General features: G+C 67.6%; 52 protein-coding genes (1 of these 52 cut by a window edge). 37 read left to right on the top strand and 15 right to left on the bottom strand.

What is annotated here, in order from left to right:
• The 10 genes from GV792_RS19975 to GV792_RS19930 form a co-directional block, all read left to right on the top strand.
• Positions 1–269: the 3' portion of an MFS transporter gene (locus GV792_RS19975; RefSeq protein WP_163825739.1), read on the top strand. 1183 nt of this gene lie to the left of the window's left edge; the window shows 269 of its 1452 coding nt (coding positions 1184–1452); its start codon lies beyond the left edge, outside the window; it ends in the stop codon at positions 267–269.
• A 270-nt stretch (positions 270–539) separates the two neighbouring features.
• A complete protein-coding gene (gene pheS / locus GV792_RS19970) occupies positions 540–1601 on the top strand; it encodes a phenylalanine--tRNA ligase subunit alpha (RefSeq protein WP_163825737.1) in 1062 nt (353 codons plus the stop codon).
• Positions 1602–1631: 30 nt separating this feature from the next.
• The gene (pheT, locus tag GV792_RS19965; RefSeq protein ID WP_163825735.1) at positions 1632–4133 is read left to right on the top strand and encodes a phenylalanine--tRNA ligase subunit beta; all 2502 of its coding nucleotides are present in this window, start codon (positions 1632–1634) and stop codon (positions 4131–4133) included.
• Positions 4134–4190: 57 nt separating this feature from the next.
• Complete coding sequence (locus tag GV792_RS19960) at positions 4191–4691, top strand: MarR family winged helix-turn-helix transcriptional regulator (protein ID WP_163825733.1); 501 nt, start codon at positions 4191–4193, stop codon at positions 4689–4691.
• A 127-nt stretch (positions 4692–4818) separates the two neighbouring features.
• Positions 4819–5589, top strand: coding sequence for an alpha/beta hydrolase (locus tag GV792_RS19955; protein ID WP_163825732.1), 771 nt, complete (start codon positions 4819–4821; stop codon positions 5587–5589).
• A gap of 22 nt (positions 5590–5611) precedes the next feature.
• On the top strand, positions 5612–6109 hold the full coding sequence (locus tag GV792_RS29110; RefSeq protein ID WP_175583052.1) for a hypothetical protein: 498 nt from the start codon (positions 5612–5614) through the stop codon (positions 6107–6109).
• A gap of 46 nt (positions 6110–6155) precedes the next feature.
• Entirely contained in the window at positions 6156–7187 is a 1032-nt protein-coding gene (locus GV792_RS19945) for a hypothetical protein (protein ID WP_163825730.1), read from the top strand.
• Between the two features lie 120 nt (positions 7188–7307).
• Complete coding sequence (locus GV792_RS19940; RefSeq protein ID WP_163825728.1) at positions 7308–7799, top strand: hypothetical protein; 492 nt, start codon at positions 7308–7310, stop codon at positions 7797–7799.
• Positions 7800–8051: 252 nt separating this feature from the next.
• The gene (locus GV792_RS19935; RefSeq protein ID WP_163825726.1) at positions 8052–8954 is read left to right on the top strand and encodes an aminoglycoside phosphotransferase family protein; all 903 of its coding nucleotides are present in this window, start codon (positions 8052–8054) and stop codon (positions 8952–8954) included.
• Positions 8955–9196: 242 nt separating this feature from the next.
• Positions 9197–10162 carry a GlxA family transcriptional regulator gene (locus tag GV792_RS19930; protein ID WP_163825723.1) on the top strand — a complete coding sequence of 322 codons (966 nt, stop codon included), beginning with the start codon at positions 9197–9199 and terminating at the stop codon, positions 10160–10162.
• On the opposite strand, the gene GV792_RS30375 is transcribed toward GV792_RS19930, so the two are convergent.
• Positions 10163–13255, bottom strand: coding sequence for a protein kinase domain-containing protein (locus GV792_RS30375; protein ID WP_163825721.1), 3093 nt, complete (start codon positions 13253–13255; stop codon positions 10163–10165).
• Positions 13256–13345: 90 nt separating this feature from the next.
• Here GV792_RS30375 and GV792_RS19920 point away from each other — a divergent pair, with 90 nt between their 5' ends.
• Positions 13346–13903, top strand: coding sequence for a sugar O-acetyltransferase (locus GV792_RS19920; RefSeq protein ID WP_163825719.1), 558 nt, complete (start codon positions 13346–13348; stop codon positions 13901–13903).
• A gap of 142 nt (positions 13904–14045) precedes the next feature.
• Positions 14046–16949 carry a phosphoenolpyruvate carboxylase gene (ppc, locus tag GV792_RS19915; protein ID WP_163825717.1) on the top strand — a complete coding sequence of 968 codons (2904 nt, stop codon included), beginning with the start codon at positions 14046–14048 and terminating at the stop codon, positions 16947–16949.
• Between the two features lie 48 nt (positions 16950–16997).
• On the opposite strand, the gene GV792_RS19910 is transcribed toward ppc, so the two are convergent.
• The gene (locus GV792_RS19910; protein ID WP_163825715.1) at positions 16998–17957 is read right to left on the bottom strand and encodes a helix-turn-helix transcriptional regulator; all 960 of its coding nucleotides are present in this window, start codon (positions 17955–17957) and stop codon (positions 16998–17000) included.
• Positions 17958–18020: 63 nt separating this feature from the next.
• Between GV792_RS19910 and GV792_RS19905 the strand changes: the two genes are divergently transcribed.
• Entirely contained in the window at positions 18021–19283 is a 1263-nt protein-coding gene (locus GV792_RS19905; RefSeq protein ID WP_163825713.1) for an epoxide hydrolase family protein, read from the top strand.
• Positions 19284–19369: 86 nt separating this feature from the next.
• Here GV792_RS19905 and GV792_RS19900 read toward each other — a convergent pair whose 3' ends face one another.
• Positions 19370–20383: a helix-turn-helix transcriptional regulator gene (locus GV792_RS19900; RefSeq protein WP_163825711.1), complete on the bottom strand. Its 1014-nt coding sequence runs from the start codon at positions 20381–20383 to the stop codon at positions 19370–19372.
• 61 nt (positions 20384–20444) lie between these two features.
• Between GV792_RS19900 and GV792_RS19895 the strand changes: the two genes are divergently transcribed.
• Complete coding sequence (locus GV792_RS19895; protein ID WP_163825709.1) at positions 20445–20933, top strand: pyridoxamine 5'-phosphate oxidase family protein; 489 nt, start codon at positions 20445–20447, stop codon at positions 20931–20933.
• Positions 20934–21082: 149 nt separating this feature from the next.
• Positions 21083–21943, top strand: a complete 861-nt coding sequence (locus GV792_RS19890) for an alpha/beta fold hydrolase (protein ID WP_163825707.1) — start codon at positions 21083–21085, stop codon at positions 21941–21943.
• Positions 21944–21989: 46 nt separating this feature from the next.
• On the opposite strand, the gene GV792_RS19885 is transcribed toward GV792_RS19890, so the two are convergent.
• Positions 21990–22331 carry a YciI family protein gene (locus tag GV792_RS19885; RefSeq protein ID WP_163825705.1) on the bottom strand — a complete coding sequence of 114 codons (342 nt, stop codon included), beginning with the start codon at positions 22329–22331 and terminating at the stop codon, positions 21990–21992.
• Positions 22332–22333: 2 nt separating this feature from the next.
• Positions 22334–22465, bottom strand: coding sequence for a hypothetical protein (locus GV792_RS29730; protein ID WP_256668040.1), 132 nt, complete (start codon positions 22463–22465; stop codon positions 22334–22336).
• Positions 22466–22650: 185 nt separating this feature from the next.
• Here GV792_RS29730 and GV792_RS19880 point away from each other — a divergent pair, with 185 nt between their 5' ends.
• Complete coding sequence (locus tag GV792_RS19880; RefSeq protein WP_163825703.1) at positions 22651–23871, top strand: cation:proton antiporter; 1221 nt, start codon at positions 22651–22653, stop codon at positions 23869–23871.
• Positions 23872–23911: 40 nt separating this feature from the next.
• Here GV792_RS19880 and GV792_RS19875 read toward each other — a convergent pair whose 3' ends face one another.
• Positions 23912–24808, bottom strand: a complete 897-nt coding sequence (locus tag GV792_RS19875) for a DUF2268 domain-containing protein (RefSeq protein WP_163825701.1) — start codon at positions 24806–24808, stop codon at positions 23912–23914.
• Between the two features lie 136 nt (positions 24809–24944).
• Between GV792_RS19875 and argC the strand changes: the two genes are divergently transcribed.
• Genes argC through GV792_RS19845 form a run of 6 tightly spaced genes read left to right on the top strand, consistent with a single transcriptional unit; the run spans position 24945 to position 30840 of the window.
• The gene (gene argC / locus GV792_RS19870) at positions 24945–26003 is read left to right on the top strand and encodes an N-acetyl-gamma-glutamyl-phosphate reductase (protein ID WP_163825699.1); all 1059 of its coding nucleotides are present in this window, start codon (positions 24945–24947) and stop codon (positions 26001–26003) included.
• Entirely contained in the window at positions 26000–27217 is a 1218-nt protein-coding gene (gene argJ, locus GV792_RS19865; RefSeq protein WP_163825696.1) for a bifunctional glutamate N-acetyltransferase/amino-acid acetyltransferase ArgJ, read from the top strand. Before argC ends, argJ begins: the two co-directional genes overlap by 4 nt.
• Positions 27214–28140 (top strand): acetylglutamate kinase, encoded by a 927-nt coding sequence (gene argB, locus GV792_RS19860; RefSeq protein ID WP_163825694.1) that lies wholly within the window; start codon positions 27214–27216, stop codon positions 28138–28140. The genes argJ and argB overlap by 4 nt, the downstream gene beginning before the upstream one ends.
• Positions 28137–29345 (top strand): acetylornithine transaminase, encoded by a 1209-nt coding sequence (locus tag GV792_RS19855; protein ID WP_163825692.1) that lies wholly within the window; start codon positions 28137–28139, stop codon positions 29343–29345. Before argB ends, GV792_RS19855 begins: the two co-directional genes overlap by 4 nt.
• A complete protein-coding gene (gene argF / locus GV792_RS19850; RefSeq protein WP_163825690.1) occupies positions 29342–30328 on the top strand; it encodes an ornithine carbamoyltransferase in 987 nt (328 codons plus the stop codon). The genes GV792_RS19855 and argF overlap by 4 nt, the downstream gene beginning before the upstream one ends.
• Complete coding sequence (locus tag GV792_RS19845) at positions 30325–30840, top strand: arginine repressor (RefSeq protein ID WP_163825689.1); 516 nt, start codon at positions 30325–30327, stop codon at positions 30838–30840. Before argF ends, GV792_RS19845 begins: the two co-directional genes overlap by 4 nt.
• A gap of 167 nt (positions 30841–31007) precedes the next feature.
• Here GV792_RS19845 and GV792_RS19840 read toward each other — a convergent pair whose 3' ends face one another.
• Positions 31008–31589, bottom strand: coding sequence for an NAD(P)-dependent oxidoreductase (locus GV792_RS19840; RefSeq protein WP_163825687.1), 582 nt, complete (start codon positions 31587–31589; stop codon positions 31008–31010).
• A 137-nt stretch (positions 31590–31726) separates the two neighbouring features.
• Here GV792_RS19840 and GV792_RS19835 point away from each other — a divergent pair, with 137 nt between their 5' ends.
• Entirely contained in the window at positions 31727–32047 is a 321-nt protein-coding gene (locus GV792_RS19835; protein ID WP_163825685.1) for a GYD domain-containing protein, read from the top strand.
• 104 nt (positions 32048–32151) lie between these two features.
• Complete coding sequence (locus GV792_RS19830; protein ID WP_163825683.1) at positions 32152–33288, top strand: NAD(P)/FAD-dependent oxidoreductase; 1137 nt, start codon at positions 32152–32154, stop codon at positions 33286–33288.
• Between the two features lie 187 nt (positions 33289–33475).
• On the opposite strand, the gene GV792_RS19825 is transcribed toward GV792_RS19830, so the two are convergent.
• Positions 33476–33655 carry a hypothetical protein gene (locus GV792_RS19825; protein WP_163825681.1) on the bottom strand — a complete coding sequence of 60 codons (180 nt, stop codon included), beginning with the start codon at positions 33653–33655 and terminating at the stop codon, positions 33476–33478.
• A gap of 231 nt (positions 33656–33886) precedes the next feature.
• On the opposite strand from GV792_RS19825, the gene GV792_RS19820 reads away from it, so the two are divergent.
• From GV792_RS19820 to GV792_RS19805, 4 genes are all read left to right on the top strand, one after another.
• Complete coding sequence (locus GV792_RS19820) at positions 33887–35089, top strand: argininosuccinate synthase (protein ID WP_163825680.1); 1203 nt, start codon at positions 33887–33889, stop codon at positions 35087–35089.
• 210 nt (positions 35090–35299) lie between these two features.
• The gene (gene argH / locus GV792_RS19815; RefSeq protein WP_163825678.1) at positions 35300–36718 is read left to right on the top strand and encodes an argininosuccinate lyase; all 1419 of its coding nucleotides are present in this window, start codon (positions 35300–35302) and stop codon (positions 36716–36718) included.
• Between the two features lie 9 nt (positions 36719–36727).
• Positions 36728–37051, top strand: coding sequence for a DMT family transporter (locus tag GV792_RS19810; RefSeq protein WP_163825676.1), 324 nt, complete (start codon positions 36728–36730; stop codon positions 37049–37051).
• 343 nt (positions 37052–37394) lie between these two features.
• Complete coding sequence (locus GV792_RS19805) at positions 37395–38567, top strand: PucR family transcriptional regulator (RefSeq protein ID WP_163825674.1); 1173 nt, start codon at positions 37395–37397, stop codon at positions 38565–38567.
• A 151-nt stretch (positions 38568–38718) separates the two neighbouring features.
• Here the strand turns inward: GV792_RS19805 and idi are convergent, their stop codons facing one another.
• Positions 38719–39285, bottom strand: a complete 567-nt coding sequence (idi, locus tag GV792_RS19800; protein WP_309138554.1) for an isopentenyl-diphosphate Delta-isomerase — start codon at positions 39283–39285, stop codon at positions 38719–38721.
• A gap of 166 nt (positions 39286–39451) precedes the next feature.
• Between idi and GV792_RS19795 the strand changes: the two genes are divergently transcribed.
• The gene (locus GV792_RS19795; RefSeq protein ID WP_163825673.1) at positions 39452–42397 is read left to right on the top strand and encodes an acyl-CoA synthetase; all 2946 of its coding nucleotides are present in this window, start codon (positions 39452–39454) and stop codon (positions 42395–42397) included.
• Positions 42398–42456: 59 nt separating this feature from the next.
• On the opposite strand, the gene rffA is transcribed toward GV792_RS19795, so the two are convergent.
• Positions 42457–43596: a dTDP-4-amino-4,6-dideoxygalactose transaminase gene (rffA, locus tag GV792_RS19790; RefSeq protein ID WP_163825671.1), complete on the bottom strand. Its 1140-nt coding sequence runs from the start codon at positions 43594–43596 to the stop codon at positions 42457–42459.
• On the bottom strand, positions 43593–44600 hold the full coding sequence (locus GV792_RS19785) for a glycosyltransferase (RefSeq protein ID WP_163825819.1): 1008 nt from the start codon (positions 44598–44600) through the stop codon (positions 43593–43595). The genes rffA and GV792_RS19785 overlap by 4 nt, the downstream gene beginning before the upstream one ends.
• Positions 44601–44850: 250 nt before the next feature.
• On the opposite strand from GV792_RS19785, the gene GV792_RS19780 reads away from it, so the two are divergent.
• From GV792_RS19780 to GV792_RS19770, 3 genes are read left to right on the top strand one after another with little or no spacing between them, the layout of a single operon-like run.
• Positions 44851–47121, top strand: a complete 2271-nt coding sequence (locus tag GV792_RS19780) for a hypothetical protein (RefSeq protein WP_175584578.1) — start codon at positions 44851–44853, stop codon at positions 47119–47121.
• Positions 47118–47687 (top strand): GtrA family protein, encoded by a 570-nt coding sequence (locus GV792_RS19775; protein ID WP_163825667.1) that lies wholly within the window; start codon positions 47118–47120, stop codon positions 47685–47687. The genes GV792_RS19780 and GV792_RS19775 overlap by 4 nt, the downstream gene beginning before the upstream one ends.
• Positions 47688–47692: 5 nt before the next feature.
• A complete protein-coding gene (locus GV792_RS19770; RefSeq protein ID WP_163825665.1) occupies positions 47693–47926 on the top strand; it encodes a Trm112 family protein in 234 nt (77 codons plus the stop codon).
• Here the strand turns inward: GV792_RS19770 and GV792_RS19765 are convergent.
• From GV792_RS19765 to GV792_RS19750, 4 genes are all read right to left on the bottom strand, one after another.
• Positions 47908–48615, bottom strand: coding sequence for a TetR/AcrR family transcriptional regulator (locus GV792_RS19765; RefSeq protein WP_163825663.1), 708 nt, complete (start codon positions 48613–48615; stop codon positions 47908–47910). The two genes, GV792_RS19770 and GV792_RS19765, sit on opposite strands and share 19 nt — an antisense overlap.
• Entirely contained in the window at positions 48612–49406 is a 795-nt protein-coding gene (locus GV792_RS19760) for an ABC transporter permease (protein WP_163825662.1), read from the bottom strand. Before GV792_RS19760 ends, GV792_RS19765 begins: the two co-directional genes overlap by 4 nt.
• Positions 49403–50134: an ABC transporter ATP-binding protein gene (locus GV792_RS19755; protein WP_163825661.1), complete on the bottom strand. Its 732-nt coding sequence runs from the start codon at positions 50132–50134 to the stop codon at positions 49403–49405. Before GV792_RS19755 ends, GV792_RS19760 begins: the two co-directional genes overlap by 4 nt.
• A gap of 93 nt (positions 50135–50227) precedes the next feature.
• On the bottom strand, positions 50228–51748 hold the full coding sequence (locus GV792_RS19750) for a multicopper oxidase family protein (protein WP_175583235.1): 1521 nt from the start codon (positions 51746–51748) through the stop codon (positions 50228–50230).
• A 198-nt stretch (positions 51749–51946) separates the two neighbouring features.
• On the opposite strand from GV792_RS19750, the gene GV792_RS19745 reads away from it, so the two are divergent.
• The 5 genes from GV792_RS19745 to tyrS all read left to right on the top strand — a co-directional run bounded on the left by GV792_RS19745 (position 51947) and on the right by tyrS (position 57005).
• Positions 51947–53134: an NAD(P)/FAD-dependent oxidoreductase gene (locus tag GV792_RS19745; protein WP_163825660.1), complete on the top strand. Its 1188-nt coding sequence runs from the start codon at positions 51947–51949 to the stop codon at positions 53132–53134.
• Positions 53135–53205: 71 nt separating this feature from the next.
• Positions 53206–54144, top strand: a complete 939-nt coding sequence (locus GV792_RS19740) for an RNA polymerase sigma-70 factor (RefSeq protein ID WP_163825658.1) — start codon at positions 53206–53208, stop codon at positions 54142–54144.
• A 174-nt stretch (positions 54145–54318) separates the two neighbouring features.
• A complete protein-coding gene (locus GV792_RS19735) occupies positions 54319–54930 on the top strand; it encodes a DNA-3-methyladenine glycosylase (protein ID WP_309138725.1) in 612 nt (203 codons plus the stop codon).
• Between the two features lie 104 nt (positions 54931–55034).
• Positions 55035–55463: a DoxX family protein gene (locus tag GV792_RS19730; RefSeq protein ID WP_163825654.1), complete on the top strand. Its 429-nt coding sequence runs from the start codon at positions 55035–55037 to the stop codon at positions 55461–55463.
• Between the two features lie 249 nt (positions 55464–55712).
• Positions 55713–57005, top strand: a complete 1293-nt coding sequence (gene tyrS / locus GV792_RS19725) for a tyrosine--tRNA ligase (protein WP_163825652.1) — start codon at positions 55713–55715, stop codon at positions 57003–57005.
• The last annotated feature ends 428 nt before the right edge of the window (positions 57006–57433 follow it).

Raw genomic sequence — 57433 nt, 5'->3', positions numbered from 1 at the left:
TCGTCATGGGCAGCGCCGCCCCCGACGACCGCGCCATGGCCTCCGGCACCAACAACACCCTCCGCGAGGTGGGTGTCGCCATGGGCATCGCCATCCTGGCCTCGGTCTTCGCCTCCCACGGCTCCTATACCGACCCGCAGAGCTATGTCGACGGACTGGTCCCCGCGGTGTGGGTCGGCGCCGCCGTCGTCGCGGTCGGCGCACTGGTGTCCCTGCGGCTGCCGCGGAAGATCGAGCCGGTGGACGAAGCCTCCGTCGGCACCTCCTGACCCCGGCCCGCACCCGCCCGGTGGTCTGCGACGGCCACCGGGCCGCCGTGCTGATAGTCGGAGCGGGTCGCGAGTCCGCTGAACCACATATGTCGACCGGGCGGGCGCGGCGACCAGCGCTCGAGCTGCGCTAGCACAGGACACGCGGCCCGGGCGGGGTAATCCGGATGAATCGCTCGATACGCATCGCATACGATTCGACCAGCAGCAATGTGGGTAAGGAATGGTCCGCACCCGGAGAACCGATCCCCAGGGGAGAGACGAACGATCGTGGGCGACGACAAGAGCGCAGTCGAGCAGAACGCCTCGCTGACCGAGGAGGCATTGGCCGCGGCCGCGGCGGCGGCCGAGAAGGCGTTCGCGGCGGCCGCCGACCTGGATGCGCTCGCGGTCGCCAAGACCGAGCACATCGGCGGCAAGTCGCCCATCGCGCTGGCCCAGCGCGGCCTCGGTGCGCTGCCCAAGACGGAGAAGGCCGACGCCGGTAAGCGGGTCAATGTGGCGCGCACGCGGGTCTCGGAGGCGTTCGAGGCGCGGCGCGCGGCACTGCTCGCCGAACGCGACGCCGCGGTGCTGGTGGCCGAGAGCATCGATGTCACCCTGCCCGCACGCCGTCAGCCGGTCGGCGCCCGGCATCCGATCAGCGTCATCTCCGAGCAGGTCGCCGACGTGTTCGTCGCGATGGGCTGGGAGGTCGCCGAGGGCCCCGAGGTGGAGACCGAGCACTTCAACTTCGACGCGCTCAACTTCTTGCCCGACCATCCGGCGCGCACCATGCAGGACACCTTCCACATCGCACCGGAAGGCTCGCGGCAGGTGCTGCGTACCCACACCTCGCCGGTGCAGGTGCGCTCGATGCTGGAACGCGAACTACCGATCTACGTCGTATGCCCGGGCCGCACCTTCCGCACCGATGAGCTCGACGCCACCCACACCCCGGTCTTCTCGCAGGTCGAGGGTTTGGCGGTGGACAAGGGCCTGACCATGGCGCACCTGCGCGGCACCCTGGACGCGTTCGCGCGCGCTCTGTTCGGTCCGGAGACGCGAACCCGCATGCGTCCCAACTACTTCCCCTTCACCGAACCGTCCGCCGAGGTCGACGTGTGGTTCCCGGACAAGAAGGGCGGCGCGGGCTGGGTCGAATGGGGCGGCTGCGGCATGGTCAACCCCAAGGTGCTCATCGCCAGCGGTATCGACCCCGAGGTGTACAGCGGTTTCGCGTTCGGCATGGGCCTGGAGCGGACCCTGCAGTTCCGCAACGGTATTCCGGATATGCGCGACATCGTCGAGGGCGACGTGCGTTTCACGCTGCCCTTCGGTATCCGGTCCTGACCACCTTCGATCGAGAGAGCGAAACGTCAAGTGCGAGTAGCGCAGTCCTGGCTGACCGACATCATCGCGCGCACCGCCCCCGAGTGGTCGGTGACGCCCGAGGAACTCGACGCCGGCTTCGTCCGGGTCGGGCTCGAGGTCGAGGAGGTCGACACGCTGGAGCGGGTCGGCGGTGATATCGACAAGCCGCTGGTAGTCGGCCGGGTCCTGGAGATCACCGAGCTGACCGAGTTCAAGAAGCCGATCCGCTTCTGCAAGGTCGATGTCGGCAACCCCGAGCCGCAGGAAATCGTCTGCGGTGCACGCAACTTCGAGGTCGGCGATCTGGTGGTCGTCGTGCTGCCCGGTGGTGTGCTGCCCGGTGGTTTCGCGATCGCCTCGCGCAAGACCTACGGCCATGTCTCGCACGGCATGATCTGCTCGGTCGCCGAACTCGGTATCGGCAAGGACCACTCCGGCATCCTGGTGCTCGAGCCCGGTACCGCCGAGCCCGGCGCCGACGCCAATGAGCTCCTCGGCCTCGATGACACCGTCATCGAACTCAACATCACCCCCGACCGCGGCTACTGCTTCTCGGTGCGCGGACTGGCGCGTGAGCTGGCCTGCGGTTTCGATCTCGAATACGCCGATCCGGCGGTGCGCACACTGCCCGACGACGAGGCCGACGCCTGGCCGGTGCGGCTCGAGCCCGCCTCGCAGTGCACCCGTTTCGCGGTGCGCCGGGTCACCGGCATCGATCCGAACGCCGTGAGCCCGTGGTGGCTGCAGCGCAGGCTGCTGCTGTCGGGGGTGCGTCCGATCTCGCCCGCGGTCGACGTCACCAACTACGTGATGCTCGAACTCGGCCAGCCGCTGCACGCTTTCGACGCCGCCAAGCTGAGCGGCGGCTTGGTGGTGCGCCCGGCGAATGCGGGGGAGACCCTGCGCACCCTCGACGAGACCGAGCGCGTGCTCGACGCCGAAGATGTGGTGATCGCCGACGATTCCGGTGTGGTTTCGCTGGCCGGTGTGATGGGCGGCGCCAGCACCGAGGTCTCCGCGGAGAGCACCGATATCGTGCTCGAGGCCGCGACCTGGAATCCGCTGCTGGTCTATCGGACCGCGCGCAGGCACAAGCTGGTGTCGGAGGCGAGCAAGCGGTACGAGCGTGTGGTCGATCCGGAGATCAATGTCGCCGCGCTCGACCGCGCCGCCACGCTGCTTGCCGAAATCGCCGGTGGCACCATCGAATCCGCGCTCACCGACGTACGGGTGCCGCTGCCCGCGACCGAGCCGATCCACATGGACATCGACCTGGCCGACCGGGTGGCGGGCGTGATCTACCCGACCGGCACCTCCGCGCGCAGGCTGGCCCAGATCGGTTGCACCGTCGAGGTCGACGTCCCCGAGACCGGTCACGGACAGCTCGTGGTCACCCCGCCGAGCTGGCGGCCGGATCTGGCCCAGCCCGCCGACCTGGTGGAGGAGGTGCTGCGGCTGGAGGGGCTCGAGCAGATCCCGTCGGTACTGCCCACCGCACCCGCCGGACGTGGCCTCACTCCCACCCAGCGGCGTCATCGTGCGGTGAGCCGGGCGCTGGCGTTCGCGGGCTGTGCCGAGGTGCCGCCGCCGGTGTTCCTGCCGACGGGCGTCTTCGACATCTGGGGCCTGGACGCCGACGACCCGCGCCGCACCACCACACGGGTCCTCAACCCGCTCGACGTCGAGCGGCCGGAGCTGGCTACGACGCTGCTGCCCGGTGTGCTCGAGGTCGCCGCGCGAAACATCTCCCGTGGCGCGAAGGATCTGGCCATCTACGGCGTCGCGCAGGTCGTGCTGCCGGGGCCGGACACTCGTTCGGTCGATCCGCTGCCGGTCGATCGGCGCCCCACCGCCGACGAGGTGGCGGAGCTGCTGGCATCACTGCCCGAGCAGCCGGTTCACGTCGCGGCCGTGCTGAGCGGGCGCCGTGAGCCGCGTGGCCCGTGGGGCGATGGCCGTCCGGCCGAGGCCGCCGATGCGTTCGCGCTGGCCGATGCCGTCGCCGATGCGGCGGGCGTGGTCATCGAGCGCCGGGCCGGTGCCTATCTGCCGTGGCATCCGGGTCGCTGCGCTGAGCTGGTTGTCGAGGGTGTCGTGGTCGGTCATGCCGGTGAACTGCATCCGGCGGTGCTGGAACGTTCCGGGCTGCCGCCGCGCACCTGTGCCGTCGAGCTGAATCTGGATGCGCTGCCGTTGCGGGAGGATCGTCCGGTGCCGGTGGTCTCGCCGTTCCCTGCGGTGCTACAGGACGTCTCGGTCAGCGTGGAGAAGACCGTCGCGGCCGCGCAGGTGGAGTCCGCTCTGCGTACCGGTGGCGGTGAACTACTCGAGGACATCGCGCTGTTCGACGTGTACGAGGGCACCCAGGCCGGTGAGGGCCGCAAGTCCCTCACCTACGCGCTGCGCTTCCGGGCTCCGGATCGCACGCTGACCGAAGACGAGGCGAGTGCGGCGCGCGATGCGGCTGTTTCGGCCGCCTCCGACGCTGTCGGCGCGGTGTTGCGCGGCTGACCCGCGCTCGCACTGGGGACCGCAGCGAGGCCCGCACGGTGCCGACCGAAGGAAGAAATGGTCAAACGCGTTACCAATCCGTTGCGTGATCGCCCTGCTCCGCTGGGAAACCTGCTGTCCGCGGCTGCGCGTGCGCTCGCCGCGGAATTGGACGCGGGTATCGCGGCTGCGGGGTTCGAACAGGTTCGCGCCGCACACGCGCCGGTATTCCAGGTGATCGACCCGGACGGGACCCGGCTGACGGTACTCGCCGAGCGTGCGGGCATGACCAAACAGGCGATGGGGGAGCTGGTTCGGCACCTCGAGCAGCACCGCTATCTGACCGTTGACATCGATCCGCAGGACAAACGCGCCCGCCTGGTGCGCCTGACCACCCGCGGCTGGGCGGTGGTCGACGCCGGTGTCGCGGTTGTCGAGGACTTCGACCGTCACCTCGATGCGGTGGTCGGCCCCGGCGAGGTCGGCCGTCTCCGCGAGATCCTGCTTCGTGTCATCGCGGGTGCGGGGGCGAATTACACGGCCGGAGGCGGGAATTCGACGGTCATGCGGGTCGACTGAGTGTCGATCGACGTGGCCGCGTCGAGACCCCAGGTGCCGACGTGATCGCGCTGAGGCCGCCGACACGCGACGAACTCCCTCGGCCACCCATCGTTCGAGGTGGCGTCAGGTGCGGTAGGAACTAGATATGCGACACCCCGCGACTCCTGTGCTCAACGCACTCGCATTCCAGCCGCACCCTCGGCGCATCGAGCAGACGCCGGCGCTGGTCGGGCTCGACTACGCGGAACTCTCTATCCCGACCGCGGACGGCGAGACTCTGCACGGCTGGTGGGTGCGGGCGCCGCGGTCGGTGGGGCATGTCCTGTTCGCGCACGGCAACGGTGGCAATATCGGGGACCGGGTGCCGATCTTCGCGCTGTTGGCCGAGGCGGGTTTCGATGTGCTCGCCTTCGACTATCGCGGATACGGCCGCAGTAGCGGGCGCCCGAGCGAACGCGGCACCGAGCTCGATGCGCGGGCAGCGCGCGCGATATTGCTCGAGCAGCCGGGCGTCGACCCCGAGCGGGTGCTGTACCTGGGGAAATCGCTGGGCGGCGCGGTCATGCTCGAACTCGCGCTCGCGCATCCACCGGCGGGGCTGATCCTCATGTCGACCTTCACCGGTATGCGCGAGGCCGCGCGCTCGGTGTATCCGTTCCTGCCTGCCCCACTCATCCCGGACGCGTACCCGAGTCTGCGCCGCATCCCCGAGCTGCGCGTGCCGGTGCTGCTCATGCACGGTGACCAGGACGAACTGCTGCCGTTGGAGCACGCACGCCGTCTCTATGCGGCGGCGCCGGATCCCAAGAAACTGGTGGTGTACCCGGGCGCGGGTCATAACGACATCATTGCGCTGGCCGGTGGGCTGTGGATCGACACCGTGACGACGTGGGCGCGCGAGGTCTGCCCGATCTGAACGGCGCCAGTAGCCTGGCGGTATGAGCGAGTTCACCGAGATATCGGAGCGGTTGGCCCAGCTGTCGGACGCAGATCTGCTCGCCGTGATCCGTACTGCGTCCGCGGGCCGGGCAGCGCTGGCCCCCGTACACGAAGCGGCCGCGAACATGCCCGCCGAGACCGGTCATGTGCACAAGCATTCTGATGTGTCTCCTGTCACCGAGTTCGATGCGACGCATGACTCGGCGCCGATCGTCGCGCCATCGGGCCAGGTCGGAGCCGTATCCTCGGTACCGCCGGTACCGGGTTCGGCGGCCTTGCCGGAGACGGGTGGATATTCCGCAGGCGGTGTACCTACTTTTGAGTCAGTTCGGGATAAAGTCGAGCAGCGCTACGGCACCGCGCAGGGGATGGGCGAGCTCGATCGGCAGACCCCGGCGGGTCGCAGCGCCGACGAACAGTGGCAGGCGCGGGAAGAGGCCGCGCGCGAGCGCCTGGACCAGATCCGGAAATCGTTGCGCGACAACGACGACGAGTAACCCGATCCGTGGTCTGGCCGGTGCCGGACAACGATGGGTGGACCAGATGACCGAGCCGCGCGACATTGCCGAACGGCTGCTCGACGCTCAGGTGGAATTCCTGCTCGGCGAGGTGAGCGGCGACCGATTCACCGAGGTTGTCGCCCGTGATGTAGCGGCGGTGCTCGAGGTCGCCGACACCATCGTCTTCCGTGATGTGGTGTCGATCGAACAGGCCGAGGAGACGGTGTCCACCGTCATCGACCTCATCGGGGGCAGCCCGGTGATCGCCGATATGGTCGGCGTCTTCGCCGATGCCATCTACGACAACATCGCGGCCAGCCACGACTACACCCTCGGCCAGGTCGTCGAGCGGGAGCCGGTGGAGGCGCTGCTGGAGAAGATCTTCGCCATGCATCAGGCTCAGGAACGCATCCTGGACCGGTTGACCGAAAGCCCGCTGGTCGCCACGGTCGCCTCGAAGTTCGTCGACAAGCTGATCAACGATTTCATGCAGGCCAATCGCGAACGCGCCGAGAAGATCCCGGGTGTGTCCTCACTGATGTCGTTGGGTCAGTCGGCCGCCAATCGCGCCAAGAAGGCGGCCGCTGACAACACCTTCATCGGCGATATGGCGGGCAAGGGTGCGCTGTTCGCGCTGCGCCGCACCAACAACGCCATCCGTGAAATGCTGCGCGACGCCCCCGTCCACGGCGCCGCCATGGAGTTCTGGGACCTGCACGCCGACGAACCCGTCAGCGGCCTTCGTGACTACCTCACTCAGCAGGACCTGCGCGAACTGGTCCTCATCTGCTACGAGATCGCCATCACCACTCGGGAGAAGGAGTACTTCGGCCTACTCGTCGACGAATGCGTCCAGGTCTTCTTCACCAAGTACGGCGACTACACCCTTGGCGCCATGCTGCCCGAACTCGGCCTCACCGCCGAGGACATCAGCACCGAAATCCTGCGTTACGGTCCTGCGGTGATCGAATCGGCCAAGAAGAACGGGATACTCGCAGGGCTGATCCGGGAGCGGCTGGAACCGTTCTACCTGTCGGACGAGGTACTCGGGATTCTGGGCGGCGCCGCGAGCTGAATCGGCCGGCCGATGGCGAGTTTCTAGACCATGCCCAGGTCCGGCTGCCCATTCCAGGTCACGCCTCCCAGGATCTGGACACACCGTTACCAGGACGCGGTCTCACTGACCGACGCCACCATGAGCCTGCCAACCACCGACACCCAGATGGTCGACTACCGATACCTGCGAGCCTCTCAGGCATACGCGTACGCGGGAGGCCTGGCGAGTCATCGAGCAGATCTCCGCCAGCATCCAGAGCCCACCACGCTGGACGTCTCGTATGCCTACTACATGTCCGGCTGGCTTACCGGGCTGCTCAGCTCGAAGTCGCTGGAGGTGGCCGGTGAGCCGCAGGTGGCTGTGGAAACCATCGAGTCGACGATCGCGCGTGTGCCCGACACCGACGCCCGAGACAAGGCGCTCGCACATCTGCACTTGGCGAAGCTCATCGCGCCGTCCGATATCGAGCGGGCATGCGCCGCTGCTACCCAGGCCCTCGACCTGGCGCGGGTGAACACCTCACCGCGGTTGCGTGCGGTCTACGCCGAGACCCGCGCGACACTGCAACCGTGGGCGAAGTCTGTGCCGGTCCGGGAGCTGGATCGAGCCGCCGAAACCGTGATCGTCTGACCTGTCCAAGGGAACGAGCAAGGGAACAGGCCGGTCGAAAACCACACTGACCTGAGCCGACCCGAGCATGCTTGCAGATCTGGGTTCTGCACGCCGACGAACCGTCAGCGGCCTCCGCGACTACCTCACCGAGCAGAACGCGCGCGAATTGGTCCTCACCTGCTGGGAAATCGCCGTGACCATCCGCAAAGGAGCATTTCGGCCTGCTCGTCGACTGTGGCGTGGATCCGCGGACCGCGTAGGGTCGACCCGGTGATCGTCATCCCGGAGGGCTTTGCACGTGAGATTACCTGCAGAGAAGGGGAATCCGGTAGGCAGTGGCTCGACACGCTACCGGTGCTGGTCGATGAATTGATGCGGCGCTGGTCGTGTGTGCCGGACGGGCAGGTAATGCACGGCCGGGTGGGCGTGGTGGTTCCGGTGCGGCGACGAGATCTGCCGCCGCTGGTGCTGAAGGTGTCGTTTCCGCACCCGGGCAATGTGTTCGAGCCCGACGCGTACGCCGCCTGGGACGGGCGCGGGGCGGTGCGGTTGTTCGAAGGTGACGACGAGCGGTTCGCGATGCTGTTGGAGCGGACCGGTTCCGGCACGCTCGCCGGTATCGAGGACTTCGACGCCGCCGTGGCCGCACTCGGGCAGGTGTCGCGCCGGTTGGCGATCCCGGCGCCGGCGGGTCTTCCTCGACTTGCGGACATCACCGCCGAGTGGATCGACGAAATAACGGACACCGCTGCGGAATTCGGCAATCCACTGCCGCCGCATGTCCTCGAAGCCGCGCTCGCGACCTTGCGGGAACTCGGCCCGGATCAGCCCGACACCCTCGTCCACGGCGACCTACACGATTCGAATGTGCTGATCGGGGAGCGTGAACCCTGGCTCGCGATCGACCCGAAGGGCTACGTCGGTGACCCCGCCTACGACACCTTCACGGTGATCCGCAGCCTCCGCTTCGCGCATCTGTTGTTCGCGCCCGACGCGGCCTCCGAGCTATTGCGTGGGCTCGACCTCTTCTGCGACGCCGCGGGGATCGATCGTGCTCGGGGTAGGCGGTGGGCGCAGGTCCGTGCGGTCAAATCCACGCTGTGGGGGCGACGCCACGGAGAAGAAAGGTGGTTGATCGATGTGACCGACCAGCTGGCGGACATCCTCAGCTAGGCGAGTTCATCCGGCCGTCGCGCGCGGGATGGCCGGGTGGGACCGGCATGCCGTGCCGGATGCGCGAGGATGCGTCCACACCCCCGGCGACCTGGCGGAAGAAGGCCCTGAGGGAGATGCCGACTCGGCGGATTCTGGTGGAGTTCGGATGCGATGTGGAAGCGGACATGGCTCAACGATCGCAGTCGACGGCCGCCGAGGGGAGTGGCAGAATCGACAGAAAGTGATTGGATTTTGCCACCATGGCCGACCCCGCCGCTTCTCCGCATCGACCCTCCATCACGGTCCCGCTCGTCGACGGAATGACGTTGTTCGAAATCGGTATGCCGCTGGAGGCACTCGGCTACGACTGGGATCCGGGCGCGCCACCGCTCTACGACGTGACCCTGTGCGGTGACCTGCGCGGCGTCCGCACCCACACCGGCGCCCGGCTGCACCCACAGCGGCCATTGCGCGCGCTGTCGACCGGTGACACGGTGCTGGTTCCGGCCGTGCCGCCGGGGCGTTCGGTCGGTGCGTCGCTGGTGCGGGAACTGCGCCGGGCCGCCGCACGCGGTGCCCGGATAGCCGCCCTGTGTACCGGCGCCTTCGCGCTCGCCGAGGCCGGGTTGCTCGACGGCCGCCGCGCCACCACGCATTGGCGGCATGCGCAGCTGCTCCAGCGGATGTACCCGGCGGTCGAGGTGGACGCTCGCGCCATCTACCTCGAGGATGATGGGGTCTTCACCAGCGCAGGTTCAGCAGCCGGGCTCGACCTGTGTCTGCACCTGATCCGCCAGGATCATGGTGAGCGGGCCGCGAACACCATCGCCCGCAACCTCGTTGTCGCCGCCCATCGCGATGGTGACCAGGCGCAGTACGTGTACGCGGAACCGCTCGACGATGCTGCCTCCTGGCTCGACGAACTCCGTTCCTGGGTGGGTGGACAGCTGCGCCGGCCGATCACCCTCGCCGAACTCGGCCGGGCAGCCAATGTTTCGCCACGGACGCTGGCTCGCCGGTTCGAGCGAGACATCGGCACCACACCGATGCGATGGGTGGCGAGCGAACGGATCGCGGCGGCGCGGGAACTGCTCGAAACGACCGACCATCCGGTCGAACGGATCGCCTTCGAGGTCGGCTTCGGATCTCCGGTCACCTTCCGCGCGGTGTTCACGCAGGAGGTCGGGATCTCACCGCGGCAGTACCGGACCAGGTTCGCGGCGTAGTCAGCGGCTCATCACCAACACCTCCGATTCGTTGGCCACGTAGACGGTGTGCGTGGTGGTGTCCACGGTGATCTCATCGGCGCTGCCGACGAAGTCGATCGAGCCGATCTGGGTTCGCTTCTGCGTATCGATCACCTGAACATCGTGGTAGTTGGCGATGTATATGGTGTGGTCGCCCGGGTCGATGACGATATCGAGTGCATTGCCGTCGGCAATGAGGGTGTCGAGTACCGCGCGAGTGCTCGGGTCGATGATCGAGAGCGTCCGGTCCTGAGTGGTGTCCGCGCCGTATGCCGTCACATACACGGTGTGGGTGGCCGGATCGACCGCCAGGTCGAGGGGATTCGGGGACTCGTAGGTGGCGGCGGGCAGGTGCCCGGTGACCACGTTGGTCGTGGTGTCGATCATCATCAGGTCCTGGTCCGCACTCACATAGAGGGTGTCGGCGCCCGGATCGAGGGCGGCTTTCCCCGTCGAGTAATCGACGGGGATCGTGGCGGTCACCGTGCGGGTGCCGGTGTCGACGACCGTCACGTCGGAGCCGCCGATGACATAGATCGTCGGAGAGTCGGGGTCGATGATCACCGACTCCGGGCCGTAGCCGACCGGGATCGTGGCGACGGCGTCGCGCGTTCCGGTGTCGATCATTATCACGGTCCGCTCTTCTCGGTCGGTCACGTAGAGCGTGTTCCGACCCGGGTCGATCGTCACGCCCCCGGGTTCCGGACCAGCGGGGATCGTCCCGACGATCGTGTTCGTCTCGGTGTCGATCACCGAGACCGGTTCGCCCGCGCGGCCGGTGACGTAGGCCGTGCGGTTGATGGGATCCACGGCGATGTCGTGTGCTCCGGAGGGCACCACGATGGTGCCGGTGATCGTGGGTACGCGTGCTTCGCCGGATCGCGACTCGGCCCGCGTGACGGCCACGGCCACGCCCACGACCGCCACCACGGCGAGGACCGCCGCGCCGGCCACCATCTCGGGGCGGTTCCGGTTCGTGTGAGAAATCCCGGAACTCGGTGCCGGCAAGCGGGTCTCGGCACGCTCGGTGCTGGCCAGTCGCGGGTCGACCTCGCTGGCAGCATGATTCGGCGGCGCGTGCCGGACATCGGTGCCGCGCCCACCCAGCGGCAGCATCGCGTCGGCGATCGCGCCCCGAACAACGATCGAGCCGATCATCTTGTCGGCGAGGGTTTGCGCTGTGGCGTCCCAGAGCGGGAACAGGAATCCGAGGTAGCACGGCAGGGCGTCGACGATGTGCGCCAGCTGCCGTCCGATCGAAGTCCCGACTCCGAGCGGCAGGCCTGTGTGTATCCCGACCACCGAGATGCCGACGATCTTCTTCCCCCACGTCTGGCCGGTAGTGCCTTGGCGGAAGCCGACATTCCAGACCAGGTACGCCAGTGCCGCGGCGTAACACAGCGTCATTACCGCGATACCGCCCCCGGAACTCCCGCCGGAGGGATTGCTTGCCGAGGGCGCCGTGCTCGTCGCCTTCATGATGACCATGCCGAGACCCGCGAGCATTCCTGCGGGCAGGCCGTCCAGCAGCGCCGCCCCGAAGCGTGCACCCCATGACGCGTACTGCGTCGTGCCGTCGGCGAGACCACCGGGTCCAGCTACAGCGCGCCGCCGAGGACCGTGAGCGGCGGCCCCGCCGCCCATCAGCACCGCCAGGATCACGAAAACGATCATCAGACCCAGCGCGCGACTGACGCCGAACGCTTCAATTCCCCTGATGACGTCGGATTCCCAGTCACCGAGCGACATGGGAAGCCACGCCACCAACATCACGCACGCATACGCGATCACCAGCGAACGTCGACGCAGGATCAGTACAACGATCGCCAGCACAACGGCCGACACCAGCGACAGGACCGGCAGCCAGTATTCGGCAAAGGTGGTCGCGTGCTGGTTGTCATAGCTGGAAGCGGCCGCGACCAGCCGCAGCAGCGCCAAGCCACAGACCACCGCAAGACAGGCGGCGGCGAGCCCGCCGATGCCCTGGTCCCGATCTTGCTCCGGTGCCGACGACCCGTGCGATGCCAGGACGGTGGGCGGAGCCGACGACCACGTAGGTGTCGGTGACACACCCGGTGCCGGCGCCGACAACGGGGCCGGAGCCGCCACCGTGGCGATATTCGCGCTGGCCGGGTACCCGCCGCCCGGATCGTGGTGTGTGGCGCCGAGTGCGCGCCGGGCTGCGGCCGCGAATTCACCAGCGCGGGCGTATCGCTCGTCGGGTCGCTTGGCCATGCCACGGGCGATCACATCGTCGAATGCGACGGCGGCTCCGTCTCGGCCGAGGCTTGGACGTGGTGGTGCACTGGTGAGATGCGCGGCGATCTGTTCCGGCACGCTGGTTCCGGGAAACGGCCGGGTACCGGTGAGACATTCATAGAGCACGCAAGCCAGCGAATACACGTCGGCGCTCGCATCGGACGGTTGGCCGGGAGTGAATCGTTCCGGCGCCATATACGCGAACGTGCCGAGGGTGGTGCCGACGCTCGTCATCGCGGTATCGGCGTCATTGCGGGCGATTCCGAAGTCGATCAGGTAGGCGAAGTCCCGGTCGCCGAGCAGGATGTTGGAGGGTTTGACGTCGCGGTGCACCAGTCCGGCGGCGTGCGCGGCGTCGAGTGCGGCGGCGACCTGCTCGATGATGTGCACGGCGCGCGCGGGCGGCATCGGGCCCTCGCGGGTGAGGACGGCGTTCAGATCGACACCATCGATCAACCGCATGTCGAGGAACAGATGCCCGTCGATCTCGCCGTAGTCATGGATCGGCACGATATGCGGTTCGGTCAGCCGCGCCGCGGCATGCGCTTCGCGCCGGAATCGCTCGCGGAACTCGTGGTTGTTCGCGGTGCCTTCGGGCAGCACCTTCAACGCGACCGTCCGATCGGTCACCGTGTCGAACGCTTCGTATACCCGCCCCATCCCGCCTTCGCCGATGATTCGACCCAAGCGGTAGCGACCGAATGCCACCCCGTCCACCATGTCGCCCTCCCGATGCGTGCCAGGCCACCTTTGCCCGCAGCCGACGTGCAGCAGGATATCGAATGACGGCGCGGCGTCCAGAGGATGCGCCACTCCCGTAAGGGGCGCTCGCCCGAGTCGGCCGGGTGGGGTAGGGAATCGGGTGCGGGTCTGCCCGCTCGCCCACCGGCTACCGTGGGGCGAATGGGTGAGCACAAGCAACGAATGCTGGCCGGGGAGCTCTACCGGGACAACGATCCCGAACTGGTGGCCGAACGGCGGCGGGCGCAGGCACTCTGCGACGAATTCAACCGCACCGGACCCGAGGAAACCGATCGGCGTGACGCGGTGCTTCGGCAGCTGCTCGGCAAGCTGGGGGAGGGTTCCTGGGTCATGCCCCGGTTCCAGTGCGACTACGGCTACCTCATCGAGATCGGCACCAACAGTTTCCTGAACTACGACGCGATCCTGCTGGATTGCGCGCCCATCACGATCGGCGACGACGTCTCGATCGGTCCGCGCTGCCAGCTGCTGACAGCACTGCACCCGATGGAGGACCACGAACGGCGCAGGCAGCGATGGGAGTCGGCGGCGCCCATCGTCATCGGCGACAACGTGTGGTTCGGCGGCGGGGTGATCGTGTGCCCGGGCGTGACAGTCGGCAACGACACGGTGGTCGGCGCGGGTAGCGTCGTCACTCGGGATCTGCCGGCCCGGGTGTTCGCGGCGGGTAACCCCGCGCGGGTCATCCGGGAACTCTGAGGACCCCGGCGGCGCCGGGCATGAGCGCCGTCCGATGGGCTGCGGTGACGGGCGCGCGAGCACCCACGGCACCTACTCGACCCGCCGAACCCGCCACACGACCGAGCAGATGTTCGGCAACGTCCGGCAGTAATGTCGGGACATGACCGAACCGCGGATCGAGAGCGAGCAGGACGCGACCCGGCCGCTACGCGAGGACATCCGGTTCCTCGGTGGCGTACTCGGCGACACTATCCGTGATCACGAAGGTCCGGAGGTGTTCGACCTCATCGAACGGGTTCGTATCGAAGCATTCCGGGTGCGCCGGGAGGAGGTGGGGCGCAGCGCCGTCGCCGATATGCTCGACGCGGTGGATATCGCGGTGGCGTTGCCGCTGATCCGGGCATTCAGCTATTTCGTCTTGCTGGCGAATCTGGCCGAGGATCTCCAACGCGACCGCCGACGCGCCGCGCACGAAGCGGCGGGGGAGCCTCCGCAGGATTCGTCGCTGGCGGCGACCTACCGCAAGCTCGACGCAGCGGCGCTGCCCGGCGCCGAGGTCGCCGACCTGCTCACCGACGCGCTGGTGTCGCCGGTGATCACCGCCCATCCCACCGAAACCCGGCGGCGCACGGTGTTCGACGTGCAAACCCGGATCACCGAGCTGATGCGACGGCGGCAGCACTATCCCGATCGTGAGCGGGCCGCGCTGGAACTGGAGATCCGCCGTCAGGTGCTGACGCTGTGGCGGACCGCGCTGATCCGGTTGGCGCGGTTGCGGATCCAGGACGAGATCGCGGTGGGGCTGCGCTACTACGAGCTCACTCTGTTCGACGTGATCCCGGCGATCAATGCCGAGGTGCGCGCGGCGCTGCGGTCCCGCTGGCCGGACGCCGACCTGCTGCCGCGGCCCATGTTGCGGCCGGGTTCGTGGATCGGCGGCGACCGCGACGGTAACCCGTTCGTCACCGCCGAGGTGGTGCGTACTGCGGCCGGGCAGGCGGCGGGCGTGGCGTTCGGGCGGTACCTGCGCGAGCTGGTCGAGCTGGAGAAGACGCTGTCGCAGTCGGGGCGCCTGGTGCAGGTGAGCGACGCTGTCGCCGAACTGGCAACGGCGGGATACGCGGACCCGGCTACTCACGCCGATGAGCCATACCGCCGTGCGCTGCACCGTGTTCGGGATCGGTTGATCTCCACCGCGGAACGTGCACTCGGGACCGATGTCGGCTCGACCGGTCTCCTCGGACTCGGACTCGGACCCGCGTCCGGAGTCGGCCTCTGGGTGGGATCGGTGACGCGCGCCGCGGCCGTTGGCCCAGCGCATGGAGGTGGGCCGGTTGCCGATGCAGCGGAGATAGGCGGGCAGAAAACATCCGTCAGCGCCGCCCCCGCATACCCCGGCCCCCAATCCCTGCTCGACGATCTCGACGCGATCGACGCGTCCCTGCGCGCGTCCGGCGACGGCCTGCTCGCCGACGACCGCCTGGCTGCACTACGGCACGCCGTCGAAACCTTTGGTTTCCACCTGCAGGGCCTGGATATGCGCCAGAACTCAGAGGTACATGAGCAGGTCGTCGCCGAACTGCTGGCGTGGGCGGGAGTGCACCCGGACTATGCGAGCCTGCCCGAGCACGAGCGTGTCAGGATCCTGTCGGCGGAGCTGAGTACCCGGCGCCCGCTGCTCGGCCCGCACGCGCGGCTGAGTGAGCTCGCCACCAAAGAACTGGGCATCATCCGTGCCGCCGCGGAGGTGGTCGCCACCTTCGGTGAGCCCGCGATCCCGAACTACATCATCAGCATGTGCACCTCGGTCAGTGACATGCTCGAGGCGGCGCTGCTGCTGAAGGAGGGCGGGCTGCTGGATCCGGGCGCATCGGACAGTCCGCCCCGATGCGCGGCCGGGATCGTGCCGTTGTTCGAGACGATCGAGGATCTGGGCGCCGGTGCGGCGACGCTGTCCGCGGCGCTGGAGGTCCCGGTGTACCGGGAGCTGGTGGCGGCCAAGGGGATGCGCCAGGAAGTGATGCTCGGTTACTCCGATTCGAACAAGGACGGCGGCTATCTGGCCGCGAACTGGGCGCTGTACCGGGCCGAACTGGACCTGGTGGAGGTCGCTCGCAAGACCGGAATCCGGTTGCGGTTGTTCCACGGCCGCGGCGGCACCGTCGGCCGCGGCGGCGGCCGCAGCTACGACGCCATCCTCGCCCAGCCCGCGGGCGCGGTGCATGGTTCGCTGCGACTCACCGAACAGGGCGAGGTGATCGCTGCCAAATACGCCGAATCCGGTTCGGCGCACCGCAATCTGGAATCGCTGATCGCCGGGACGCTCGAGTCGACCCTGCTGGATGTGGAAGGCCTCGGTGATGACGCCGAACCGTCCTATCAGCTGATGGACGATCTGGCCGCCCGCGCCCGCGCCGCCTACACCCGGCTGGTGCACGACACCCCGGGTTTCGTCGAATACTTCCGCGAATCCACCCCGGTCGCCGAGGTCGGCGACCTGAATATCGGTAGTAGGCCCGCCTCCCGCAAGCCCACCAACTCTGTCGCCGATCTGCGTGCCATTCCGTGGGTGATGGCGTGGAGCCAGGCGCGGGTGATGCTGCCCGGCTGGTACGGCACCGGCAGTGCGCTCGAGGAATGGATCGACGGTGACCCGCAACGGCTGGCGACCCTGTCCGGTCTGTACCGGCGCTGGCCGTTCTTCCGCACCGTGCTGTCGAATCTGGCGCAGGTGATGGCCAAGAGCGATCTCGAAATCGCTGCCCGCTACGCCGAACTCGTCGAGGACACCGCGTTGCGGGAGCAGATCTTCGGCATGATCGGCGAGGAGCACGCCCGCACCATCCGGATGCACGCCGCCATTACCGGCAACGACCAACTGCTGTCGGACAACCCGTCACTGGCCGAATCCATTCACAACCGCTTCCCGTACCTGGAGCCGCTCAATCAGATGCAGGTGCAGCTGCTGCGCAGGCTGCGTGGTGGGGACGATTCGGAGCTGGTCAAGCGTGGGATTCTGCTCACAATGAATGGCCTGGCGACCGCATTGCGCAACTCGGGCTGACGTCACGCCGATGGACGCGGGCCTGTCCATGATCGCTCGCCCGGAGTTCTATCGGTCCCGTACCGCGCCGAGGCATCTCGCTGCTTGCGCGCGCAGCGCCGCGACCAGCGCCTCCGGCCCGTCGACCAGCGTGAAATCCAGATCGATGGCGGTGATCATCCACACCAGGTCTTCCGGGGTGTCCGCGCCGACGTGCAGGTGGCAGGTGCGGCCGTCGACGTCCTCGACCACGCCCATTCCCGGCCAGACCCGCGCCGACGCGACCGCCGCCGATGCGTGCAACAGGACAGTGGCGCGATGGCTCCAGGTCCGGGACGACAGACCCATTGATACGTAAGCCGCGACGTCGCCGTCGGGCGGTTCGCGTGGTGCGAAGCGGGGGCCGGTCGGGGTGCGCGGGGTGAGTCGGTCGACGCGGAAGGTGCGCCAGTCCACGCGGTCGATGTCCCAGGCGACCAGATACCAGCGTCGGGCGGTATTGACCAGGCTGTGCGGTTCGGTGCGGCGGATGCTGGTGGTGCCGTCGTGGGCGCGGTAGTCGAAACGCAACTGCTCATGCCGTCGGCAGGCCTCGGCGATGACCATCAGGGTGTCCGGGGCGACGGTGGTGGCGGGCGCGCCGATGCGCACGGTGGCCGCGCGCAGCGTCCGTACCCGATGGCGCAGGCGTGGCGGTAGTACCTGCTCGAGCTTGGTCAATGCGCGCAGCGACGCCTCTTCGATGCCTGCGACCGTGCCGTCGGCGGCGCTGCGCAGCCCTACCGCCACCGCGACCGCCTCTTCGTCGTCGAGCAGCAATGGCGGCAGGGCGGCACCGGCGCCGAGGCGGTAGCCGCCCGCGCCCTTGGTGGCGTGCACCGGATAGCCGAGCTCACGCAGCCGGTCCACATCGCGGCGGACTGTGCGACTGGTGACCTGGAGCCGCTCGGCCAGTTCGGAGCCGGTCCAGTCGCGATGGGTTTGCAGCAGGGCCAGCAGTTTCAGTAGTCGCGCCGACGTGTCGAGCATGAAGTCGAGAATGCCAGATACTTAGGAACGATCCTTTCCTAAGTTGTTCCTATCGTCGGTGTCATGAGCGAATACGACATCCACCCGTTCCGTATCGAGATCCCGCAGCAGCGCATCGATCAGCTGCACGCCCGGCTGGCCGACATCCTGTGGCCCGACGATCGTCCCGACGTGGGCTGGGACAAGGGCATGCCGGTGTCGTACCTGCGCTCGCTGGCCGAATACTGGCGCACCGAATACGACTGGCGCGCGCACGAGGCCCGGCTCAACGAGCTGCCGCAGTTCGTCACCGAGATCGAAGGCCTGCAGGTGCATTTCGTCCACGTCCGCTCACCCGAACCGGGCGCGTTGCCGCTGGTGCTCAGCCACGGCTGGCCGGGGACGTTCACCGAATTCCTTGATGTCATCGGGCCGCTGAGCGATCCGCGATCCCATGGCGGGGATCCGGCCGACGCCTTCCATGTGGTGGTTCCCTCGCTGCCGGGCTTCGCGTTCTCCGGTGTCGGGCCGAAGGACGGCGACGGCTCGACCGAACACTACGCGAAAGTGGTGGCGCGGCTGATGGATCGGCTCGGCTACGACCGGTACGGGGCGCAAGGCGGTGACGCGGGCTATTTCGTGTCCACCGAACTCGGTCGGATCGCCACGGACCATGTGGTCGGCATCCACGTGAACGGACCGATCACGATGCCGTCGTGGGACGGTGGGGACGAGTGGTCGGGCGATAGCGGTGACAGCGAGTGGTCGGGCGAGACCGGCGGCGGTGATCAGCGGGCTGCCGCGGACAACGCCGTCGGTGAAACCTTGTCCTTGGGTTCCGGCACCACCGAATTCAGCCAGGAAGATCAGGCCACACTGGCGAAGTTGACCGGCGAGGACAGCTACACCCGCTTCGGCTACGCGATGGTGCAGGCGGGCCGCCCGCAGACGCTGGCCATCGCCCTGCACGATTCGCCGGTCGGTCTGCTGTCGTGGATCGTGGACATGTTCCAGCGGTGGACGAATCCGGCGATCGAGGTGCCCGATGACGCGGTGGGCCGAGACGCGCTGCTGACCAATGTCAGCCTGTACTGGTTCACCCGCACCTTTGCCTCGTCGATCCGGCTCTACGGCGAAGGCGAGGCGTGGGGCGGTGCTCTGCCGAATTCCGGTGTGCCGACGGCGGCTGCGATTTTTCCCGGCGATCTGTCGATCCGGGCGATCGCCGAACAGCAGCACAACATCGTGCGCTGGAACGAATTCGACCGCGGCGGTCATTTCGCGGCGATGGAAGCGCCGGACCTGCTCACCGACGATGTGCGCGAATTCTTCCGCACACTGCGCTAGCGAGATGCTCGGCGCGATCGGGGCGGTGCCGGATCACCCGGCGCCACGGTCGTCGGTCGCCGCGCACGAGGTCACGTTGTGCTATCTCATCCGGAAGGCCGGGCGTCGTGCTGCGGCGGTCGGACCTGGGCGGCTCCGCGATACAGTGCGTGCATCCCGGCGGCGGTAGCGGCGAAACGGGCCCGCAATTCGGGCGGGTCCAGGACCTCGGCGGATTCGCCGAGCGGGAGCAAGCCGGTCACCAGCACGTCCCATGATTCGGACGGTACCGTCAGCTCCACCCAGCCATCAGCGTCCGGTGGTCTCGCCGAGGCCAGCGCCTCGGCGACGGCCGCCGGATCGTTCATCAACCGCAGCAGGCCGAGGTGTGTGCCGGCGATACGGCACCGGGCACGGACTCGCAACATCGACCGGGCGAATTCCTCCGCGGAATCCGCCCAATGCGCGGTCAGATCGAAATCCTGCGGGCGGTCGAAGGTTTCGCCGTTCGGCACGGCGGACTCGATCCGGCCGACCCGATAGGACCGCACCGCATTGCCCTCGCGTGCCACCAGATACCAGGTGCCGGCCTTCAAGACGAGGCCGAGCGGATCCAGTGCACGCTCGACCGTGCGGTCCTTACGGGCGTAGCGGACCGCCAGCCTGCGGTCGTGCCAGAGCGCATCCGCGACGGTGGCCAGGGTCGGGGTCTCGTCGGGGCGATGGAACCAACCGGGGGCGTCGATGTGGACACGGTCGGCGATGCGGGTGGCTCGCCCGCGCAGTTCCGGGGGCAGGGCGGCGAGCACCTTGAGCTGCGCGGTCGCCAGCACGGTGCCCAAACCCAGGTCCGCGGCGGCGCCCGGTAGCCCGGCCAGTAGCACCGCGTCGGCTTCGTCGCTGGTCAAGCCGGTGAGCCTGGTTCGATAGCCGTCGACCAACTCGACCCCACCGGCCCGGCCCGGTTCGGTATAGACCGGCACCCCCGCCGCCGACAGCGCCTCGATATCGCGGTACACCGTGCGCACCGACACCTCCAGTTCGCGCGCCAGCTGTGGCGCCGTGGACCGGCCCCGCGTCTGCAATAGCAACAACAGCTGTACCAACCGACTCGCGCGCATCCCTGAAGATTATCCGGAAAACCTGACAGAAGGTGTCAGTAATAGCTCGTACCGTCGAACTATGACCACATGGAGCCAGTTCACCGAAGAAGCGACCCGGATCTCCACGATCTTTCTGCGGCGGCACAAGGCCACCGGCAATCTCTGCATGCTCGGCACACTCCGCTCCGATGGTTTCCCCAGGATCAGTCCGGTCGAGCCGATGATCTTCGAAGACCAGCTGGTGATCGCGGGTATGCCGAACACCACCAAGTTCAAGGATTTGGCCCGCGATCCACGCTTCTGCCTGCACACCGCCACCGTTGACACCAATGTCTCCGACGGCGATGCCAAGCTGTTCGGCCGGGTCGTCGATATCACCGATCGCGCCGTACACGAGCGCTTCGCGCAAAAGCTGTTCGACGACAGTGGATTCGATATTCGCGGCCAAGAATTCGACCACTTCTTCGTCGCCGATCTCACCTCGGCGTCCTCGGTCGAGGTCGGTGACGACACCCTCGAGATCACCATCTGGAAGCCGGGTGAAGGGGAGCGCGTCGTCAATCGGTAGGCGGGGCTCGCGTTGTCCAGCAGACGGCTTCGGTCGATGGTGATCGGCCGAAGCCGGGTCCGCGTGAACTCCCCGACGGTACGATCCGTGGCATAGCCAGTGGAATCGGAGCTGGCGGGGGCTTGGCGACGATCCAAGGATGCTGCCGAATGACTGAAACCACGTCGTTACTCGACGTCACCGAACATATCGTCGACGGGGTGCGCTGCGCCGTGTACGACAGCGGACCCACCGACCGCGGGGAAGCGGTGGTGTTCGTCCACGGCAATCCCGGCCCGATGGACGATTGGGCGGAGCTGGCGCCCGCGATCGCGCAGTTCGCGCGGGTGATCGCCATGGACATGCCGGGTTTCGGACAGTCGGAGCGGCCGCGGTCCTTCGATCACAGTGTGGCCGGGCACGCCCGTTTCCTGGGTCTGCTCCTCGACCAACTGGGCGTCGAGCGGGCGCATCTGGTGCTGCACGACTTCGGTGGGCCGTGGGGGATGCGGTGGATGCTGGATCATCCCGAGCAGCTGGCCAGCCTCACCGTGATCAACTGCGGCGTACTCGACGGCTACCGCTGGCACCGATACGCGAAGATCTGGCAGACACCGGTTCTCGGTGAACTGTTCCAGCTGATGAGCATGACAAGCCCGCGCGCCATGCAGATCGCGCTCAGCCGCGACAACCCGCGGCCGATTCCGCGCGCCTATGTCGACCGCGTCACCCGATACGCGGACTGGGGGCACAAGCGGGCCGTGCTGCGGCTCTACCGCAATTCGCGTGACCCCAGCAGCGCGTTCCCGGAGAAGGACTCCGGCCTGTCGGCCGAGGGGCTTCCGGTGTGCGTGATCTGGGGTGAGGGCGACCCCTACATTCCGGTGCGTTTCGCCGCGCAGCAGCGGGCCTTCTTCCCCGACGCGGAGATCCATATCCTCGAGGGGCTGGGGCATTGGCCGTTCGTCGACGATCCGCAGGCCGTCCTGACACCGCTGGCCGCGTTCCTGCGCAGGCAGGTCGGCGCGTAAACGGGGGTTCCGGCGATCGCAGCCCGGGATCGCCGGAACCCACCCGCTAGCCCTCGGCGAAGGGGCGCACCTCGATCGGCAACGTGACCACCGCCGCGAGCCTGCGCGCCCAGCGCAGCGCCTCGTCCAGATCGGGTGCCTCGATGACGGTGAACCCGCCGATGTGTTCCTTTGCCTCGATATACGGCCCGTCGGTGATCACAGTGTCGGCGCCGTCGGTCCGCACGACCGTCGAGGCACTCGGTGGATGCAGCCCCGCCGCGAACACCCACGCGCCCGCGGCGCGGATCTCGTCGTTGAGCGCCTCGAGATCGCGCATGATCGCGTCGAGATCGTCGGGAACCTCATCGGTATCGGGTTGGTAGATCCCGAGCAGATATTGCGGCATCGTCAGCTCCTGTCGGTGGTGTGGTGGGCCCAGCCGCCGGGTGTGAATCCGTCGTGCGGGCCTTCGTCCGTGCGGCCCGGTGCCTGCTTGACCTCGTCCAGGGTCAGGCTCACAACCGCGGTGATCGTGCTCATTGTCGGCTCCTTCCGTGACCGGCCGGTGCCGGTCTCACCGAGTACACGAACGGCCGACGCGTAATTCGACAACTAGGGGGAGGGGATTTCCGGCTGCATTCCGGATAGGGCGCCATGATTCATGGCGTCGATATCGCGGGATGTCGAAACCGTGACCGGCCGCGTCGCCGTGTCACGATGACCGGATGATCCTGGCCGAGGCAGCCGACAGCGCGAGCGTTTCACCGATCGTGTCGCTGTTCTGGATCGCGGCGGTGGCCGTCTCGGCGCCGCTCATCGCGCGACTGCTGCGGGGGTATGTGCCGGATGTGGTGATCCTGCTGCTGTTCGGTGTGGTGCTCGGCCCGCACGCGCTCGGCCTGGCCGATTCCGGTGGCGGCGTGGATCTGCTCAGCGAACTCGGTTTGGGCATGCTGTTCCTGCTGGCAGGCTATGAACTCGATCCGCGCCTGCTCGGCGGAAGACCCGGTCGCACCGCCTGGTTCACCTGGTTCGCGTGCCTGCTCATGGCGATGCTGTTCGTCACCCTGGTCGCTCACGACGCGAAGTTCACTGCGATCGCCGCGATCGCGATCGCGATGACGTCGACCGCGCTCGGTACGCTGCTGCCGATCGTGAAAGGGCTCGGCATTCTCGATACCCAACTCGGTCGCGCGGTCCTCGCGCACGGAGCGGTCGGTGAGCTCGGCCCGGTGGTCGCCATGTCGGTCTTGTTGACCAGCCGCAATGTGGGTGCCGCGATCGTGGTGTTGCTGTTGTTCGCGATCGCCGCCGCAATGATCGGCCTCGTGCACCAGCGCATCCTGGACCGAGTACCCGCTGTCGGCCGGTTGCTGACCGAACTGTCCACCGGGACCGCCCAATTACCGGTCAGGGTGGTGTTTCTGCTGCTGCTGATCTTGATGACGCTGGCCGATGAGTTCGGGCTCGATGTCGTCCTCGGCGCGTTCGCCGCGGGCGTCATCCTGCGCGGAATCGTTGGCACCGAACGACCGGAGATCGGGGAGTCGCTCGAGACCATCGGTTTCGGCGTGCTCATCCCGATCTTCTTCGTGGTCTCGGGTATGGGCATCGACGTGGCCGCGGTGGCTGCGGAACCGGTGACCTGGGTGTTGTTCGTTGTGTCGATCGCGGTGGCTCGCGGGGTGCCGGTGTGGTTCAGTGAACGCTTCGTCCAGCACGGCGCGAACCTCACCGAACCACACGAACGGCTCCAGCTGGCGCTCTATGCGGCCACCGGCCTGCCGATCATTGTCGCCGTCACCCAGGTCGCGACCAGCACCGGTTTGATGGAACAGCGGCTTGCCTCCACGATGGTCGCCGCCGGTGCGACGACGGTACTGCTGTTCCCGCTGCTGGCGCGATGGGTCGGCACCCGCGGTGCGAAGGTTCCCGCGGCGAGCTGATCCACGCTCGCCGGGACCGATGGCCCACACCGGCCGGCGTCTACTCGGCGCGGCTGGTGCGCCTGAGCGCCGTGGCGATGATGTCCGCGCTATCGGTGTGCAGGGCCTGTGCTGCGGTCTTGCCGGTCGCCGCGAGGTAGGCGTCGACAAGTCGGTTGCCCGCGGAATATCCCGCTCCGGTCGGCAGCCCGACCGGAGTGGCACCGAAGTGCGCGGCGATGGTGTCGCCGTGGATCCACGATGTGAAGTTCTGCATTCCGGTGATATCCAGTCCGGAAACGACTTTCGTGAACACCGCATCGTCGTGCAGGCTGGGTACGCCGATGCGGGTGTAGCCGAGGTCGTCGCCATAGAGTTGCCGGGCGAAGGCGTCGGCCAGCCCTTCGCTCACCACTTGTTCGCCGACGGTGACCGTCATCGGGTTCCACACCACGCCGCCGGGGCTGTAGCGCAGATTGTGGTGGAGTTCGTGCACCGCGGTGGTCGCCAGTCGTTCCAGATTCTGCGGGTAGGGCCACAGCGTGATCGTGATGTAGCCGGAGATGCCTCCGAAGCCGGTGGCACCCAGGCTGGGGCCCATGAAGGTGGCGTCGCCCGGGTCGCCGAGGAGTAGTAGCACGGTGATGTCGGGGGCCTGGAATCCTGGCGTCGCGGCGAGCAATACGGCTTCGGCATCGTCGAGCGCCTGCTGCATGCACTCCCACGCTCCGGCCGCCGCCAGCGTGTCGATCGCGTCGAGGCACCGTTGCTCGTCGCGATCGAGGGGAAACCCCGCCGACTGCCGGTGCAGACCCACCAGGTCGACCTCTCCAGGGAAGTGCCGGTACATCCCGGCCATCGGGTCGAGCATCGACCGGAGCATGCCTTCGCGATCGGCCGCGGGCGCCCGCAGGATCTGCTTCATGGCCGAGTAAGAGTCGAGAACGGTGATCGTCACGCGCCCGACGGTAAGCCCTCACGTAGCGTGAGGGGCAAGCCGAAACGCAGCTGAGCACCATGGTGTTCACACGGCCGTGAAGTCGGAAATCCCGGCCGGTCGTGAATGAGCTTGCATGGTCGTGCATAATCATCACATGGTTGATTCCTCGGACGGATCCGTCGTGCGGGTCGCGGTTGCTGGTGCGAGTGGGTATGCGGGCGGCGAAGTGCTGCGCCTGCTGCTCGGTCATCCGGACTACCGAACCGGGCGCCTCGTCATCGGGGCGCTCACCGCGGGATCGAACGCCGGCACCCGGCTGGGTGCGTTGCAGCCGCATCTGCTGCCGCTGGCCGATCGGGTGCTCGCGCCGACCACCGTGGAGGAGTTGGCCGGCCACGATGTCGTCTTCCTCGGCCTGCCGCACGGACAGTCCGCTGCGCTCGCCGAGCAGTTGCCGGACTCGACCGTCATCATCGACTGTGGTGCCGACTTCCGGCTGACCGACGCCACGGCCTGGGAGAAGTACTACGGCACCCCGCATGCGGGGAGCTGGCCGTACGGTCTGCCCGAGCTGCCCGGCGGACGGGACCGGCTGCGCGGCGCGACCAGGATCGCCGTCCCCGGCTGCTACCCGACCGTGGCCAGCCTGGCGCTGGCGCCCGCGATCGCCGCGGGCATCATCGAGCCGAACGTCAACGTCGTCGCGGTCAGCGGTACCTCGGGTGCGGGACGCAAACTCGACGTCGGCCTGCTCGGCTCGGAGGTCATGGGTTCGGTGCGCGCCTATAACATCGCGGGCGCGCATCGGCACACTCCGGAAATCGCGCAGAACCTCAGCGCCGCCGGCGGCACCGAGGTCACGGTCTCCTTCACTCCCGTGCTCGCGCCGATGCCGCGCGGCATCCTCGCCACCTGCACCGCGCCGATCCGGGTGGACGCCGCCGACGCGCGCGCCGTATACGAAAAGGCTTATGCGGAAGAACCTTTCGTGCACCTGCTGCCCGAAGGTGTGCTGCCGCAGACGGGTGCGGTGCTCGGCTCCAATGCCGTCGCCCTCCAGGTCGCCGTCGATGAGGCCGCAGGCCTGCTCGTCGTGATCGGCGCGGTCGACAACTTGACCAAGGGCACCGCGGGCGCCGCGGTGCAATCGATGAATCTGGCCCTCGGAATCGACGAGACCGCAGGACTTTCCACCGTAGGAGTGGCACCGTGACGACATTCGACACCGTCGATGGCAAGCTGATCCGCACCCAGGGTGTGACGGCCCCGCTCGGTTTCCGCGCCGCGGGTATCGCCGCCGGAATCAAAGCCAACGGCAATCCCGATCTGGCGCTGGTGTTCAACGAGGGGCCGGAGTACGCGGCTGCCGGTGTGTTCACCAGCAACAAGGTCAAAGCCGCGCCGGTGCAGTGGTCGCAGCAGGTGCTGAAGGCCGGTGCCCTGCGCGCGATCATCCTCAATTCCGGCGGCGCCAACGCCTGTACCGGGCCGGGCGGTTTCCAGGACACCCACCGCACCGCCGAGGAATTGGCCACGGCGCTGAGTAATTGGGGCACCGAGACCGGCGCGGGAGAGATCGCGGTCTGCTCCACCGGCCTGATCGGCGACCGGCTGCCGATGGACAAGCTCATCCCGGCCGTCACCGAGATCGTGCACGAGATGGGTGGCGGCATGTCCGGCGGCACCGACGCCGCCTACGCCATCATGACCACCGACACCGTGCCGAAGGAGGCGTCGTTCCACCACAAGAACAAGTGGAACGTCGGCGGTATGGCCAAGGGCGCGGGCATGCTGGCGCCGTCGCTGGCCACCATGCTGGTCGTGCTCACCACCGACGCCCACGCCACCGCCGAACAACTGGATCAGGCGCTGCGCAAGGCGACCCGGCTCACCTTCGACCGGCTCGATGTGGACGGTTCCTGCTCCACCAACGACACCGTGCTGCTGCTGGCCAACGGTGCCAGCGAGGTCACCCCCTCCCAGGACGAACTCGATGCCGCCGTGCTCGCGGTCTGTGACGATCTGGCCGCCCAGCTGATGGCCGACGCGGAGGGTGTCACCAAGCGGGTGGTCGTCACCGTCACCGGCGCCGCGAACGAGGACGAGGCATTGATCGCGGCCCGCACCGTGGCCCGCGACAGCCTGGTCAAGACCGCGCTGTTCGGCTCCGACCCGAACTGGGGCCGTGTCCTGGCCACCGTCGGTGTCGCACCGATCACCCTCGACCCGAACGTGATCTCGGTGTCGTTCAACGGCAATCCGGTCTGTATCGACGGGATGGGCGCGCCCGGCGCACGCGAGGTCGACCTGTCCGGCGCCGATATCGAGGTGCTCATCGATCTGCGGCTCGGCGAGGGTACCGCGAGTATCCGCACCACCGACCTGTCGCACGGCTACGTCGAAGAGAATTCGGCCTACAGCTCATGACCGACGACATCCTGCGCAGTCTGTCGGCACTGGACAAGGCGCTCGTTCTTGCCGACGCCCTGCCCTGGCTGCAAAAGTTCCGCGACAAGATCGTGGTGGTCAAATACGGCGGCAACGCCATGATCGACGATCGGCTCAAGCGCGATTTCGCCGCGGATATGGCGTTCCTGCGCACCGTCGGTGTGCATCCGGTGGTGGTGCACGGCGGCGGACCGCAGATCAATGCCATGTTGAAGCGTCTCGGCCTCACCGGTGAGTTCCGCGGCGGTTTCCGGGTCACCACGCCCGAGATCATGGACGTGGTGCGGATGGTGCTGTTCGGCCAGGTCGGGCGCGAGCTCGTCGGGCTGATCAACGCCTACGGCCCGTACGCGGTCGGCATCTCCGGCGAGGACGCGCACCTGTTCACCGCCACCCGCCGCACCGTCGACGTGGACGGTGAACCCACCGATATCGGCCTGGTCGGCGATGTGACCGAGGTGAACCCCGCCGCGGTGCTCGACCTCATCGGCGCGGGCCGCATCCCGGTGGTATCCACCATCGCCCCCGACGCCGACGGCGTCGTGCACAACATCAATGCCGACACCGCCGCGGCCGCACTGGCCGAGGGCATCGGCGCGGAGAAACTGGTGGTCCTCACCGATGTCGAGGGCCTCTACACCGACTGGCCGGACCGGTCGTCGCTGACCTCCGCGATCGACGCGGACGCATTGGCCGAGTTGCTCCCGCGCCTGGATGCGGGCATGGTGCCCAAGATGGAAGCCTGCCTGCGCGCGGTGCGCGGTGGGGTGCCAAGCGCGCACGTCATCGACGGACGCGTCCCGCATTCGGTGCTGCTGGAGTTGTTCACCGGCGAGGGCATCGGGACCATGGTGACCCCAGCGTCGCCCGGGCGGACGAGCGAAAACGGAGCCGGAGCATGAGCACAGAGCGATTGCAGCAGCGGTGGTCGGCCGCCCTGATGCACAACTACAAGACCCCCGACATCGTGCTGGTCCGCGGCGCGGGCGCGGTGGTCTACGACGCCGACGGCAATCGTTACGTCGATTTCCTCGGCGGGATCGCCGTCAACAGCCTCGGCCACGCCCATCCGGCGATTCTGGAAGCGGTCACCCACCAGCTGGGCACGCTCGGGCATGTCTCCAACATCTACGGCAACGAGCCGGTGATCGAGCTGGCCGAACGCCTGCTCGATCACTTCGGCGACGGCCGCACCGGTGACAGCAAGGCCTTCTTCTGCAACTCCGGCACCGAGGCCAACGAGGCCGCGTTCAAGATCGCCCGGCTCACCGGACGGCGCAAGATCATCGCCTGCGAAGACGCCTTCCACGGCCGCACCATGGGCGCGCTCGCGCTCACCGGTCAGCCGTCCAAGCGGGCTCCGTTCGAACCGATGCCGCCCGGCGTCGTGCACATCCCCTTCGGCGATGTCGCCGCGCTGGAGAAGGTCGTCGACTCCGACACCGCCGCGGTCTTCCTCGAACCGATGCTGGGGGAGAGCGGTGTCGTCGTGCCGCCGCTGGACTACCTGGTGCGGGCGCGGGAGATCACCGCGAAACACGGTGCGCTGCTGATCCTGGACGAGGTGCAGACCGGTATCGGCCGCACCGGCAAGTTCTACGCACACCAGTCGGTCGGCATCGTGCCCGATGTCATCACCCTGGCCAAGGGCCTCGGTGGCGGTCTGCCGATCGGTGCGGTGCTGGCCACCGGCAAGGCGGCCGAGCTGCTCACCCCCGGGCTGCACGGCACCACCTTCGGCGGTAATCCCGTCTGCGCGGCGGCCGCACTCGCGGTGCTGCGCACCATCGACGAGGAGGGGCTGCTCGCGCACGTCGAATCGCTGGGCAAACGGCTCAGCGACGGTATCGAGCTGCTCGAGCATCCGCTGATCGATCATGTGCGTGGGGCCGGGCTGCTGATCGGCATAGCCCTCACCGCGGATGTATCCGCACAGGTCGAGGCGCGGGCGCGGGAAGCCGGGTACCTGGTGAATCCGGCCAAGCCGAACGTCATCCGGTTGGCGCCGCCACTGGTGCTCACCGAAACCCAATCCGACAACTTCGTCGCCGATCTGCCGCAGATCCTCGATCTGGCCGCAGCCGACGCGAAGGGAGCCTCCGCATGACGTTGTCCGATTCCTCCCCGGCGAACGGCTCCGCGCCTACCGCGGCAACCGTGCGGCATTTCCTGCGCGACGACGATCTCACGCCGTCCGAGCAGGCCGAGGTCCTTGCGCTGGCCGCCGAACTCAAGGGCGCGCCGTTCGCGCGTCGTCCGCTGGAGGGCCCGCGTGGGGTCGGGGTGATCTTCGAGAAGAACTCCACCCGCACCCGGTTCTCGTTCGAGCTCGGCATCGCCCAGCTCGGCGGCCACGCCGTGGTCGTCGACGGCCGCGACACCCAGCTGGGTCGTGAGGAGACGCTCGGCGACACCGGGCGGGTGCTGTCGCGCTATGTCGACGCCATCGTCTGGCGCACCTTCGAGCAGACCCGGCTCGACGAGATGGCAGCGACCGCAACGGTTCCCGTGGTGAACGCGCTGTCGGATGAGTTCCATCCGTGTCAGGTGCTGGCCGATCTGCTCACCCTCACCGAGCAGCTGGGGCCGCTGTCCGGCCGCAAACTCGCCTACTTCGGCGACGGCGCCAACAATATGGCGCATTCGCTGCTGCTCGGCGGCGTCACCGCGGGCCTGCACGTCACCATCGCCGCGCCGGAGGGCTTCGCGCCGCTGCCATGGGTCGTCGAGGCCGCGCGGGCCCGCGCCGCCGAGACCGGAGCGAGCGTCACCCTCACCGACGATCCACGCATCGCCGCCGAAGGCGCGCATGCGTTGGTGACCGACACATGGACGTCGATGGGCCAGGAGAACGACGGCCTCGATCGCGTCGGCCCGTTCCGTCGCTTCCAGATCAACGCCGGCCTGCTCGCCAAGGCTCAACAGGACGCGGTGGTGCTGCACTGCCTGCCAGCCCATCGCGGTGAGGAAATCACCGACGAGGTCCTGGACGGCCCGCGCAGTGTGGTGTGGGACGAGGCGGAGAACCGCCTACACGCCCAGAAAGCGCTCCTGGTGTGGCTGCTGGACAGACAGAACGGCCGACGATGAGCGTGCCTGCCTCCGACACCGGCGCCCCGGGTCCGGCCACCGCCGCGACCCGGGCCGGACGTCAGTCGCGCATCGTGGCGCTGCTGTCGGCCCACTCGGTGCGCAGCCAGACCGAACTCGCCGCGCTCCTCGCAGCCGAGGGCATCGAAACCACCCAGGCCACCCTGTCGCGTGACCTCGACGAACTCGGTGCGGTGAAGTTGCGTGCCGCCGACGGCGGAGCCGGCGTCTACATCGTCCCCGAGGACGGCAGCCCCGTCCGCGGCGTCACCGGCGGCACCGGCCGCCTGTCGAAGTTGCTCGGCGACCTATTGGTCTCCACCGATGCCAGCGGCAACATCGCGGTACTTCGCACCCCACCCGGCGCGGCCCACTTCCTCGCCAGCGCTTTGGATCGGGCCTCGCTGCCGTATGTCGTCGGCACCATCGCCGGCGACGACACGATCGCGGTGATCGCTCGGGAGCCGATGACAGGGACGGAGCTGGCTGCGGAAATCGAGCGACTGGCGTAAGGCGCTCGTATACCGCTGCCCGGCGCAGCAGCGCGGCGCTTTCGCGAAGCTCGACTCGTGCCCCTCGGCAAACGACGTCGCCGGAGTGAGAAGCACAGGCGCTTCTGGTGTCACGGAACGAGGGCGAGCGTGCCTCGGGTGTGGTCCGCGTCGTTGGTCCTCGGTGGTCACCGCGGCTGCTGTTCCGCGATGACCGCCCAGTCATCCGCAATGCGACCGTTGGCGATGGCCTCATCGAACACTGCACGCAGCAGTTGACCGACCGGGAGAGGAACGCCTTGTTCGGTCGCTGCATCGAGCGCGAGGTGGAGGTCCTTGCGGCCAAGGGCTGTGGTGAATCCGGCTGGCTGGTAGCGCCGTTCAGCAATCATCGACCCGTAGCCGGTGTAGACGGCTCCCGGGAAGAGTGTTGCAGTCAGCAGCTCGACGAACTGGCCGGAGTCGACACCGGCGCCCTCCGCGACGCTGATGGCCTCGCCCAGCGACTGGATCGCGCAGGCGATCAGGTAGTTCCCGAGGATCTTCACGATATTGGCCTGTTCCGGACGGTCGCCCAGTCGCCAGGTCCGCGAGCCGATCACGTCGAACAACGGCTGTACGCGGTCGAGTAGCGCATGCTCACCGGCCGCAAGGAGGTTGAGTGCTCCAGCTTCGGCGACCGGAACACGGCCGAATACCGGCGCCGCGACATATCCGACGCCATGCTCGGCGTGCGCTGCGCCGGCCCGGCGAGCCAGGCCGGTACTCACCGTGGACCGCGGGTATCGCCGGAGTCACGGAGCCGCATCAGTGGTGTGACGGCCTCGCCGCAGAACCGCCGGGTGATGTTCTGAACCCTAGGGTCGGGACTGGCCGAGATCATCCTGCGAGAAGGAGGCGACGCTATATGCCGAAGTACTTGTGGCGGGTCAGCTATACCCAGGAGGGGGCATCCGGTTTGCTGGCGCAGGGCGGCACTGTCCGCCGAGCGGCCATCACGGAAATGGTCGAGAGCGTTGGCGGTCATGTCGACGTCTGTTATTTCGCTTTCGGCGAGGATGATCTGTTCGTGATCGGTGATGCTCCGGACGAGGTGTCGGCGGCGGCGCTCGCCATCCGCACCGCCGCGTCCGGTGCGGCGATATCGCACACCGTTGCGCTGCTGACCGCCGAGCAGATCGACGAAGCCGTCGCACGGGAAGTGACGTATAAGCCGCCGACGGAATAGTCGTAGCGTGCGGGCTTCGGCCGCCTGAGCGTGCGTGAGCGGCGACCGGGCCGAGGTTGAGCGAACTCGCCGCGCCGAAGTTGCCGGCGGGGGAGAATCGGTCCATGCGCACCGTGCTGATTCTCGGCGCAGGGTTCGGGGGGTTGGAGTTGGCGGCGAGTTTGTCCGAGTCGTCGGCCGATGAGGCGCGCGTCGTCGTTATCGACAGAAACGATGCATTCACCCTCGGGTTCGCGAAGTTGGACGTCCTGTTCCGCGGCTCAGCGCCCGCCGACGTGCGGCATCCCTATGCCGGGCTCGCGCACCCTGGTGTCGAATTCCGGCAGGAAGAGGTCACGGCGATCGACCCGGGGAACCGGCGCGTGGTCACCGATCGCGCCGAATACGAACCCGACATCCTCGTCGTCGCGCTCGGCGCGGACTACGACCAGGCCGCGACCCCGGGATTCGTCGAGGACGGGCATGAGTACTACTCGATCGACGGCGCCTGCGCGTTGCGCGACCGGCTGGCCGACTTCGACGGCGGCACCGTGCTACTCGCCATCCTCGGTGTCCCGTTCAAATGTCCGCCCGCGCCATACGAGGGCGCGCTGTTGCTCGCCGAGCACCTGGAACGGCGTGGTCTGCGGGACCGTTCGCACATCCACGTCATCACCCCGATGGACTCGCCGATTCCGGTGTCGGCGGGCACCTCGGCCGCCCTCGTCGAGGCGCTGACCCAGCGGGGAATCGAGTACTCACCGGGCAGGCGGGTGCACGCGCTCGACCCGGATAGGCACGTCGCCCTCACGCGGGCGGGCGAACTCCCGTACGACCTGTTCATCGGCATCCCCGTGCACCGGGCGCCCGCGGTGGTCGACGCGTCCGGCTTGACCGTCGGGGGGACCGACGGCTGGATCGCCGTCGACCCACGCACCCTCGAGACGCGGTATCCGGGCGTTTACGCCCTCGGTGACTGCGCCGACGCGCCGGTCCCGCGCGCCGGCGTGTTCGCCGAGGACGCGGCCCGTACCGTCGCCGCGGGCATCGCGGCCATCCTGCGGGGCGCGCCACCATCCGAGCGGTACCGCGGCCGCGGCTCCTGCCACATCGAGTTCGGTGACGGACTGGTCGGCAAGGTCGACGCCGACTTCCTCTCCGGCCCGACGCCGACGGCCCCGTTCACCCCGCCCTCGCTCGCGCTCGCCCGCGAGAAGTCCGCCGCGGCCGCGGCGCGGCTCGACCGCTGGTTCGCTGGCTGATCCGCAACACAGGCAATGGGCTCAGCGAGAATTCGCGGCGATCACCCACGAGATCCTGAACAGCTGGGTATGACCGGCGCAGGGTCGTCCGCAGTCGGCAGGCCCGCGGGTTCTATCCCGGCCGTGGCGCGAGTCGAATTCGCCGAGTGGACACGGCGGGATCGAACTCGATAGGTCGGCGCAACCGTCAGTAGTTCCGGCCGGGCGGATACTCGGAGAAGAACTGCTGCAACAGCGGGGTCGCCACGTCGAGTCCGTGTTTGGCGATGCCGAGGGCGGCGTTGCCGAGGTTGATGACGACGAAACCGATGACGTCGCGGTTCTGTTCGGCCAGGTCCCGCAGTGGTTCGATGATGTTGGTGAACATAGTGCCGGTCCTTCGGCATCGAGGCGGATGGACAAGGCTCACACTTCCACAGCGGGGAGGCGAGGCCAAGGCTCTTCGGGCAGAATCTCCGCAGGCAGCGGCCATCGCAACCCCGATTGTGAATGAGATTGCATCGTCATGCATAATCATTTGAGGCGCGAGCCGAACCGGCGACCAGCAAGCTGCTCACCGCAGCCGCGCAGACCCACACAGACTTAGGAGCACCAGATCATGTCCGATCGCGTCGTACTCGCCTACTCCGGTGGGCTGGACACCTCCGTGGCCATCAGCTGGATCGGCAAGGAGACCGGCGCCGAGGTCGTTGCCGTCGCCATCGACCTCGGTCAGGGCGGCGAGGACATGAACGTGGTGCGTCAGCGCGCCCTCGACTGCGGCGCCGTCGAAGCTATCGTGGTCGACGCCCGCGACGAGTTCGCCGACGACTACTGCCTGCCCACCATCCAGGCCAACGCCATGTACATGGGCCGGTACCCGCTGGTGTCGGCGATCAGCCGCCCGCTCATCGTCAAGCACCTCGTCGAGGCGGCCAAGTTCCACGGCGCGAGCACCGTCGCGCACGGCTGCACCGGCAAGGGCAACGACCAGGTGCGTTTCGAGGTCGGCATCGGCGCGCTCGCGCCGGACCTGAACGTCATCGCGCCGGTTCGCGACTACGCCTGGACCCGCGAGAAGGCCATTGCGTTCGCCGAGGAGAACGCGCTGCCGATCAACGTCACCAAGAAGTCGCCGTTCTCCATCGACCAGAACGTGTGGGGCCGCGCTGTCGAGACCGGCTTCCTCGAGGATCTGTGGAACGCGCCGACCAAGGACGTCTACGACTACACCTCCGACCCGACGGTCAATTTCGAGGCGCCCGACGAGCTGATCGTCACCTTCGAACGCGGTGTGCCGGTCGCCATCGATGGCCGCCAGGTCACCGTGCTCGAAGCGATCGTCGAGCTGAACAAGCGCGCAGGCCGCCAGGGTGTCGGCCGCCTCGACATGGTCGAGGACAGGCTCGTCGGCATCAAGAGCCGCGAGATCTACGAGGCGCCCGGCGCCATCGCCCTGATCGCCGCCCACCAGGAGCTGGAAGCGGTCACCATCGAGCGCGAGCTCGGCCGCTACAAGCGTCAGGTCGAGCAGCGCTGGGGCGAGCTGGTCTACGACGGCCTGTGGTTCTCCCCGCTCAAGCGCGCGCTGGACGCCTTCGTCGGCGAGACCCAGGAGCACGTCTCCGGCGATATCCGGATGGTGCTGCACGGCGGCAACGTCGTGGTCAACGGCCGCCGCAGCGAGCAGTCGCTGTACGACTTCAACCTGGCCACCTACGACGAAGGTGACACCTTCGACCAGTCGCTGGCCAAGGGCTTCGTCCAGATCCATGGCCTGTCGTCGAAGGTTGCCGCGCGCCGCGATCTGAACCAGAAGTAGGTCCTGTGACCGAGTGATGCCGGGCCTGCTGTCGTTGAGCAGGCCCGGCATCGCCATGTCGGTCGCAGATCGAACGTGCCTGCGCCCAGACGCTCGGCACCGTGGCGTCACCGGTCGAATTCGGCCGGTTACCGTAGTGCTCGATGTGCCCGGCGCGGCCGAAACGTGCCCAGCACCCGTAACCAGACCTTCCGAGGAGACACCCACACCATGACGCAGAGCGGCGGAACCAACGAAGGTGCGCTCTGGGGCGGCCGATTCGCGTCCGGGCCCGCCGAGGCGATGGCGGCGCTGAGCAAGTCGACCCATTTCGACTGGGCGCTGGCTCCCTATGACATCCGCGCCTCCTCGGCGCACGCCAGGGTGCTGCACAAGGCCGGCCTGCTCTCCGACGGAGATCGCGACGCCATGCTGGCCGCGCTCGACCAGCTCGCCGCCGACGTGGCCTCCGGCGCGTTCGGCCCCGCCGAATCCGATGAGGACGTGCACGGCGCACTCGAGCGGGGACTCATCGAACGCGCGGGTACCGAGCTCGGCGGCAGGCTGCGCGCAGGCCGTTCCCGCAACGACCAGGTGGCGACGCTGTTCCGGATGTGGTTGCGCGACGCGGTGCGCCGGGTCGCCGCCGGACTGCTCGACGTGGTCGACGCCCTCGTCGCGCAGGCCGCGGCCCATCCGGACGCCGTCATGCCAGGTAAGACCCACTTGCAGGCCGCGCAGCCGGTGCTGCTGGCGCACCAGCTGCTTGCGCACGCGCATCCGCTGCTGCGTGATGTCGACCGGCTGCGTGACTTCGACAAGCGGGCCGCCATCTCGCCCTACGGTTCCGGTGCGCTCGCGGGTTCCTCACTTGGCCTCGACCCGGAGCAGATCGCCGCCGACCTCGACTTCGACGCCGCCGCCGCGAACAGCATCGACGCCACCTCCGCACGCGATTTCGCCGCCGAAGCCGCGTTCGTGCTGGCCATGATCGGGGTGGACCTGAGCCGGATGGCCGAAGAGGTCATCATCTGGAGCACACCGGAATTCGGCTACATCACCCTGGCCGACGCCTGGTCCACCGGCTCGTCGATCATGCCGCAGAAGAAGAACCCGGACGTCTCCGAACTCACTCGCGGCAAGGCGGGCCGTCTGATCGGCAACCTCACCGGCCTGCTGGCCACCCTCAAGGCGCAGCCACTGGCCTACAACCGGGACCTGCAGGAGGACAAGGAGCCACTGTTCGATTCGGTGGCTCAGCTGGAACTGCTGCTGCCCGCCATCGCAGGCCTGGTTTCCACCCTGACCTTCCACACCGACCGCATGGCGGAACTCGCGCCCGCCGGTTTCACCCTTGCCACCGATATCGCCGAATGGCTGGTGCGTCAAGGTGTTCCGTTCCGGGTGGCACACGAAGCCGCAGGCGGTTGTGTGCGTGCGGCAGAAGCCCGCGGCGTCGGCCTGGACGAGCTGACCGACGACGAGTTCGCCGCCGTTGATCCCGCGCTCACTGCACAGGTCCGTGAAGTGTTGACCGTCGCCGGATCGATCGCCTCGCGTAACTCGCGCGGCGGTACCGCGGGCATCCGGGTCGCCGAGCAGCTGAACGAGGTGCGTGCTGCTGCGGCCGGAGCGCGCGCCTGGCTCTAGTCTGCGCCCATGACGTTCCTGTTTCTCGCGTTGGCCATCGTCTCGGAGATCTCGGCGACCGTGTCGTTGAAACTGTCCGAAGGCTTCACCAAACTGGTGCCGTCGATTGTGGTGGTCATCGGCTATGCGGCGGCGTTCGTGTTCCTGTCGCAGGCGTTGAAGCGGGGGATGGGTGTCGGGGTCGCCTACGGCATCTGGTCGGCAGTCGGAGTGGCGGCGGTGGCCGTCATCGGGGCGTTGTTCCTTGACGAGCGGCTCAGCCTGGTGCAGGTAGGGGGGATCGTGTTGGTGATTCTCGGCGTGGTGGCGTTGGAACTGGGTGGGGCGCACTGAGTTTCGCGCTCGTTGGCCGGTCGCGGGGGCCGGTGGATGACGCTGTCGTAGACAATATGTCCTCTCGTATCGGCCAATGTGGACGATCCTCACCTGGCTCGGTGACGACCGCAGCGCGCTCACGGCCCCAATCCACCTGTGGCGCGTATCAATCGCGCTACGTAGATATGCGCATCAAACTATGTTGAACCTCCATGCTCAGGGCCTGCCGGCCCCAACCTCACGAGCCAACAAGGAGAGACGGCGCTCAGGTCGCAAATCGCAATGACCAACGGCCGATACTCTCCGCACCAGCACGCCCACTCGTAGCATGACGCCCGGATCTTCCGGCGAAGGAGGCGTGATGCAGGCGCAGATCCCCGATACGGCTCTGGCCGTACTGCACGATCGGGCGATCGCGGTCGTCGACCGGTTCGCAGCCGAACTACCGCTCTACGAGGGGCTGCCACAGTCGTTGATCGAAGGTGGCTTCCTGCACGGTTCGCGGCTGAATGTGGAGCTGTTCTTCGCGTTCCTGCGCACCGGCAAGCTCCCGGACGAAGCCGACACCAGGGAAATCGTGGACCTGGCGGTGGCCCGCGTGCGCGACGGTGCGCCGTTGGCGGAAGTGCTGAACAACTATCGGATCGGTGCGCACGTCGTGCGTTCACAACTGGCGGAATCGGGATCCGCCGAGGATTCCGAAATCCTCCGGGAAACCACCGAACCGCTGATCGAATACCTGCTGACGGTCACCGGGCGGATCGCCGTAGCGGCCGCGGCAGGTGTCCACGAGCCCGGTTGGGAACAGCGTGAACGCCTGCGGGTTGTCGCCGACGCACTGCTCTGCGGTACCGACCCGGGGGAGTGGCTGCCGGGGTCGCCGACACCGATCGGCACTGCGTTCCATGTCGTGGTCTTCCGGGTGGGCGACGGTGATCCGGCCGCGTTGACCGAACTGCGTAACGCCATCGATGCCGCACCCGGATCGTTCGTCCGGATGGACCGGCGCGGCTGGACTGCGCTGCTGCCGTGGGCGGAGCAAGCCGACGAGGAGGTGCCAGGTTCGCTCGCCGAGCTCGTGTCGAAATTCTCCGCCCGCACCGATTGTGGGTGGTGGGCCGGTGTGGCGCGGGCAGCGACCAGAGCACAGGTACCCGCGGCTTTCGCGGAAGCCAGGGTGCTGGCCGAGCTCGGCCGCTGCTTGGGACGGACCGAACCGGTATGCCTGCGGCGGGAACTGCCCTTGGAGTACACCCTGGCGCGCAGCGGGGCGGCCTGCGCCGATCTGGCCACGGTGCTGAATCCCCTCGATCATCAGCCACAATTGGCGCAAACACTGGACCTGTACCTCGACACCGATTTCAACCAGCTCGGCACCGCACGCGCCCTGTTCGTACACCGCAACACCGTGACCTACCGTCTTTCACGCATCCACGAGATCACCGGCTTCGACCCCGCCTCGGCGGTCGGTGCCGTGCAGCTCGCGGCCGCGCGCATCGCACGCCGGATTCAGGGCGGTCACTTCGCCGAGTGATCCTCCGCCGCAAGGCGACTTACCCGTGCTGCGGATTCGGATCGATTGGTCGTCTGCGCACCCGAATGGTGACGGCAGCGTCGTGCCCTGTGAAGACATGATCTGCACGAACGCGAATCACGGCGGAGGGGAGTGGCGGGCCCGGCAGATGTCAGGCGAGCGGCCGAACTGCGGACGTGGCGATATCCAGCACGGAACCCAACCATGGGCTGTAGCTGTCCGGGTCGTCCGCGAGCGCGGTACGCAACTGCGCGGGATCGACCCACGCGTAGTCGGCGACCTCGGCTGGATGCGGATGCGGGTCGACGTCGTCGAGCCGGCCGATGAGCACGTGATCCCATTCGTGCTCCACTCGTCCGGACGCCGGGTCCTCGGCCTGATAGCGGAAGACCCCGGCCTCGGTCAGCGCGGCGCGCACACCCATTTCCTCGATCAGCCGCACTGCGGCGGCCTCGATGACCGAGCCTCCCGGAGCGGGATGGCCGCAGCATGTGTTGGACCAGCGGCCCGGGAATCGGGTCTTGATCAGGGCCCGCTGTTGCAGCAGCACCCGGCCGGACCGGTCGAACAGCAGCACCGAGAACGCGCGATGCAGCATGCCCGGCGCCCGATGCGCCTGCGCCACCTGGCACGATCCGACCGCACGGCCATCGTCGTCGACCAGCTCGACTTCGAGGGTCTCGCGGTCGATCAGCGGGTTGGCGAGGGTATCGGTCACAAATCCCACCATATCTGCGGCATTGTCGCCGCCCCTGCTCACGGCGGTCCATGATGTAACACATCACAGCTGACACATGATCGAGGCGCGATATGGGAAGCTCGTTCGAACACATCGGGGTGTGTGATGGGCATCACGTTTCAGAGGGTAGGGCTGGGAGCGGATCGTGAAGTTGAGTGTGCGAGAGATGGCCGGATCGATGCAGCGGTTGATGGCGACCGCGCAGAACGGTCTGGAGGTGATCCGTTTCGGCGGGCTGAGTCATGACGTCGAGTCGTCGCCGTTCGAGGTGGTCGAGCGCCGCCGCATGTACCGGCTGCGACATTACTTCCCCGATGACACCACCCCCGGCCGTCCGGTCGCGGTGCTGGTGCCGCCGCTCATGGTCAACGCCGATATCTGGGATGTCAACGCCGAAGGTGGCGCGGTCGGCATTCTGCACAATGCCGGGATCGACTGCTGGGTGGTCGATTTCGGTTCACCGGCCATCGAGGAGGGCGGCTGGGAACGCGATCTCGCCGATCACGTCCTCGCCGTTGACAGCGCCATCGACACGGTCTGTGAGGCGACCGGTGCCGGTGTGCACCTGATGGGTTATTCGCAGGGTGGCATGTTCGCCTATCAGACCACCGCCTTCCGCTACGGCAAGGGCGTATCCAGCATCGTGACCTTCGGCAGCCCGGTCGACATAGTCGCGGGGATGCCGTTCGGACTGCCTTACGGCCTCGCCTCCGATGTCGCCGATTTCCTGGCCGACCATGTGGTGACCCGGCTGCCGATCACCGATTCGATGGTCCGTATCGGCTTCCAGATGCTCGATCCGGTGAAGACGGCGAAATCGAGGATCGACTTCCTACGTCAGCTGCACGACCGGGAGGCGCTGCTGCCGAAGGAACGTCAGCGTCGCTTCCTCAACAGCGACGGCTGGGTCGGCTACGCGGGACCGGCGGCGGCGGATCTGCTCAAGCAGTTCGTCGCGCACAACCGGATGATGCTCGGTGGTTTCGTGATCCGCGATCAGCCGATCTCTCTTGCCGAACTCAAATGCCCGATCCTGGCCTTCGTCGGCGAGGTCGACGATATCGGTCAGCCCGCGGCGGTCCGCGGCATCGTCCGCGCGGCACCGAACGCCGAGGTGTACGAGGCGACGCTGCTGGCCGGGCATTTCGGCCTGGTCGCGGGCAGCGTCGCCACCAACCACACGTGGCCGACGGTGCGCGATTGGATCGGCTGGGTCGACGGCAGCTCAGCGCTGCCGGAACCGGTCACACCGATGGCCGAACATGTGGACAGCAACCGGCCCCGTACCGCGACCACCCGCGTCGTGCACACCGCGGCAGCGCTGGCCGAAGCCGGCACCGGGATGGGTCGCGCGCTGGAAGGTATCGCGGGCAACACCGTGCGCGGGTCGCTCGAGCTGGCTGGAGAGGCCGCGCGGGCGCTGCCCCGGTTGACCCGCCTTGGCATGATCCAGCCGCACACCCGCATCTCGCTCGGCAAGCTCATGGCCGAGCAGTGCAAGCGTGCGCCGCTGCGGGAGTGCTTCCTGTTCGACGATCGGGTGCACACCAACGACGCCGTCGATGTCCGGATCGACAATGTGGTGCGCGGTCTGATCTCGGTCGGGATCCGGCCCGCGACCCGCGTCGGCGTCGTCATGGAGACCCGACCGAGCGCCCTGGTCGCCGTGGCTGCGCTGTCGCGGCTCGGTGCCGTCGCGGTGCTGCTGGCACCAGGCAGTGAGCTGCGCAGCGCGCTGGAGCAGACCGCGACCAAGATCCTGATCTCGGATCCGGAGAATCTGCGGCATGCGGCGGCGACCGGTCAGCGGGTGCTGGTGCTCGGTGGTGGCGACGCCCGCGGGCTCGATATCCCGCAGGGCGAGGACGTCATCGATCTGGAGCAGATCGATCCGGCGAAGGTGCGGCTGCCCGCCTGGTATCGCCCTAATCCCGGCCTGGCACGGGAGCTGGCATTCGTGCTGGTCACCGGCACGGGCGGCCGGTTGGAGATCAAGTACATCACCAATCACCGGTGGGCGCTGTCGGCGTTCGGCACCGCTTCGGCCGCCGACCTCGACCGCCGCGACACCGTCTACTGCTTGGCGCCGCTGCACCATTCATCGGGTCTGCTGGTCAGTCTCGGCGGTGCCGTCGCAGGCGGTAGCCGAATCGCGCTGGCCAGGTCGCTGGATCCAGCGCGCTTCGCCGAGGAGGTGCACCGCTACGGCGTCACCGTGGTGACCTACACCTGGACGATGCTGCGCGACATCCTCGACGCCCAGGTCTTCCCCGTCGGCCATCAGCATCCGATCCGGCTGTTCATCGGCTCGGGTATGCCCGCCGGGCTGTGGCGGCGCACCACCGAGCAGTTCGCGCCTGCCCGAGTGCTCGAGTTCTACGCATCCATCGAGGGCGATGTGGTGCTCGCCCACGTGTCGGGCAGCAAACCCGGCTGCAAGGGCAGGCCCGTGCCCGGCACCGCGCGCGTCGAGCTGGTCGCCTACGACCCGGTGACCGAACAGATCGAGGTGGACGAATCCGGATTCGCGCGTCGCTGCGCCGACAACGAGGTTGGCCTGCTGATCGGATCCGCCTCCGAGGGCGTTGACCTCTCGCGCGGCGGTCTGCGTGGTGTCTTCACCGCGGGCGATTCGTGGATGCCGACCGAGAACCTGTTCCGGCGGGACTCCGACGGTGACTATTGGTTGGTCGACCGCACCGACACCGTCATCCACACACCGCGTGGTCCGGTGTACACGCAGCCGATCGTCGACACTCTCAACGATGTCACCGCGGTCGATATGGAGGTCGCCTACGGTCTCCCGGTCGGTGACCGGACGCTGGCGGTGGCTGCGGTGTGTGTGCGCGACGGTTTCCGGTTGGAGCCCAAGGACGTCACCGAGGCGATGCGGGCACTCGACGCGCGGCAGCGGCCCGATCTGGTGCACGTGGTGGGCGAGATTCCCCGCAGTGCCTCGTATCGGCCGTCCACCCGTGCCGTACAGGCCGCCGGACGGCCGCAGCCGGGTCCGGATACCTGGTGGTACAACGCGGAGACCGAGTCCTATGAGGTGCTGACGGAGTCGGCGGGGCGCGAAGTACTCGGCTGAGTGGCGCGGTCCGGGTAGTACGCCGCTCGGACCGTATCCCGTCGGTAGTCGGCGATTCTCTAGACGGCGAACGCGGTCACCGCGTCTACCACTCGCTGGATCTGATCATCACCCAGCATCGGCCACAATGGCAGCCGGACGATGGTCGCCGAGAATTCGGCGCTGTGCGTGCACGGCACGGGCGTACGGCCGTACTTCAGGCCGGCGGGGCTGGAATCGAGCGGCACGTAGTGGAACGGCGCGACGATGCCGCGGTCGGCCAGGTGCCGGATCATGGTGTCGCGTATGTCTTCGCTGGGCAGCCGCAGGTAGAAAAGGTGCGCGGTGTGCTCCCGGTCGCCGGGCACCTGCATCAGCCGGACATCGTTGCGTCGCGCCCACTCCGGAAGTGCGGACGCATAGGCGTCCCATACCCGGTGACGGCCGGTCTGGATGCGATCGAATTCGGCCAGTTGCGCATCGAGCACGGCGGCATTGAGTTCGCTGGGCAGGTAGCTGGATCCGATGTCCTGCCAGGAGTATTTGTCGACTTGTCCGCGCAGGAACCTGGCCCGGTCGGTGCCCTTCTCTCGGATGATCTCGGCGCGGCCCATCAGGATCTCATCGGAGAGCAGCAGCGCACCGCCCTCACCACAATGCACGTTCTTGGTGTCGTGGAAGCTCTGCGTGCCGATGGTGCCGATGGTGCCGAGGGCGCGGCCGCGCCAGGTGCCGCCGAGGCCGTGCGCGTTGTCCTCGATGAGGGCGAGACCGTGCTCACCGGCGATCTCGAGCAGTGGCGCCATGTCGGCGGCGACTCCGCCGTAATGCATGACCAGGACGGCCTTGGTTCGGTCGGTGACCGCGTCGGCGACCGACATCGGGTCGATATTGCCGGTCGCAGGGTCGATATCGACGAACACGCAGGTCGCGCCGCGCAACGCGACGGCGGTGGCGGCGGAGGTGAAGGCGAAGCTGGGGACGATGACCTCGTCGTCTTGGCCCAATTCCAGCAGCAGCGCGCCCAATTCGAGCGCATGGGTGCATGAGGTGGTCAGCAGTGCGTGCGGGCTGTTGGTGATGGCTTTGATTTTCGCGGTCGCGGTCTTGGTGAAGCGGCCGTCGCCATGGCTGTGGTCGGAGTCGAGCACTGCGCGCAGGTTCTCGACCTCCGCCGCGGCGCGGTACGGCCTGCTGAAGATGACCCGATCCTCGCTCACCGGGCGACTACCTCGGCGCTCACCGGGTCGGCGGACGCTGTCTCGCCGCATCGCGGGGTCGGCGATTCGACGGTCAGATACAGCGGTTTGCCGACCAGAATATGCAGCGCGACACCGAGGTATTCCGCGATCAGGCCCAACGAGAACAGCACCGCACCCGAACACAGCAGCAGCACAACGATGATCGACGCCCAGCCTTCGGGATCACCGTTGTCACTGGTCAACGCCGTGTAGATGATGATCGCGGCAAGGATCCCGCCGGCCAGCGCGAGCGTCACCCCGAGCAGGCTGACCAGCCGCAGCCCACGGGTGCCGGTGCACAGCACCATCTTCCAGAACAGCGAGAACAGCCGCCGATAGTTGTAACCGGATTCCTCGCGGCCCTCGGCGCGCAATGCCACCGGTACCGACACAGTGGTCCCGACCACCCAGGTGAGCGCCACATCGAGATACACGCCGTTGGCGGCGACCTGGGCGAGCTGGCGCCCGATATCGCCGCGGATAAGGCGAAAGCTTTCGAACCTCGTCGAATCGGGGAACGCGAACACCGTCGCGAGCACCACTTTTGCGCCGCGCGAGGTGAGGTTGCGCAGAAAGCCGTGCGGGCGAGTGTTGGTCGGCTTCGAGTAGACAAGGTCGGCTCGGCCCGCCAGGGTGGCGTCGAGGAAGGCTGCGATACAGCCAGGATCGTGCTGGCCGTCCTCATCCATGGTGACGATCCATTCACCGCGTGCTTCGGCCATACCGGCGATGGTCGCCGCATCCTGACCGAAGTTGCGGCTCAACCACACCACGCGCACCTGCGGATAGTCGCGGCGCAATTGTTCGAGGACGACGTCGGAGCGGTCGGGTCCGTGATCGTGGACCAGCACGATGTCGTCGATGACGAAGGCGGTGCCGTCCGGGGTGAGCGTTGGACCCGACAGCTGATCGAGTTCGCGGACCAGCGCGCCGATGGTGCGTTCACCCCGATACACCGGGACCACTACCGATACCGAGCGCACGTCGCCATCGGTGTGCGCCGATTCCCGAGCCGACACGACGGAACCCGGAAGTGCGTTGATCGGCCCCGGAGAAGCTGGCCTGGGAGGAATCGGCATTGGCGAGATCGACTTTCGATGACGGTGCGCGTGCCGGTACTCGTCACGCATGGGTGAGCCCGAGCCGTCGTGAACGATAACACGGGGTCCGCGCCTGATTGCTGAACCGATTCCCCGGTGCGTCATCAGGTTCGCGACCGGCGGATGTGGTGGCATGTATGGTCTGGAACTCGTGGTGGAAAGTCGAGCCGGTATCCGGTCGGACGTGTTCAGGTGGGGCATCATCACCGCGATCGGCGTGGTCGCGGGGTATCTCGCTGTGCTCGCCGCCAACGTCCGGCATTTCTACACCGACGACACCGAATCCCAGTACGCCCCGCTGTGGGTGATGACCGGCCGATACCTGCGCGAGGGCCGGTTCCCCGCGATGGTGCCCGAGCATTGGCTCGCGGGCAATTACACGATCGAGGAAGCGGGCCTGCTGAATCCGCCGCAGCTGTTGATCGACCTGATCGCGCCGTCGGTGGACAACATCGCCTTGTACGCCACGCTCGTCAAGCTGATCTTCGCGGTGATCCTCGGGCTCGGCGTGTACCGGATCGCCCTGGTCTACGGCGCCAAACCGGCCTGGTCGGCCGTGGCGGGTGTGACGTTCCCGTTCACCGGGTTCCTGCTGTTCTTCGATGCCGCGAGCTGGATGACGGCCTTCACCGGAACCGCGTGGCTGGTGCATGCCTGGGCGTCGGGTGTGCGGTATGCCCGCGGCCGCAGCGGACCGATCCCGGTGTTCGTCTTCCTGTATTTGGCGATCTCGGTGCAGTACATCTTTCCCGCGGTCGAGGCGGGCGTGATGATCGCCGCGGTGATCGTCGGCGAGGTGATCTACCAGCGTCGCTGGGCGCCGCCGCTGCGACTGGTGGTCGTCGCCGAATGTGCGGCGGTGGCGGGACTGGCGACCTACCTGCCCAGTCTGCTGACCGCCGATGTCACCTGGCGCGGCGCCGAAGAGATCAAGAACGACCCGTTCCTGACGGTGCCGTGGTCGGAATCGTTGAATGCCAGCCTGCCGAGTACGCTGCCCGCCTTCACCTCATGGTGGGGTTTCGTGCAGCCGTTGCCGATGGTGTACATCGCCTGGTTCCTGATTCCGGCATTGGCGTTCATCGATTGGCGTCGTGCGGCGGGCGCGGCCCGTGAGCTCAGCGCCGTCGGCCTGTTCACCGTCGTCGCGCTGCTGTGGACGGCGGGGCCGGGCACGATGGGGCCGCTGCGCTGGCCGGCGCGGGTGCTGCCGATGGTGGCACTCGGCCTGCTTCTGCTGGTGTGTGTGCTGCTGGGCAGATACGGCACCGTCGCCGGTTGGCGTAGGCGCGGTATCGGCGCTGGACTGCTGATCGGTGTGCTGCTGCTGCGTTCGCTCGCGGCGGCACCGAAAGAGGCTGTCTGGCATATCGTGTCCGCGCTGGGGGTGGCCGCGCTCGGAGCAACCGTGGTGTGGCTCGGCCGCACCCGCGGTACGGCTCTGGCCTGCGCACTGAGCATCGCCGCGGTGGCGCCCATCGCTTATTTGCAGGTGCGGGCCGCGCAGCCGACACCGATGAGTTGGAATCTGCCCGCGAACCGGGCCGAGGCGAAGGCCGCGTTCCCGGATTTCCCCGGCAACACGCTGCAACTGGGGGAGCGCGGTCTGATCCAACCCGGGCAGAACAACCTCGACGACGCTTACGGTTCGCTGGTGTTCGGCAATTACGCCAAGGACTTGGAGCTGACCTACGTCGGCGGCTACACCCCGAACGGGCACTTCTATTTCGGTGAGCTGCTGTGCATGCGCTGGGACACCAGCGTCTGTCCGGACGCCTATCGTCGCGCCTTCGTCACCGAACCAACCACCGGGCGCCCGATCGTCGACCTGATGCTGATCGACCGGGTCGTTCTACAGCGGGCACTGTTCCCCGACGCACGCACCCAACCCGCCCCGCCCGGCTGGAAATGGGTCGACTACCCCGGCCATGAGGACTACATCTCGGTCCTCGAGCGCGTGGACGGCCTCCTCTCGACCCGCAGCGGCCGCATCGCCCATAGCGACGGTGTCACCGCCACCTCGCTCGGCGAATCGGATCTGACCAGCCGCATCCGCGTCGACTCCGACACCGGCGGCAAGGTCGTGTTCGCCAGGCTCGGCTGGCCCGGCTACCGCGCGAGTATCGATGGTCGCGAGGTGCCGATCAGTGTCGTCGCGAAAACATTCGTCGCCGTGGACATCCCACCCGGTACCGAGGGTGCGGAACTGGTGCTGAGCTGGCGCCCGCCCGGGTGGAAGATCGGCGGTGCGGCGATCGTTGCCGGGCTGATCGGGCTCGCGGTCATGGAATGGGCTTACCTGCGTGGCCGCCGCCGCGACACCGACGAACCCGCCGAGCCTCCGTCAGCTGAACCGGAGACACCCGAGCCGGACGAGCCCGACTTGGTGGAAGCCCGAACATGAGCGGCCCCCGCGCCGCAGCCCAGCCGGATCCGCACCGGCCCGGCCCCGTCGACATCGCGGGGGTCTCCGGGTCCGCAACCGCTGAGGCAGCGCTCTCGGAAGCGGACGTCCCGCAGCCTGCGGTGGCCGGCGGGCAGGTGCTCGCCGCGGACCACGATCCCGGCCCGCTGCTGCGTTTGGTCCGCCGCCAGGAGCTTGCGTTCGCCGTGGTGGGTGGCTTCAACACGCTGCTCGGCATCGTGCTCACCGTGGCCTGGCTCGCGGTGCTCGGCGACGATGTGCCGCCGTCGGTCGCCGTGGTCGTCGCCTACTGCCTGAGCGTGTTCGTCGCGTTCGTACTGCATCGGACGCTGGTCTTCCGGGTACGCGGGCACCTGATACGTGATTTCCTGGCGTTCGTCGCGGTCAATTCCGGTGGGCTGCTGATGAACGTGGTCCTGCTGGAACTCGCCGTGACGGTGCTCGGTTTCCCGGATGAGCCCGCCGCGGTCGTCGTGATGGGATTCGTTGCGGTGGTGAGCTTCTTCGGCCACCGTCATATCTCGTTCCGGCGGCGGGTAGGTTAGCCATCATGCCGGAGGAAACCACCGTCGACGCCACACTGCTGAGCCTGCTCGCCTGCCCGCAGGACAAGGGTCCGTTGCACCTGGTGCGCACCGGCGCCGGCGCGAGCGAGCTCTACAACCCGCGCCTGCACCGCGCCTACCCGATCCACAACAGCATTCCGGTGCTGCTCATCGACGAGGCACGCGATGTCGACGACGCCGAGCACGCGCAGTTCAGCACTCAGTTCTCCGAGTCCTGAACCACCACCGGTGCAGCGAGGTCCTCGTTGCCGAGTTCACCGGTGAGATAGTGCTGCACCGTCGGACCGACCACCGCGACAATCTGCGGTAGCGGCATCGACGCCATCGGTTCCAGCATGGCGATCTTGCGTGCCACCAGCAGGCCGACCATCTGTGAGGCGGCGAGATTCATTCGCAGCGTGCCGTCGTCCTCGGGTGTGGCGATGCGGGCACGGATCCGTTCGAGCACCACCTCGAGCAGGAATGCCCGAGTCAGGGACGGTCCGCTACCGCCGAGGAAGCTGCGCACAGCCGCGACCACCCCGGCTCCGGCGGGGGAGTCCCACACCGAAACCACCGCCCGGACGATCGTTTCGCCGATCTGGTCCAGCGGCGCGTTGTCCACCGCCCGCAGCGTCACCTCCGGATCGATCGGCATCTCGATCACCGCCGCGAACAACTGCTGTTTGGACCCGAAATAGTGGTGCACGAGCGCGGGATCGACCCCGGCGTCGACCGCGATCGCCCGGATCGACGTCTTGCCGAATCCGGTTTCGGCGAAGCGGGCCCGCGCGGCATCGATGATCGCCTCTTTGGCGCCCGAATGTCCCGGCCTGCGCCCGGTGCGGGCAGTCGATGCGCTCTTGCGCGCGACCCTGCGTTCTCCGCGAGCGCCCGCGGTGCCGTCGCCTGGTGCGGCCGTGCTCATGCCGTCCGCCGCCGCAATGTGGCCGCACCCAGACACAACGCCACCACGGCGAATCCGGCCACCACCGCGAGATCCCGCCACATCGCCGCCGTCGGCTCGGCATGCACCGACACCTGCTGCAATGCGTCGACGGCGTAACTCAACGGCATCACATTGCTGATCGCCTCCAGCCAGCCCGGTAGCTGATCGCGCGGCACCAGCAGCCCACACAGGAAGATCTGCGGCGCGACCACCAGCGGCATGAACTGCACGGCCTGGAACTCGGTCCTGGCGAACGCGCTGGCCAGCAGGCCGAGGGCGACACCGAGCACCGCGTCGACCACCGCGATGAGCACCACCCAGCCGGGATTGCCCGCCGCGTCGAGCCCGAGCAGCCCGAACGACACCAGGCACGCCGTCACCGCCTGCGCCGCGGCGGCCGAGGAGAACGCGGTGCCGTAGCCGCCGAGCAGATCGAGCTTCGACAGCGGCGTGGTGAGCAGCCGCTCCAACGTGCCCGAGGTGCGTTCGCGCTGCATGGCGATCGCGGTGATCAGGAACATCACGATGAACGGCAGGATGCCGAGCATGCTGATGCCCACCCGGTCGAACAGCGTCGTGGCCTGGTTCGGCGCCTTCGGTGTGTCCTTGTAGATGAAGTACAGCAAGGTCATCAGCAGTGCGGGTACGACAAGGATCATCGCCACGGTGCGGTGATCGTTGCGCAGCTGACGAAGGATGCGCGTGGTCGTTGCCAGATACGGACGCATCGATAGCCGCCGGGCGGGGACGCGGTCGACGAGTGTGCTCATGCTGCCTTTCCCATCGTGATGAGGCTCAAGAAGGCCTGTTCGAGGTTTTGTTCGCCGGTTTCGTTTCGCAGTTCGTCCGGGCTGAGCTGTGCAAGGAGGTTGCCCTCGCGCATGAGCAGCAGCCGATCGCAGTGGTCGGCCTCGTCCATGACGTGACTGGACACCAGCAGCGTGGTGCCGGTGGCGGCGAGCTCACGGAACTGCTTCCACAGATCGACCCGCAGCACCGGATCGAGCCCGACGGTCGGTTCATCGAGGACGAGCAGCTCCGGCGAGGCCACCAGTGCGCAGGCCAGCGAGGCGCGGGTGAGCTGCCCACCGGACAATTCGTCGCCGCGCTGGTGCTGATAGTCGAGCAGACCGACGGCGCCGAGCGCTTCGTCGATATCGCCGCGATCGCCGCGGTAGAGCGCAGCGAAATAGGCGACGTTGTCGCGCACGCTGATATCGGGATAGATGCTGGGCGACTGGGTGACATAGCCGATGCGTCTGCGCAGCATCGCCGATCCCGCAGGCATCCCAAGGGCCCTGACCTCGCCCGACGCCACGATCTGCGTGCCGACGATGCTGCGCATCAACGTCGTCTTACCGCAACCGGATGGGCCGAGTAGCCCGGTGATCGACCCGCGGGGAATGGTCAGTGACACGCCGTGCAGGACTTCGCGTCCACCGCGGTGCACGGTGAGGCCGTCCACCTCCACGGCCGGTGATGACGGGGTGTGCGACATGGCCGCCTCAATTCATCGAGTGGTGAATTCACTGTCTGATGAATTTAGCGCCGCAGGTCAGAGGCGCGCAAGACCCTGTACGAAGACAATTGGTCAATGCCCGTGAACGGGTGGCGTGGCCGCCGCACCGCCGGGTTCCACGACCACGAACTGGCCCATCATTCCCGTGTCCTCATGCCAGAGCAGATGACAGTGATACATGTACGGCGTCTGCGGGTCGGCAGGCCCATCGAAGCGAAGGGCGAGCCGGACCGAACCGCCCGGCGGCAGGAAGACGGTGTCCTTGGGCCCCGATAGTGCCGGTGGGGGCGCCGACCCATCGCGTTCGAGCACCCGGAACTGCACATCATGGACGTGGAAGTTGTGCGGCATCCCGTCGATATTGCGGACCGTCCAGATCTCGGTGCTGCCACGCGTCACGGCGAAATCCACCCGGTCCATCGCCATCTGCTGACCGTTGATCGAACCGAAGCTCAGGTCGAACTCGCGCTCGGCCACGGCACCGGACCCATCGGGGATCTCGGGCCGGACAAGGGCGGCGGGCAAGGCGGGCGAAGGCCGCAGAGTGTCGGCCGGCCGGAACTGCATGATGTCGAAGGTGTCGTCGCCGCCGCTGAAACGTTGGGTCCAGAAATCCAGTCCGGCATCGAGCGGATAGCTGCGCAGCGTTGTCGGCGTGCCCGGCTCGAATCGCACGACGACCTCGGCGCGCTCACCCGGCGAGAGCTGAATCCGGTTCAGCTCTGCGGGCCGCTCCACCAGGCCGCCATCGGTGCCGATGAGGGCGAACGGGCGGCCGTCGGAGAAGCCGAAGGTGTAGCTGCGCGCGGTGGAGGCGTTGAGCAGCCGCAGCCGTACCAACTCGTCGCCCACCGTCCGGAAGGGGGCGAGTGCGCCGTTGACCACGGTCTCATCGCCGAGAAAGCCCACGTCACGGAACATAGCGTGGGCGCTGTCGAACTGGTCGCCGCGGAACTTGACGTCCTGCACGATGATCGGCAGATCGTCGACCCCGTAGGTTCGCGGCAACGTGAGCGCATCGGCGGCCGGATCATCGAGCAAGAACACTCCCGCCAACCCGCGCCGCACATGGGATTCGGTCTCGCCATGCGGATGCGGGTGGTACCAGAGGGTCGCCGCGGGCTGATCGATCGTCCACTGCGGTGCCCAGTCCGCGCCCGGCTCGACCATCTGATGCGGCCCACCATCCATCGCCGCAGGCAGATGCATCCCGTGCCAGTGCACCGTTGACGCCTCCGCCAGCGCATTGTGAACCTGGACCCGCACCCGCTCACCCCGCGATGCCCGCAGTGTGGGGCCGAGATAGGCGCCGTTGAATCCCCAGGTATCGGTGAACTGCCCCGGCCGGAATTCCGCGCGGCCCGCCCGCATCTCCAGGTCGAAGACCCGGGTTCCATCAGCCTCGACCCGCGAATCGGCCAACGGCGGAATTGGTAGCTCATCGGTGAATTCGACCGCCCCGACGGTGCTGACATCAGCGCGCTGATACACAACCACCACACCGATCAGCACGGCGAGCGCGGCCACCATCAGTGCCGACGCGGCAACAACTATCAGCCGGCGCACGGCGGCAGCTCTTGTCCTGCGAAACATATTCCGACGCTAGGGATTACCAGGGCTTTCACACATCGGGGACCGGCCCTGATCGGGCCCTGGTTCGACCCTGAAGCGATCACCTATGAACTGTGATCCAGTTCACATTGTGGAGTGTCACGTCCGAGCGAGCTCATTTGTCCCATGGTCGTCACCAGCCGAGGAAACCCCGGGTGACTCGACCGAGGAGCGAAAGCCATGACCACCATCGCGACCACCGAACACCGCGTCGTCATCGTCGGCGCCGGCTATACCGGCATGCTCACCGCCGTCCGGCTGGCCCACCGCACCCGCGGCCGCGGCGTCCGGGTCACCCTGATCAACCCGTCGGATCGCTTCACCGAACGGCTGCGCTCGCATCAGATCGCCGCCGGTCAGGAGCTGGCCGACTATCGAATCCCCGACCTGCTCGACGGCACCGGCATCGAATTCGTCCGGGGCCGAGCCACCGCCATCGACCCGCGGGCTCGCCGAGTCACCGTCGACAGCACGACCACGCTGCCCTACGACGAACTGATCTACGCGCTCGGCAGCCGAGCCGACACCCACCGCGTGCCCGGCGTCGTCGAGCATGCCTGGACGCTCGACGATCCGCGCCGTGCGCACGAGTTCTCCCAACGGCTGGCCACCATGGCCGCGTGCGGCGGCACCGTCGCGGTCTGCGGCGGCGGCCTGACCGGAATCGAGGCCGCTACCGAGATCGCGGAAAGCCACCCCGGTGTCCGCGTGACGTTGATCAGCAACGGCGAGCCCGGCGCAATGATGGGCGAGCGGGCACGCGCCTACCTCGACCGTGCGCTGGACCGGCTCGGCATCGCCCGTCGCATCGGCACCCCCGTGAGCAAGGTGCTGCCCGACGCCATCGAACTGGCCGACGGCGAACTCGTGCCCGCGGATCTCACCCTGTGGACCGCTGGTGTGCAGGTCGCACCACTGGCGACCGAGGCCGGCATTGCTACCGACGATCGCGGTCTGGTCCTGGTCGATCCGACCCTGCGTTCGCTGTCGCATCCGGAGATCCACGCCGTCGGCGACGCTGCCGCGGTCGAACAGGCGTGGGGGCGCATCCACGGCACCTGCCAGAGCGGCATGCCCACCGCCGCCTATGTGGCCGACACCCTCGCGCGCAGACTGCGCGGCAAGCAGGTGAAGCCCTTCCGGTTCGGCTATTTCCACCAGCCGGTCAGCCTCGGCCGCCGCGATGCCGTCATCCAGTTCACCCACGCCGACGACACACCGCGGCGCTGGTACCTGAAGGGCCGGGCCGCGGTCTGGTACAAGGACGCCGTCAGCAGCAGCCCGGTGCCGATCTTCCGGATGAGCAGGCAGATGACCATCTCGGTGTCACTGTCAAAGGGCGGCCGCGCGACCCGCGTCCACGCATGAGGTTCCATGATCGGTGACCGGAATGCCGTGATCCGGTCACCGATCCCGGCTCCGCTGGGAAGGATGACACCATGGCCCGCGACCACCTCGAGCCCGCGTCCGAACAGCAAACACCCACGACTCGGGCCGACCCGTTCGCCGAACATCGACGACTGCTGTTCAGCACCGCGTACCAGATGCTCGGCAGCGTCACCGATGCCGAAGACGTCCTGCAGGACACCTGGCTGAAATGGCATTCGATCGACCAGCACACCGTCACACACCCGAAGGCGTACCTGGTCCGCATCGTCACCAATCTGGCCTTGAACCGGCTCACCTCCGCGCGTGCCACCCGCGAGACATACATCGGTCCGTGGCTGCCCGAACCCCTGCTGACCGCGCCCGCCGCCGCGGAGGAGACCGAATTGGCCGACACAGTCTCGACCGCCATGCTCGTCGTCCTCGAAACACTGGGCCCGGTCGAACGCGCCGTCTTCGTGCTGCGCGAAGTCTTCGGCTACACCCACGCCGAGATCGGCGAGTTCCTCGACCGCCCCGAGGCGAGCGTGCGCCAGATCGCGTATCGCGCCCGCTCCCACGTTCAGTCCAGACGTCCCCGCTTCGACACCGATAGGGCCGCGCGCGAAGCCGTGACCGACCGATTTCTCGCCGCTTGCCGAGGCGGAGACCTGAACGCGTTGATGGAATTGCTCGCCCCCGACGTCACGTTGTGGAACGACGGCGGTGGCAAGATCACCGCGGCACGTCGCCCACTGCACGGCCCCGACCACGTCGCCCGGTGGCTGCTCGGAGTCTTGGCCAAACCCATCCTCACCGGCATCGAACTCGATGCGACCACCATCAACGGCGAACTCGGCCTCGTCGGTGTGCTCGGCGATCTCCTCGTCGGCGCCATCACCTTCGACCTGGTCGACGGCCGGATCCAGAACGTGCGCTTCCAAGTCAATCCCGACAAGCTCGCCGGACTGGCGAGCCTGGTGAATCGGCAGGACCCGGCCGGGCATGAGTGATCGGTCCGGGACCGTCGCCACGTCGCCTGCGGAATCGACCGACCGGCACCGCCGGGCATGGCCCGCCCGGGTGTGCCGGGCGTCGCCGCTCCACCATGAGTTGGTCGACCCCGCTCTGGCAGAGTTCGGATGCGGCCGCTGCGCCGGTCGTGTCCGGCTGGGAGAATCCCTGGCGTGAGTGCCGAGGAACTTGCCGTGGAACCGCTGGCGGCTGCGCACCGATTGCTCGGCGCGACGCTGTGGTCGGGCCCGGTCGGGGTGCGCATCGTCGAGGTGGAGGCGTACGGGGGAGACCCGGAGGGGCCGTGGCACGACCCGGCGGCGCACTCCGGCCGCGGCAGAACCCCGCGCAACGCCGTCATGTTCGGACCGCCCGGGGTGCTGTACGTCTACTTCAGCTACGGCATGCACACCTGCGTCAATGTCACCAGCGGACCCGACGGCGTCGCCAGTGCGGTCCTGATCCGGTCGGGTGAGGTCGTCGCGGGTGCGGAGGTGGCCCGCGGCCGCCGCGTCGCCGCGCGTAGCGATACCGCGCTCGCCCGTGGGCCGGGAAATCTCGGCAGTGCGCTCGGAATCACCTTGGACGACTACGGGACCCGGTTGTTCGACGCCGCGTCGCCGATCCGCCTCGAACTCGGTCCGGCACTGGACCCTTCGGCGATCGCCGAAGGGCCACGGGTGGGTGTGAGCCTTGCCGCCGACCGCCCATGGCGGCTGTGGTTGCCGGATTCACCTGCGGTTTCGGCCTATCGGCGCAGTCCGCGGGCGGCCGAGGCCGGCTAGCTCGGAGGAAGTTTCTCGGCGGGTGCGATGAATTTCCCGAGGCGGCTCCGTCTTGTCTGGTGAACGCGCTACCAACCCGGCGCGCACGACCCGAAGGAATCGACATGACCGTCAACACCGCCACCGCCACCACCGTCGCCTACCGTCCGGGCTCCATCCGCAACCGCGTCCTGTGGACCTTGCAGATCGTGCTCGGCCTGTTCTTCATCATCGCCTCCGGCGGGCCGAAACTGGTGATGCCGCAAGCGCTGATGGACAACGCCCCGGAGAACCTCACCATCCCGATCGGGCTGCTGATCTTCATCGGGCTCGTCGAGGTCGCGGGCGGTGTCGGGCTGATGGTGCCGAAGGTGAGCGCCCTTGCCGCCGCAGGCCTGACCGTTCTCACCGTGCTGGCCGCCGCCACCCAGGCGTTCATCGCCAATGCGCCCGAAATGGCGATCTTCCCGCTGGTGCTGGCCGCGATCTTCGCCTGGATCGCTTACGAGCGCCGCTCCACCATCGCCGACCTGCGCAGCGCACTCTCGCGATGACCCAGCCCTGAGCACGACCGGCGATCGGTACCCACCGATCGCCGCGTCGTGCGTTTCGCGATCGATCACTTGTCGGGTTGGCGGTGATCGGTCCGACGGTCATCTGGTCGGCGAAGCCCCGGGCGCCGCACCAGGTGGCCGTCGCCGTCCCTGGGCAGATCACCGGTCCCCACGGTTCCGGCCCGTCCCGCAATTCGTGCCGGGACCTGGGCATCGGTGCAGTACCGGCGTACGGAAAGATGGCATGGCGTGAGCGGCCACATCATCGACGAACTGACCTGGCGCGGTTTGATCGCGCAGTCCACCGACCTCGACGCCCTGCGCGCCGCGCTGGCCGAGGGCCCGCAGAGCCTCTATGCGGGGTTCGACCCCACCGCGGCGAGCCTGCACGCCGGTCACCTCGTGCCGCTGCTGGCTTTGAAGCGGTTCCAGCGCGCGGGGCATCGCCCGATCGTGCTGGCCGGCGGTGCCACGGGACTCATCGGTGACCCGCGCGACGTCGGCGAACGCACTATGAACTCTGCCGACACCGTTGCCGACTGGGCCGATCGGATCCGCTCGCAGCTCGAGCGCTTCGTCGACATCGACGATTCTCCGACCGGCGCGATGATCGTGAACAACATGGACTGGACCGGTCAGCTCTCGGCTGTGGACTTCCTGCGCGATGTCGGCAAACACTTCTCGGTCAACGTCATGCTCGCTCGCGACACCGTCAAACGGCGGCTCGACGGCGACGGCATCTCCTACACCGAGTTCAGCTACATGCTGCTGCAGGCCAACGACTACCTGCAGTTGCGCCGCAACCACGGATGTGTGCTCCAGGTCGGCGGCTCCGATCAGTGGGGCAACATCATCGCGGGCGTCGAGCTGAACCGTCGCGTCGACGGCGCTCACGTGCACGCCATGACTGTTCCACTGGTGACCTCGGCCGACGGCAAGAAGTTCGGCAAGTCAACCGGAGGCGGCAGTCTCTGGCTCGACCCCGAGATGACCAGCCCCTACGCCTGGTACCAGTACTTCGTGAACACCGCCGATGCCGACGTCGTCCGCTACCTGCGCTGGTTCACCTTCCTCGATCAGGCCGAACTCGCCGAGCTGGAGCAGGCCACCGCCGAACGCCCGCACGCCAGGGAGGCCCAGCGCAGGCTCGCTGCGGAGATGACCGATCTGGTGCACGGTGCCGAGCACACCCGCGCCGTCCAGCTCGCCAGCCAAGCCCTCTTCGGTCGCGCCGATCTGCGTGACCTCGACGAGTCGACCCTCGGCTCGGCACTGCGCGAGGCCGCGGTGGACGGGACCGTGGCCCAGATCGGACCCGGCCAGCCCGACACGATTGTTGATCTGCTGGTCGCTACCGGGCTGTGCGAGAGCCGCGGTGCGGCCCGCCGCGCCGTCAACGAGGGTGGTGCGTCGGTGAACAACGAGCGCGTCACCGATATCGAATGGGCCCCGCAATCGGGGGACTACCTGCACGAACGATGGCTGGTGCTGCGACGCGGCAAGCGCAACTTCGCCGGTGTCCTGCGAGCCGACGGAAAATGATCTTGGTGGCCTGAGTCACATCCGTGTGATTCAGGCCGTTTCCAAGGCCAATGACAAGCCCCTGACCTGCGCGAACATGATGCTGACGTGGCGATTTGACGTGATGTTCTCCGCCGCGTAACTTATTCAACGTCAGAGCGACACGGACACCGACCCGGAGCCCACAGGGCCTGGGAAACGAGGTAGTACGGGGAGCGCCTGATAGGCCGGTCCACCCAGGGTTTGACTCTGAGTCACTGACCGGCTAGGCTAGAAAAGTTGCCTCACAGAAGCCCCAGCAAGATTCTGGAGTGGATGTTTGTGCGCCTGTTCTTTGAGAACTCAATAGTGTGTCGATGAATGTCAGTGCCAAATAATATATTTGGTTCCGGCCTCTCATACCCCCGTGTGTTGAGGTCGGACATTTAGTCAGCAAATCTTTTTGCTGG

Origin of the sequence: Nocardia cyriacigeorgica, assembly GCF_010868145.1 — a bacterium.
Lineage (GTDB): Bacteria > Actinomycetota > Actinomycetes > Mycobacteriales > Mycobacteriaceae > Nocardia > Nocardia cyriacigeorgica_D.
This window is presented reverse-complemented; position numbering and strand designations above follow the sequence as displayed.

What these genes read in the sequence shown, in the direction of transcription:
- GV792_RS19960 (WP_163825733.1), top strand. Translation starts at nt 4,191, where the DNA reads ATGGTCAAACGCGTTACCAATCCGTTGCGTGATCGCCCTGCTCCGCTG.
- GV792_RS19955 (WP_163825732.1), top strand. Translation starts at nt 4,819, where the DNA reads ATGCGACACCCCGCGACTCCTGTGCTCAACGCACTCGCATTCCAGCCG.
- GV792_RS29110 (WP_175583052.1), top strand. Translation starts at nt 5,612, where the DNA reads ATGAGCGAGTTCACCGAGATATCGGAGCGGTTGGCCCAGCTGTCGGAC.
- GV792_RS19945 (WP_163825730.1), top strand. Translation starts at nt 6,156, where the DNA reads ATGACCGAGCCGCGCGACATTGCCGAACGGCTGCTCGACGCTCAGGTG.
- GV792_RS19940 (WP_163825728.1), top strand. Translation starts at nt 7,308, where the DNA reads ATGAGCCTGCCAACCACCGACACCCAGATGGTCGACTACCGATACCTG.
- GV792_RS19930 (WP_163825723.1), top strand. Translation starts at nt 9,197, where the DNA reads ATGGCCGACCCCGCCGCTTCTCCGCATCGACCCTCCATCACGGTCCCG.
- GV792_RS19920 (WP_163825719.1), top strand. Translation starts at nt 13,346, where the DNA reads ATGGGTGAGCACAAGCAACGAATGCTGGCCGGGGAGCTCTACCGGGAC.
- ppc (WP_163825717.1), top strand. Translation starts at nt 14,046, where the DNA reads ATGACCGAACCGCGGATCGAGAGCGAGCAGGACGCGACCCGGCCGCTA.
- GV792_RS19910 (WP_163825715.1), bottom strand. Translation starts at nt 17,957, where the DNA reads ATGCTCGACACGTCGGCGCGACTACTGAAACTGCTGGCCCTGCTGCAA.
- GV792_RS19905 (WP_163825713.1), top strand. Translation starts at nt 18,021, where the DNA reads ATGAGCGAATACGACATCCACCCGTTCCGTATCGAGATCCCGCAGCAG.
- GV792_RS19900 (WP_163825711.1), bottom strand. Translation starts at nt 20,383, where the DNA reads ATGCGCGCGAGTCGGTTGGTACAGCTGTTGTTGCTATTGCAGACGCGG.
- GV792_RS19895 (WP_163825709.1), top strand. Translation starts at nt 20,445, where the DNA reads ATGACCACATGGAGCCAGTTCACCGAAGAAGCGACCCGGATCTCCACG.
- GV792_RS19890 (WP_163825707.1), top strand. Translation starts at nt 21,083, where the DNA reads ATGACTGAAACCACGTCGTTACTCGACGTCACCGAACATATCGTCGAC.
- GV792_RS19885 (WP_163825705.1), bottom strand. Translation starts at nt 22,331, where the DNA reads ATGCCGCAATATCTGCTCGGGATCTACCAACCCGATACCGATGAGGTT.
- GV792_RS29730 (WP_256668040.1), bottom strand. Translation starts at nt 22,465, where the DNA reads ATGAGCACGATCACCGCGGTTGTGAGCCTGACCCTGGACGAGGTCAAG.
- GV792_RS19880 (WP_163825703.1), top strand. Translation starts at nt 22,651, where the DNA reads ATGATCCTGGCCGAGGCAGCCGACAGCGCGAGCGTTTCACCGATCGTG.
- argC (WP_163825699.1), top strand. Translation starts at nt 24,945, where the DNA reads ATGGTTGATTCCTCGGACGGATCCGTCGTGCGGGTCGCGGTTGCTGGT.
- argB (WP_163825694.1), top strand. Translation starts at nt 27,214, where the DNA reads ATGACCGACGACATCCTGCGCAGTCTGTCGGCACTGGACAAGGCGCTC.
- GV792_RS19855 (WP_163825692.1), top strand. Translation starts at nt 28,137, where the DNA reads ATGAGCACAGAGCGATTGCAGCAGCGGTGGTCGGCCGCCCTGATGCAC.
- argF (WP_163825690.1), top strand. Translation starts at nt 29,342, where the DNA reads ATGACGTTGTCCGATTCCTCCCCGGCGAACGGCTCCGCGCCTACCGCG.
- GV792_RS19845 (WP_163825689.1), top strand. Translation starts at nt 30,325, where the DNA reads ATGAGCGTGCCTGCCTCCGACACCGGCGCCCCGGGTCCGGCCACCGCC.
- GV792_RS19835 (WP_163825685.1), top strand. Translation starts at nt 31,727, where the DNA reads ATGCCGAAGTACTTGTGGCGGGTCAGCTATACCCAGGAGGGGGCATCC.
- GV792_RS19830 (WP_163825683.1), top strand. Translation starts at nt 32,152, where the DNA reads ATGCGCACCGTGCTGATTCTCGGCGCAGGGTTCGGGGGGTTGGAGTTG.
- GV792_RS19825 (WP_163825681.1), bottom strand. Translation starts at nt 33,655, where the DNA reads ATGTTCACCAACATCATCGAACCACTGCGGGACCTGGCCGAACAGAAC.
- GV792_RS19820 (WP_163825680.1), top strand. Translation starts at nt 33,887, where the DNA reads ATGTCCGATCGCGTCGTACTCGCCTACTCCGGTGGGCTGGACACCTCC.
- argH (WP_163825678.1), top strand. Translation starts at nt 35,300, where the DNA reads ATGACGCAGAGCGGCGGAACCAACGAAGGTGCGCTCTGGGGCGGCCGA.
- GV792_RS19810 (WP_163825676.1), top strand. Translation starts at nt 36,728, where the DNA reads ATGACGTTCCTGTTTCTCGCGTTGGCCATCGTCTCGGAGATCTCGGCG.
- GV792_RS19805 (WP_163825674.1), top strand. Translation starts at nt 37,395, where the DNA reads ATGCAGGCGCAGATCCCCGATACGGCTCTGGCCGTACTGCACGATCGG.
- GV792_RS19780 (WP_175584578.1), top strand. Translation starts at nt 44,851, where the DNA reads ATGTATGGTCTGGAACTCGTGGTGGAAAGTCGAGCCGGTATCCGGTCG.
- GV792_RS19775 (WP_163825667.1), top strand. Translation starts at nt 47,118, where the DNA reads ATGAGCGGCCCCCGCGCCGCAGCCCAGCCGGATCCGCACCGGCCCGGC.
- GV792_RS19770 (WP_163825665.1), top strand. Translation starts at nt 47,693, where the DNA reads ATGCCGGAGGAAACCACCGTCGACGCCACACTGCTGAGCCTGCTCGCC.
- GV792_RS19765 (WP_163825663.1), bottom strand. Translation starts at nt 48,615, where the DNA reads ATGAGCACGGCCGCACCAGGCGACGGCACCGCGGGCGCTCGCGGAGAA.
- GV792_RS19760 (WP_163825662.1), bottom strand. Translation starts at nt 49,406, where the DNA reads ATGAGCACACTCGTCGACCGCGTCCCCGCCCGGCGGCTATCGATGCGT.
- GV792_RS19755 (WP_163825661.1), bottom strand. Translation starts at nt 50,134, where the DNA reads ATGTCGCACACCCCGTCATCACCGGCCGTGGAGGTGGACGGCCTCACC.
- GV792_RS19750 (WP_175583235.1), bottom strand. Translation starts at nt 51,748, where the DNA reads ATGTTTCGCAGGACAAGAGCTGCCGCCGTGCGCCGGCTGATAGTTGTT.
- GV792_RS19745 (WP_163825660.1), top strand. Translation starts at nt 51,947, where the DNA reads ATGACCACCATCGCGACCACCGAACACCGCGTCGTCATCGTCGGCGCC.
- GV792_RS19740 (WP_163825658.1), top strand. Translation starts at nt 53,206, where the DNA reads ATGGCCCGCGACCACCTCGAGCCCGCGTCCGAACAGCAAACACCCACG.
- GV792_RS19730 (WP_163825654.1), top strand. Translation starts at nt 55,035, where the DNA reads ATGACCGTCAACACCGCCACCGCCACCACCGTCGCCTACCGTCCGGGC.